This is a genomic window from Paenibacillus sp. VTT E-133280 (assembly GCF_002264385.1).
GTDB classification, from domain to species: Bacteria; Bacillota; Bacilli; order Paenibacillales; family Paenibacillaceae; genus Paenibacillus_AQ; species Paenibacillus_AQ nitricinens.
In genome coordinates this window covers 1-48,795 of record NZ_NFUX01000059.1, presented here as the reverse complement: position 1 = coordinate 48,795, position 48,795 = coordinate 1, and the positions used below count along the sequence as shown (strand labels likewise).

Annotated in this window: 42 protein-coding genes and 1 other annotated feature; of the genes, 41 read left to right on the top strand and 1 reads right to left on the bottom strand. The window is 45.9% G+C overall.

Features of this window, described 5'->3' with window-relative positions; genetic code table 11:
• Positions 1-62: 62 nt before the first annotated feature.
• From CA600_RS22600 to CA600_RS22465, 29 genes are all read left to right on the top strand, one after another.
• Positions 63-1,334: an adenosylhomocysteinase gene (locus CA600_RS22600; RefSeq protein ID WP_179281706.1), complete on the top strand. Its 1,272-nt coding sequence runs from the start codon at positions 63-65 to the stop codon at positions 1,332-1,334.
• A 365-nt stretch (positions 1,335-1,699) separates the two neighbouring features.
• Positions 1,700-2,137 carry a division/cell wall cluster transcriptional repressor MraZ gene (mraZ, locus tag CA600_RS22595; RefSeq protein WP_036683674.1) on the top strand — a complete coding sequence of 146 codons (438 nt, stop codon included), beginning with the start codon at positions 1,700-1,702 and terminating at the stop codon, positions 2,135-2,137.
• 37 nt (positions 2,138-2,174) lie between these two features.
• Complete coding sequence (rsmH, locus tag CA600_RS22590) at positions 2,175-3,128, top strand: 16S rRNA (cytosine(1402)-N(4))-methyltransferase RsmH (protein ID WP_042190866.1); 954 nt, start codon at positions 2,175-2,177, stop codon at positions 3,126-3,128.
• Between the two features lie 23 nt (positions 3,129-3,151).
• Positions 3,152-3,544: a septum formation initiator family protein gene (locus tag CA600_RS22585; protein ID WP_094873081.1), complete on the top strand. Its 393-nt coding sequence runs from the start codon at positions 3,152-3,154 to the stop codon at positions 3,542-3,544.
• A gap of 45 nt (positions 3,545-3,589) precedes the next feature.
• Positions 3,590-5,821 carry a penicillin-binding transpeptidase domain-containing protein gene (locus CA600_RS22580; protein ID WP_094873080.1) on the top strand — a complete coding sequence of 744 codons (2,232 nt, stop codon included), beginning with the start codon at positions 3,590-3,592 and terminating at the stop codon, positions 5,819-5,821.
• A gap of 80 nt (positions 5,822-5,901) precedes the next feature.
• Entirely contained in the window at positions 5,902-7,827 is a 1,926-nt protein-coding gene (locus CA600_RS22575) for a stage V sporulation protein D (RefSeq protein ID WP_076284763.1), read from the top strand.
• A gap of 55 nt (positions 7,828-7,882) precedes the next feature.
• Positions 7,883-9,370 carry a UDP-N-acetylmuramoyl-L-alanyl-D-glutamate--2,6-diaminopimelate ligase gene (locus tag CA600_RS22570; protein ID WP_094873078.1) on the top strand — a complete coding sequence of 496 codons (1,488 nt, stop codon included), beginning with the start codon at positions 7,883-7,885 and terminating at the stop codon, positions 9,368-9,370.
• The gene (locus CA600_RS22565) at positions 9,367-10,773 is read left to right on the top strand and encodes a UDP-N-acetylmuramoyl-tripeptide--D-alanyl-D-alanine ligase (protein WP_094873076.1); all 1,407 of its coding nucleotides are present in this window, start codon (positions 9,367-9,369) and stop codon (positions 10,771-10,773) included. Before CA600_RS22570 ends, CA600_RS22565 begins: the two co-directional genes overlap by 4 nt.
• Before the next feature lie 21 nt (positions 10,774-10,794).
• Complete coding sequence (mraY, locus tag CA600_RS22560; protein ID WP_042190854.1) at positions 10,795-11,760, top strand: phospho-N-acetylmuramoyl-pentapeptide-transferase; 966 nt, start codon at positions 10,795-10,797, stop codon at positions 11,758-11,760.
• A 3-nt stretch (positions 11,761-11,763) separates the two neighbouring features.
• Complete coding sequence (murD, locus tag CA600_RS22555; protein ID WP_094873075.1) at positions 11,764-13,185, top strand: UDP-N-acetylmuramoyl-L-alanine--D-glutamate ligase; 1,422 nt, start codon at positions 11,764-11,766, stop codon at positions 13,183-13,185.
• A gap of 54 nt (positions 13,186-13,239) precedes the next feature.
• Positions 13,240-14,337: a stage V sporulation protein E gene (gene spoVE, locus CA600_RS22550; RefSeq protein ID WP_042130238.1), complete on the top strand. Its 1,098-nt coding sequence runs from the start codon at positions 13,240-13,242 to the stop codon at positions 14,335-14,337.
• A 5-nt stretch (positions 14,338-14,342) separates the two neighbouring features.
• A complete protein-coding gene (gene murG, locus CA600_RS22545) occupies positions 14,343-15,455 on the top strand; it encodes an undecaprenyldiphospho-muramoylpentapeptide beta-N-acetylglucosaminyltransferase (protein WP_094873073.1) in 1,113 nt (370 codons plus the stop codon).
• 308 nt (positions 15,456-15,763) lie between these two features.
• Entirely contained in the window at positions 15,764-17,047 is a 1,284-nt protein-coding gene (murA, locus tag CA600_RS22540; RefSeq protein WP_094873072.1) for a UDP-N-acetylglucosamine 1-carboxyvinyltransferase, read from the top strand.
• A gap of 63 nt (positions 17,048-17,110) precedes the next feature.
• Positions 17,111-17,881, top strand: coding sequence for a cell division protein FtsQ/DivIB (locus tag CA600_RS22535; RefSeq protein ID WP_094873070.1), 771 nt, complete (start codon positions 17,111-17,113; stop codon positions 17,879-17,881).
• Between the two features lie 344 nt (positions 17,882-18,225).
• Positions 18,226-19,488, top strand: coding sequence for a cell division protein FtsA (gene ftsA, locus CA600_RS22530; RefSeq protein WP_094873069.1), 1,263 nt, complete (start codon positions 18,226-18,228; stop codon positions 19,486-19,488).
• Between the two features lie 61 nt (positions 19,489-19,549).
• Positions 19,550-20,671, top strand: coding sequence for a cell division protein FtsZ (gene ftsZ / locus CA600_RS22525; protein ID WP_094873067.1), 1,122 nt, complete (start codon positions 19,550-19,552; stop codon positions 20,669-20,671).
• Positions 20,672-20,946: 275 nt separating this feature from the next.
• Positions 20,947-21,894: a sigma-E processing peptidase SpoIIGA gene (gene spoIIGA / locus CA600_RS22520; protein WP_094873089.1), complete on the top strand. Its 948-nt coding sequence runs from the start codon at positions 20,947-20,949 to the stop codon at positions 21,892-21,894.
• A 91-nt stretch (positions 21,895-21,985) separates the two neighbouring features.
• Positions 21,986-22,708 carry an RNA polymerase sporulation sigma factor SigE gene (sigE, locus tag CA600_RS22515; RefSeq protein WP_028530613.1) on the top strand — a complete coding sequence of 241 codons (723 nt, stop codon included), beginning with the start codon at positions 21,986-21,988 and terminating at the stop codon, positions 22,706-22,708.
• Positions 22,709-22,786: 78 nt separating this feature from the next.
• The gene (sigG, locus tag CA600_RS22510; protein ID WP_036683631.1) at positions 22,787-23,569 is read left to right on the top strand and encodes an RNA polymerase sporulation sigma factor SigG; all 783 of its coding nucleotides are present in this window, start codon (positions 22,787-22,789) and stop codon (positions 23,567-23,569) included.
• A 164-nt stretch (positions 23,570-23,733) separates the two neighbouring features.
• Positions 23,734-24,078 (top strand): YlmC/YmxH family sporulation protein, encoded by a 345-nt coding sequence (locus tag CA600_RS22505; protein ID WP_076284758.1) that lies wholly within the window; start codon positions 23,734-23,736, stop codon positions 24,076-24,078.
• A gap of 132 nt (positions 24,079-24,210) precedes the next feature.
• Entirely contained in the window at positions 24,211-25,068 is an 858-nt protein-coding gene (pgeF, locus tag CA600_RS22500) for a peptidoglycan editing factor PgeF (RefSeq protein ID WP_094873066.1), read from the top strand.
• A gap of 3 nt (positions 25,069-25,071) precedes the next feature.
• Positions 25,072-25,758 carry a YggS family pyridoxal phosphate-dependent enzyme gene (locus CA600_RS22495; protein ID WP_042190837.1) on the top strand — a complete coding sequence of 229 codons (687 nt, stop codon included), beginning with the start codon at positions 25,072-25,074 and terminating at the stop codon, positions 25,756-25,758.
• An 11-nt stretch (positions 25,759-25,769) separates the two neighbouring features.
• Positions 25,770-26,213: a cell division protein SepF gene (locus CA600_RS22490; RefSeq protein WP_094873064.1), complete on the top strand. Its 444-nt coding sequence runs from the start codon at positions 25,770-25,772 to the stop codon at positions 26,211-26,213.
• 34 nt (positions 26,214-26,247) lie between these two features.
• The gene (locus CA600_RS22485) at positions 26,248-26,487 is read left to right on the top strand and encodes a YggT family protein (RefSeq protein WP_060622150.1); all 240 of its coding nucleotides are present in this window, start codon (positions 26,248-26,250) and stop codon (positions 26,485-26,487) included.
• A 9-nt stretch (positions 26,488-26,496) separates the two neighbouring features.
• Complete coding sequence (locus CA600_RS22480; RefSeq protein WP_094873063.1) at positions 26,497-27,279, top strand: YlmH family RNA-binding protein; 783 nt, start codon at positions 26,497-26,499, stop codon at positions 27,277-27,279.
• 228 nt (positions 27,280-27,507) lie between these two features.
• On the top strand, positions 27,508-28,020 hold the full coding sequence (locus CA600_RS22475; RefSeq protein ID WP_076299650.1) for a DivIVA domain-containing protein: 513 nt from the start codon (positions 27,508-27,510) through the stop codon (positions 28,018-28,020).
• 280 nt (positions 28,021-28,300) lie between these two features.
• Positions 28,301-28,575, top strand: a binding site (T-box leader).
• 113 nt (positions 28,576-28,688) lie between these two features.
• Entirely contained in the window at positions 28,689-28,907 is a 219-nt protein-coding gene (locus tag CA600_RS30985) for a hypothetical protein (protein ID WP_143812184.1), read from the top strand.
• A gap of 23 nt (positions 28,908-28,930) precedes the next feature.
• Positions 28,931-32,023, top strand: a complete 3,093-nt coding sequence (ileS, locus tag CA600_RS22470) for an isoleucine--tRNA ligase (RefSeq protein WP_094873061.1) — start codon at positions 28,931-28,933, stop codon at positions 32,021-32,023.
• Between the two features lie 335 nt (positions 32,024-32,358).
• On the top strand, positions 32,359-32,649 hold the full coding sequence (locus tag CA600_RS22465; RefSeq protein WP_373455841.1) for a DUF5665 domain-containing protein: 291 nt from the start codon (positions 32,359-32,361) through the stop codon (positions 32,647-32,649).
• Between the two features lie 418 nt (positions 32,650-33,067).
• On the opposite strand, the gene CA600_RS22455 is transcribed toward CA600_RS22465, so the two are convergent.
• A complete protein-coding gene (locus CA600_RS22455; RefSeq protein WP_094873058.1) occupies positions 33,068-33,793 on the bottom strand; it encodes a molecular chaperone DnaK in 726 nt (241 codons plus the stop codon).
• Positions 33,794-34,040: 247 nt separating this feature from the next.
• On the opposite strand from CA600_RS22455, the gene lspA reads away from it, so the two are divergent.
• The 12 genes from lspA to CA600_RS31350 all read left to right on the top strand — a co-directional run bounded on the left by lspA (position 34,041) and on the right by CA600_RS31350 (position 48,686).
• Positions 34,041-34,553, top strand: a complete 513-nt coding sequence (gene lspA, locus CA600_RS22450; protein WP_094873056.1) for a signal peptidase II — start codon at positions 34,041-34,043, stop codon at positions 34,551-34,553.
• Positions 34,546-35,517 (top strand): RluA family pseudouridine synthase, encoded by a 972-nt coding sequence (locus CA600_RS22445; protein WP_094873055.1) that lies wholly within the window; start codon positions 34,546-34,548, stop codon positions 35,515-35,517. The genes lspA and CA600_RS22445 overlap by 8 nt, the downstream gene beginning before the upstream one ends.
• 206 nt (positions 35,518-35,723) lie before the next feature.
• The gene (locus CA600_RS22440; RefSeq protein ID WP_094873053.1) at positions 35,724-36,977 is read left to right on the top strand and encodes an LL-diaminopimelate aminotransferase; all 1,254 of its coding nucleotides are present in this window, start codon (positions 35,724-35,726) and stop codon (positions 36,975-36,977) included.
• 618 nt (positions 36,978-37,595) lie between these two features.
• Positions 37,596-38,159, top strand: a complete 564-nt coding sequence (gene pyrR / locus CA600_RS22435; RefSeq protein ID WP_094873086.1) for a bifunctional pyr operon transcriptional regulator/uracil phosphoribosyltransferase PyrR — start codon at positions 37,596-37,598, stop codon at positions 38,157-38,159.
• 4 nt (positions 38,160-38,163) lie between these two features.
• Positions 38,164-39,069: an aspartate carbamoyltransferase catalytic subunit gene (locus tag CA600_RS22430; RefSeq protein WP_094873052.1), complete on the top strand. Its 906-nt coding sequence runs from the start codon at positions 38,164-38,166 to the stop codon at positions 39,067-39,069.
• A 110-nt stretch (positions 39,070-39,179) separates the two neighbouring features.
• Positions 39,180-40,463, top strand: a complete 1,284-nt coding sequence (locus CA600_RS22425) for a dihydroorotase (protein ID WP_179281705.1) — start codon at positions 39,180-39,182, stop codon at positions 40,461-40,463.
• A gap of 117 nt (positions 40,464-40,580) precedes the next feature.
• Positions 40,581-41,759 (top strand): glutamine-hydrolyzing carbamoyl-phosphate synthase small subunit, encoded by a 1,179-nt coding sequence (gene carA, locus CA600_RS22420; protein ID WP_094873050.1) that lies wholly within the window; start codon positions 40,581-40,583, stop codon positions 41,757-41,759.
• A 1-nt stretch (position 41,760) separates the two neighbouring features.
• A complete protein-coding gene (gene carB, locus CA600_RS22415) occupies positions 41,761-44,988 on the top strand; it encodes a carbamoyl-phosphate synthase large subunit (RefSeq protein ID WP_094873049.1) in 3,228 nt (1,075 codons plus the stop codon).
• A 110-nt stretch (positions 44,989-45,098) separates the two neighbouring features.
• Entirely contained in the window at positions 45,099-45,845 is a 747-nt protein-coding gene (pyrF, locus tag CA600_RS22410) for an orotidine-5'-phosphate decarboxylase (protein ID WP_094873047.1), read from the top strand.
• Positions 45,842-46,480 (top strand): orotate phosphoribosyltransferase, encoded by a 639-nt coding sequence (pyrE, locus tag CA600_RS22405; RefSeq protein WP_094873046.1) that lies wholly within the window; start codon positions 45,842-45,844, stop codon positions 46,478-46,480. Before pyrF ends, pyrE begins: the two co-directional genes overlap by 4 nt.
• 442 nt (positions 46,481-46,922) lie before the next feature.
• On the top strand, positions 46,923-48,410 hold the full coding sequence (locus tag CA600_RS22400; RefSeq protein ID WP_094873045.1) for an ABC transporter substrate-binding protein: 1,488 nt from the start codon (positions 46,923-46,925) through the stop codon (positions 48,408-48,410).
• 111 nt (positions 48,411-48,521) lie between these two features.
• Positions 48,522-48,686 carry a hypothetical protein gene (locus CA600_RS31350; RefSeq protein WP_019909365.1) on the top strand — a complete coding sequence of 55 codons (165 nt, stop codon included), beginning with the start codon at positions 48,522-48,524 and terminating at the stop codon, positions 48,684-48,686.
• The last annotated feature ends 109 nt before the right edge of the window (positions 48,687-48,795 follow it).

Genomic DNA, 48,795 nt, shown 5'->3' with positions numbered 1-48,795 from the left:
GAAGTAAGTTTTGTACGAAGTAGATTCAAGTAGTAATGCTCACAAAACTTTTAGGAGGTTTCATTATGAGTTCATCAAATCAAAATAGTATCGTGGCGGATATGTCACTCGCATCCGAAGGTCATTTGAAAATCGACTGGGTTCGTCAACATATGCCGGTATTGAACCGTATCCGTGAGCAGTTCGAAGCTGAACAGCCGTTCAAAGGACTGAAAGTCTCCATTACGCTTCATTTGGAAGCTAAAACCGCTTATCTGGCGAAGGTAGTCAAAGCAGGCGGTGCAGAAGTAACCATTACTGGATCCAATCCACTTTCTACACAGGATGATGTATGTGCGGCGCTTGTAGAGGACGGAATTACCGTATTTGCTAAATACAACCCTTCTCCTGAAGAGTTCAAAGCCCTTAATATCAAGGCGCTGGAAAGCAAACCGGATTTGATTATTGATGATGGTGGGGATTTTGCTACCTTGCTACATTCGGAGCGTCCTGATCTAATGGAGAATATTCGTGGGGGTGCTGAAGAAACAACAACCGGCATCATTCGTCTAAAAGCTCTTCAAAAGCAAGGTGTGTTGAAGTTCCCAATGGTCGCAGTAAATGATGCTTATTGCAAATATTTGTTTGATAACCGCTATGGCACAGGCCAATCCGCATGGGATGGAATTATTCGGACGACCAACCTGATCGTTGCTGGCAAAACTGTAGTTGTTGTCGGATACGGCTGGTGCGGTAAAGGTGTTGCTATGCGTGCCAAAGGGTTGGGCGCAAAAGTGGTTGTGACAGAAGTGGATGCTATTAAAGCCGTTGAAGCACATATGGATGGTTTCGAAGTTATGCCTATGCTGGAAGCTGCTAAGGTTGGTGATTTCTTCGTTACAGTAACGGGTAACCGTTATGTCATTCGCGGTGAACATTATGATGTGATGAAGGATGGCGCAATCATGTGCAATGCAGGCCATTTCGACGTTGAAGTGAATAAGCCTGAATTGTCTGAAAGATCCATATCTCAGCGTACTGTTCGGAAAAATATCGAAGAGTACCAGCTTCGCGACGGACGTAAACTATATCTGCTTGCAGAAGGCAGACTTGTAAATCTGGGTGCTGCGGATGGACACCCTGCCGAAATTATGGATACGACTTTTGCGTTACAAGCACTGTCGTTGAAATATGTTAATGATAATTATAAGAGCATAGGCGTAAAAGTTGAGAATGTTCCTTATGAGCTCGATGAGCAGGTAGCACGCTACAAGCTGCAAAGTCTGGGCATTAACATTGATAGCCTGACTTCAGCACAAGTGGATTATTTGGACAGCTGGAATCTGAACGATTAATTACGGAATGCACAACAATAAAGTATATTAACCAAGAGTACCTTGAACTGAAGCAACTTTTGTAAAATATAAGAGAGTATAAGTTTTACGCTATACATTATCCTTATATTTCTCGCATAGACGCTTCGTTGTCCTTATAAGGAAGACGAAGGCGTTAATGCTTGAAAAGCCATGCAGCGGACAGGATTCCGATTGCATGGCTTTTTTTATGTGGCGAATTGTGAATTGGGTAATGATCTATTTGATTTAGCAAAAAATTCCTTTCGCCAGAAAAAGGTTTTTGATTTTTAATGGCGAATCTATTATGCTTAAGTGGTGAAAAGTGGGGTAAAGTGGGGATTCGGGGATTAGGGGTGGGAAAAAGGATGTTCATGGGAGAGTATCAACACAGCATTGACGACAAAGGCCGAATTATTATTCCGGCTAAACTCCGTGAATTGCTTGGAACCTCCTTTGTGACGACCCGTGGTCTAGACTCCTGTCTATTTGTTTATCCCATGGAAGAATGGGCAATCATGGAACAAAAGCTAAAAAGCCTTTCACTGATGAAATCAGATGCCCGTGCATTCAGTCGCTTTTTTTTCTCAGGCGCAACAGAATGTGTATGGGATAAGCAGGGAAGGGTAAATCTGCCGGCCAATTTAAGGCAGTATGCCAAACTGGACAAAGACTGTGTTATTCTGGGCGTTTCGAACCGGGTGGAAATCTGGAACAAAGAGCTATGGGAGCAGTACTTCGAACAGTCCGAGGAATCGTTCAACGAAATTGCCGAAAAATTGGTGGATTTCAATTTTGATCTATAAAAACACAATATCGAATACTGTCCTGGAGGGATGCAGCTTGTTTCACCACATCACGGTGCTTAAAGAAGAAGCGACAGAAGGGCTGCACATCAAAAAAGACGGAATCTATGTAGATTGCACTCTCGGTGGAGCAGGCCACAGCGCACTAATCGCTTCCAAACTTAGCGGCGAAGGCCGATTAATCTGTTTGGATCAAGATGATTGGGCTCTGGAGAACGCAAAAGAAAGACTAGCTGAATACGGAGATAAGGTTGTACTCATTAAGACCAATTTCCGTGATCTGGAGAGTGTACTTAAGGATGTGCCCTTTGTACCACAAAAAGATGGCATTCCCCAAGTGGATGGAGTCCTCTTTGATCTTGGCGTATCCTCTCCCCAGTTTGATGAGGGAGAACGCGGATTTAGTTACAATCATGATGCTCCGCTGGACATGCGGATGGATCAGACAGCGCTATTAACGGCTGCTGATATTGTGAATACGTGGTCTGAGCAGGAGATTGCCCGTGTGCTTTTCCAATATGGAGAAGAGAAGTTCTCGCGGAGAATCGCTAAGAAAATTGTAGACAGAAGAGAAGAAAGTCCTGTGGAGACCACAGGAGAATTAGCTGAGCTTATCAAGGAAGGTATTCCGGCGGCTGCACGAAGAACGGGAGGACATCCCGCTAAACGCAGCTTTCAAGGTTTACGGATTGCTGTAAACGACGAGTTGGGTGCTTTTGAAGAAGGATTACATAGCGCAGTACGTTGCCTTGCACCAGAAGGTAGAGTATCCGTTATCACTTTTCATTCGCTCGAGGACCGAATTTGCAAGCAAATACTAAGCAGCTATTTAAGCAGATGTACATGCCCGCCTGACTTTCCGTTTTGTGTATGCGGCGCGAAAGGCACGCTTAAGTTAATCAACCGCAAACCGCTTGTGCCTTCTGAGGAAGAGCTTGAGCTTAATACTCGAGCCCGCTCAGCTAAGCTGCGCATTGCAGAAAAATTGTAATTGACGATAAAGGAGAGTCAGAGATGGCCTATACCCGCGGCAATTTAGCAGTTCAGCCCAAAAGAAAAGAAGAAGTAAACCCCCTTTACCGCGAGAAGACAAAAGTAGTTACCAAACGAAGAGTACTTCCGCTGCAAGAGAAACTTTTGTATATGCTGACGCTAGGAGTATGCGTTTTAGTGGCTATCACCCTGATTTCACGTTACGTTCACATTTATGATTTGAACTTGCAGGCTCAGAAATTAGATAAGGATATAGCGACCGCTAAGAAGCAAATTTCCACGTATGAGATGGAGAAGCAGAATTTGGAGCAGAAGGTTGCCCAAAAGGCAAAGGATCTTGGATATGTAGCACCGGATGAAAATGCTACCATCTTTATTCCGGCGAATCCGATATCGACAGAAGGCGATAATTAGTGAGCGATTGGCAAGATCGCAATAAAAAAATTGTGAGGTTCGCTTATGGTAAAGAGAATAAAACTTCGCACGCTGTTTATAGGAGGGTGTATTACCCTCTTTTTTCTTGTTTTGATAGCTAGAGTCTTCTGGATTCAAGTTATGGAGGGTTCAGAATGGCAAGAAAAGGCTGCTACACTTTGGGCGCACACTTCGACTATCAAAGCCGAGCGAGGAACGATTTCTGACCGTAATGGGAGTGTGCTCGCAAGTGATGTCCCTGCTTATACTGTAGTTGTAAACCCGGCAGTCATTGCTGAAAAGGGAATTGGTGATGAGGTCGTCAAGGGATTGCATGAGCTACTCGGCAAGCCAGAAGATGAGCTGCGGAAGCTGATTGAGGCTAAAGGCGAGGATGGCAAATACCTCAAGAATCGTGAAATTCGTAATGAAGGCTGGAAGATTGATCAGGAACTTGCTGATAAGGTGAAAGAGTTTTATGTAGCCCTGGGTAAAGAGCATAAAATTCAAGAGACCGGGATTGGTCTGGTTAGAGAGCAGAAACGATATTACCCTAAGGGTTCGCTTGCTGCACATATATTAGGCTACACAGATCGGGATGGCAAGGCGATTATGGGTCTGGAAAAGTCCCTGGATGCACAGCTTAAGGGTGCTGATGGCAAGCTGCTTTATCAAAGTGACGGTCAAGGGGTTAAGCTGCCGGATTCAAAAGATACCTATAAACCTGTAGTAAATGGCAGTAATTTCAAGCTTACCATCGACAGTACGATCCAGCAATATATACAAGCGGCCATGGAAAAGGCATATGCGCAATATAAGCCGAAAAGTATGAGTGTCATTGCCGCTGATCCGAATACGATGGAGATTTTGGGGATGGCGAATATGCCCACCTTTGATCCTAATAAGTATATGGATACGGGTGCTGATACAGCGGGTTTCTACAACCATGCTATCAAATCAACTTATGAACCTGGTTCCACCTTCAAGATTGTTACACTTGCAGCAGCTGTAGAAGAGAAGCTTTTTGATCCCGTAGCAACATTTCTGTCCGGATCTATCAGAATTAAGGGCTACAGTAAGGCATTACATGATATTAATCGTTCCGGTTGGGGGCAAATCAGCTTCCTGGAAGGTGTGAAGCGGTCTAGTAACGTTCTTTTTGTAAAACTTTATGAAATGCTCGGACAAGATAGACTTTTACAGTATATTGATGATTTTGGCTTTAATGGGAAGACGGGAATCGATTTGCCAGGGGAAGCCAGTGGGGTCGTTAACCCTAACCTTGGACGTCCTATCGAAATTGCTACACTCGCATATGGGCATGGTAAAGTGCTAGTTACCCCACTTCAACAATTGGTTGCTGTATCTGCGATCGCCAATGGCGGGAAACTAATGACTCCATATGTGGTAAAAGAGGTTACGGACCCAAACACCGGAAATACTAAGGTTACTCAGCCTAGTGTAGTGCGTCAGGTGATTGATGAGGCAAGTGCCAAGCAAACAGGTGAATACTTGGAGCAGGTAGTTGCCGACCAAGTCAAAGGGACAGGACGGAACGCTCACATTGAAGGTTACCGTGTGGCGGGGAAGACAGGAACGGCTATTAAGGTTGAAGGTAAGGACTACGTGAAGTCCAAAGTATTGGTCTCCTTTATTGGTTATGCGCCTGTGAATGATCCGAAAATCGCTGTTATTGTTATTATTGATGAACCGAACGTTGAGGTTGGCGGCGGTAAAGCTGCAGCTCCTGTATTTAAAGAAATCGTATCGCAGTCACTGCAATACATGGGAGTTCCTAAATTAGCAACTGAAACTAGTGATAAGGACAGTAAAAAAACAGTTAAATCGGATGCACCTGTGCTCCGAACTACACCTGATCTGAAGGGGAAAACGATGAAGGAAGCAAGAGAGACGCTTCTGGATCAAGGCTTTGATTTTGCTGTTGTCGGTGAAGAAGCTTCTGTGGAAACCCAATATCCAGAGGCTGGAACGAAGCTTTCTCCTGGCCAGCGTATATACCTGTTAAGCAAGCAAGGGGACAAGCCTACTATTCCCAATTTGCAAGGAGAGTCGCTGCGCGATGCTCTTGAGGTTCTAACCCTTCTAAAAGTGGAGATAGCGGTAGAAGGCGAAGGATATGTGTCCGAGCAGATTGAAGGAATAAAAAATGGAAAACCACTACTTACATTAAAGCTGAAACCATTCAATGATAATAGTGAAGATGTTCCGGCAACTTCGTCTGCTGATGAGGGTACGGAATCGCAGAGTGGGCCATAGGCTTGTTCTAACCCCAGTTTGTCCCGAATAGTCATGAAGATAAGAGCTCATGTCTATAGGTGAAAGCGGGGGAGAACGGAATGAAGGTTTCGAAGGTCGTAACACGGCGGAGAATGCTATGGACGCTGCTGGGACTGGCAGTGTTATTCGGTTCGCTGGTCGTACGTCTTGCTTACGTGCAATTATCCCAAGGCGAGAAATTAAGTGACAAGGTAGAAGATTCCTTGCGCCGGAATATTCCTTTTACAGCCAAGCGTGGTGAAATTTTGGATCGTGAAGGTATACCGCTGGCCTATAATATCAGTACGCCTACGGTTTATGCGGTGCCTGTGCAGGTGAAGGAGAAGCAAAAGACAGCGCAGCAATTGGCGCCTCTGCTTGGGATGACCGAGGAGAAGCTGATGAGCTTGCTGACTAAAAAATCAATGTCGGTGAAACTACAGCCCGGCGGCCGCAAAATTACGATGGAACTTGCCGCGAGCATCCGTGATTTGCAGTTGCCGGGCATCGTTGTCGCTGAGGATAGCAAAAGATATTATCCTTACGGCGATCTTGCCGCGCATATACTAGGCTTTACAGGTATTGATAACCAAGGGATTACCGGCGTCGAGAACATTTACGATAATTTACTTAAAGGAATAGCAGGCAATATTTCGTATTTGTCTGACGCAGGTGGAAGACTCATGCCTGGATCATCGGAGAAGTATTCTGCCCCTCAGGATGGGCTTAATCTGCAATTGACGATTGATAAACAGATTCAATCCATTATGGAACGTGAGCTGGATCAAGCTATGGTGAAATATCAGGCGCAGGGCGCTTGGGCTATAGCGATGAATCCGAAGAATGGTGAAATTCTGGCCATGGCTAGTAGACCGGGTTATGAACCGGGTCTATATAAGGAATATGATCCGCAGATCTATAATCGGAATTTGCCCATTTGGATGACCTACGAGCCTGGTTCGACGTTCAAAATCATCACACTTGCTGCAGCATTGCAAGAAGGTAAGGTAGACCTGCAAAACGATCATTTCTATGATCCTGGGTTTATCGAAGTGGCGGGTGCGAAGCTGCGCTGTTGGAAAAAAGGCGGCCATGGCAGCCAGACCTTCCTTCAGGTGGTTGAGAACTCCTGTAACCCTGGTTTTGTTGCTCTTGGGCAACGGCTGGGCAAAGAAACACTCTTCAAATATATTCGTGATTTTGGTTTCGGCAGCAAAACGGGAATTGATCTAAACGGAGAATCTAATGGGATTCTGTTTAAGCTTAGTCAAGTAGGTCCGGTAGAGCTTTCAACTACGGCCTTTGGCCAAGGGGTCTCGGTTACACCTATTCAGCAGATTGCTGCGGTGTCCGCGGCTATCAATGGTGGTAATCTCTATAAACCACATGTAACAAAGTCATGGGTTAATCCGGAAACGGGAGAGACGGTATCAGAGGTGAAGCCTGAGCTTGTGCGGCAGGTGATTTCGGAGGAGACATCCAAGAAGGTGCGGGCAGCACTTGAGAGCGTGGTTGCCAAAGGCACGGGACGGCCGGCTTTTATCGACGGCTATCGTGTAGGTGGCAAGACGGGTACTGCACAGAAGGTTGTAAATGGACGTTATTCTCCGACAGAGCATATTGTTTCTTTTATTGGCTTTGCGCCGGCGGATGATCCACAGATCGTTGTCTACACTGCAGTGGATAACCCGAAAGGGATTCAATTTGGGGGTGTAGTTGCAGCTCCAATCGTGCAAAATATTTTGGAAGACTCGCTGCACTATATGAAGGTTCCTGAGCGCAGTGATCAGCTTCCAAAAACCTATAAATACGGTGAAACTCCGATTGTGACCGTGCCTGACCTTACAGGTGCAACCGTACAAGATATCTATGAGGATTTAAATATGAATTTTAATCTGGCGCGTTCAGGCTCTGGCAATACGGTCATCAATCAGGCTCCGAAAGCTGGGGCAAGAGTAGAACAGGGCTCAACCATCAGGATTTATATGGGAGCTTCTAGTGAATAATGATAAAGATATAAGGGTTCAGTTTGTATCCGAAAATGTAGAGTGAGGGATTACTATGAAAGTTAATGAATTATCTGCTTGTCTTGCTACTTCGCGTCTATACGGGGACGGGGAGGTGGAGATTACTGATCTTCAGATTGATTCCCGCCGTGTAAGTCCGGGTGATCTGTTTATCTGTTTACCGGGTCACACCGTAGACGGACATAAATTTGCGCCGCAAGCCGTAGCCTCTGGAGCATCTGCTATCGTATGTGAGCATAAGCTAGAGCTTGATATTCCACAGATCGTTGTGGATGACTGCCGTTTTGCGATGTCTGTCATGTCGAATGCCTTCTTTGGCTCACCTAGCAGCCGAATGAGAATGATCGGGGTTACGGGTACAAATGGGAAGACAACTACGACTTATCTTATTGAGCGAATTATGCAAGACCAGAATATGAAGACGGGTCTGATTGGGACCATTCAAATGCGCTATGACGGCAAAAGCTACCCTATGTCAGGGACCACTCCAGAATCACTAGATCTGCAGCGCTCGCTTCATGATATGGCCTCCAAAGGTGTGGAATGTTGCGTAATGGAAGTCTCCTCCCATGCGCTTCAGCAAGGACGTGTGAAGGGTGCAGACTTCCGTACAGCAATATTTACGAACTTAACCCAGGATCATCTGGATTATCATCATACAATGGAGGAGTATCGGGCGGTTAAAGGTCTATTCTTCTCTAGACTAGGAAATGTGATCTCTCCTTGGAAAGAAGAACGCAAATATGCGGTGCTTAATGCTGATGATGAGGCGAGCCACTATTTTGCAACCCAAACTGCAGCGGAAGTGATTACATATGGCATTGATAACAACGCTAATGTCCGAGCTTCGCAAATCTCGATCACTGCAAAAGGAACTTTTTTTCATGTAGATACGTTTAAGGGTGAGACGGACATTTCACTTCGTATGGTTGGTAAATTCAATGTCTATAATGCACTTGCGGCGATTACGGCAGCGTTGTTGGAAGATGTGTCACTGTCAGATATCAAGACTAGTCTTGAAGCGATTGATGGTGTAGCTGGACGGGTGGAGTCAGTAGATGAGGGGCAAGACTATGCCGTTATCGTTGACTATGCACATACACCAGACGGGCTGGAAAATGTATTAAAAACAGTCTGCGAATTTGCTACAGGTAAAGTGCTTACTGTGTTTGGCTGTGGAGGAGATAGAGACCGCACGAAACGACCTTTGATGGGTAAGATTGCCGCAAAATATAGCGACATGGTATTCATAACCTCTGACAACCCTCGGACGGAGGACCCTGAGCTCATTCTGAAGGATATAGAAGCAGGGCTAGTAGAGGATGGAGTCACCTCTGGCCAGTATCATATGATTGTTGATCGCCGAGAAGCCATTGGGAAGGCTATTGAAATGGCAAGCTCTGGCGATGTAGTATTGATTGCGGGGAAAGGTCATGAGACCTACCAACTGATTGGCGGAGTGGTTCACGATTTCGATGACCGCATCGTCGCTAAAGAAGTTATAAGGGGTCGAATCTATTGATTACAAGAACACTAGGACAAATTGCTGTGATGTGCGCAGGTGAAGTTCCTGCTGCTGAAACTGTGAATATAACTGTTACGGGCGTCGTTACTGACTCCCGTAAGATAACTACAGGTTGCCTGTTTGTTCCTCTAACAGGAGACAAATTTGACGGTCATCATTATGCAGCTACAGCGATTGCTGCCGGTGCTGCTGGGACCTTATGGCAGCGTGATAAAGGTCCTGCACCTGAGGGTGGCGGAGTCATTATTGTTGAAGATACGCTACAGGCGCTTCAGAAGCTGTCCGCTGCGTATTTAAATGAGGTCGCTCCGAAGGTTGTCGCTGTTACGGGGAGTAATGGCAAAACTACGACAAAAGATATCATTATGGCCATGCTCGAAATGCAGTACAAGGTGCACAAGACAGAGGGAAACTTCAATAATCATATTGGTCTTCCGCTCACGATTCTATCCATGGCTGAGGATACAGAGATTGCAGTGCTTGAAATGGGTATGAGCTCGCGGGGAGAAATTGCTCTGCTGGCTTCTTTGGCTGCACCAGATGTTGCAGTCATTACTAATATAGGTGAGTCACATCTGCTGCAACTGGGATCCCGCAAAGAAATCGCCCGTGCCAAGCTGGAAATCGTCGAAGGGCTAAAGCCAGGTGGATTGCTAATTTATAACGGTGATGAACCGCTGCTGACTGAGGTAATGCAAGAGTCCGCTTTTGAGGCTCCGGAGGGGATGGTGTCCTTTCGTTTCGGCCTGAACGGAGATAATGATGATTATCCGACAGGGATGATGTCCCATAATGGTGGTATGACGTTTACGTCAAGCCTTCATAAGGAACATGCTTTTACATTACCGCTGCCAGGCCAGCATAACGTTGTCAACGCGTTGGCTGCACTAGCGGTTGCTCGCCATTTTGGAGTTACAGAACAAAATGTAGAGAATGGGTTAAGTAAGCTTAAGTTGACAGGTATGCGGATTGAAGTGATTCAAACTTCTTCCGGGCTTACCCTTTTGAATGATGCTTATAATGCCAGTCCGACTTCTATGAAGGCGGCCATTGATGTGCTTCAAACTATGAAATGCAGTGGCAAAAAAATCGCAGTACTGGGGGACATGCTGGAACTTGGGCCGGATGAAATAGAGTTTCATAAAGAAATTGGCTACTACCTAGACCCCGCAGTGACTGATTTTGTATATACCTATGGCCCATTGTCAGTCCATATTGCAGAAGCTGCAAAGGAAAGATTCGGAAACGAGCGTGTGCTGGCTTTTACGGATAAGTCAGAATTAACAGCCGTCCTTATCGGGAAAAGCAGCTCCAAGGATATTGTACTATTCAAAGGATCCAGAGGGATGAGGCTTGAGGAAGTTCTTCAGAGCCTGAGTAAAGAGATTAAAGAGACCTAAATAAATGGAGGGGGTGTACCCATGGATTATCAACTATTGTTATTGACTATTGCTGTTTCCTTTATCCTTGCGGTCATTGCCGCTCCGCTCTTCATTCCGCTACTGCGCAGGATGAAATTCGGACAGCAGGTGCGAGATGACGGACCGCAATCCCATTTAAAGAAAGCGGGAACGCCGACGATGGGCGGTATCGTAATCATCGTGGCTTTTACATTGGCTTATCTGAAATTTTCTGTGGTGAATAACGATTTCTACGTACTACTAGTGGCTACGCTTGGTTTTGGACTGATCGGATTTTTGGATGATTATATCAAAATCGTATTCAAGCGTTCTTTGGGCCTTACGGCGCGTCAAAAATTGTTCGGGCAGCTGTTGGTAGGTGCTGTGATGTGCGGTCTGCTGATTTCTGCAGGACATAGCACAAGCATCAGCGTTCCGGGTACTGATTTCAGCTTTGATTGGGGCGGCTTTTTCTACTATCCATTCATTATTATTATGATGATGGCCGTAACGAATGCTGTTAACTTTACCGATGGAGTAGATGGTTTGCTGTCTGGTGTAAGTGCTATTGCTTTGGCAGCTTATGCTGTTGTAGCGATGCAGGCTACGTCAATTGCAGCAGGAGTGTGTGCAGCGGCTATGATCGGGGCCGTTCTTGGATTTCTGGTCTTTAATGCCCATCCTGCTAAGGTATTCATGGGAGATACCGGTTCATTTGGTATTGGCGGTGCGATAGGTGCGATTGCTATTGTCACCAAGAGCGAACTGCTGTTTTTAATTATTGGCGGTGTGTTTGTGGTGGAAATGTTATCAGTCGTGATACAGGTGGTTTCTTTCAAAACCCGTGGCAAACGTGTATTTAGAATGAGCCCGATTCACCATCATTTTGAACTTGGTGGCTGGTCGGAATGGCGTGTGGTAATTTCGTTCTGGGCGGTAAGCTTGATATTAGCTGCTGTTGGACTATTTATTAGCAAGGGGTTGTAGCAAATGAAACATCCAGATATGTACCGTGGTGAAGAAGTTGTTGTGCTTGGACTCGCAAAAAGCGGTGTCCAGGTTGCTAAAGTGCTGCATGATCGAGGCGCTGTAGTTACGGTGAACGATAAAAAGGAAAGAGATCAAAGTCCCGAAGCTTCCGAATTGGAATCTTTGGGAATTTGTGTTATAAGCGGTGGGCATCCGGATGGACTGATTCATGAAGGCGTAAGTCTGGTCATTAAGAATCCAGGCATTCCTTATTCTGCGCCTCCTGTACAAAAGGCTCTTGAGCTTGGCATTGAAGTAGTTACAGAGGTAGAGGTTGCATACCGTCTTTGTGCAGCGCCGATAATTGGCATCACGGGATCCAATGGCAAGACGACAACGACGACCTGGGTAGGTCAAATGCTGGAAGCTGCAGGTATGAATCCGATTGTTGCAGGTAACATTGGCACGCCTCTCTGTGAGGCGGCGCAAGAAGCTACAGAGGATAACTGGATGGTGGTCGAACTCAGCAGCTTCCAGCTCAAAGGTACGGAGACTTTCCGCCCCAAAATAGGTTGTTTGTTGAATATTGCGGAGACCCACCTGGATTATCATGGCAGCATGAAGGATTATGTCGATTCCAAATCAAAGCTGTTCGCCAATCAAGTAGCTACGGATACGGCTGTGCTGAACTGGGACGATCCTTTTTGCCGGGAACTGGTACCATATGTGAAGGCTTCGATTCTCCCATTCTCTAGGTCTGAGGAGCTGACCTACGGCGTATTTGTTAGCCCGTCCTATATTACAGGTCAAGATGACGATCTGATGCGTCGCATTATCTATCGGAATTCTGCAGGCCAAGAAACAATCATTGCTGATGTAGATTCCATTAGCCTTCCGGGGCGTTTCAATGTGGAGAATGCACTTGCTGCATGTGGAATTGCCATTGCTGCTGGAGCAGACCCCTCTTTATTGGGTGATGTGCTTGCTTCATTTCGCGGTGTGGAGCACCGGCTGGAGTATGTAGCTGATAAGGCTGGAGTCACTTATTATAATAACTCCAAAGCAACTAACTCCAAAGCGACGATTATGGCACTAACATCCTTCCAGCGTCCCGTAGTGCTGATCGCTGGTGGATTAGATCGTGGCTCCGATTATATGGAGCTGCTGCCAGTCCTGAGCGGCCGAGTCAAAGCGATAGTGGCGTTAGGGGAGACTAGGGACAAGCTAACAAATGTAGCACAGTTGGCAGGATTAAAGCAGATTATCTCCGTCGATAATGGGGAGAGTGCCGCTGCCGTGCTTGAGCAAGCTGTGCAGGAAGCTTCCGCTCTGGCGGAAGAAGGAGATGTTGTTCTTTTGTCTCCTGCCTGTGCAAGCTGGGATATGTTTACATCCTATGAAGAGCGCGGGTGTATTTTTAAAGAGGCGGTGCATAACCTTTAAGTAGGGGGGTGGATAAGCCCCATCCCTACTACGGATGCAAGAGGTGTGCTCCTGATGAACAAAACTCGTCATGCTCCCGATATTTGGTTGCTGATTCCTATTCTATCTTTGCTGGTGATCGGCATGGTGATGGTATACAGCGCCGGGTCCGTTCTGGGCTTCCGCAATTATGGAGATTCGTTTTACTTTGTAAAAAGACAGCTTTTGTTTGCAGGACTAGGCCTAGTCGCAATGTTCGTTACGGCGAATACCGATTACAGGGTGCTGAAAAAGCTGGCTAAGCCGGCACTTCTAATCTGCTTTTTCTTACTTGTTATTGTGCTTATCCCGGGTATTGGTGTAGTACGCGGGGGAGCGCGCAGCTGGCTAGGAATTAGCTCCTTCGGGATCCAGCCTTCTGAATTCATGAAGATGGGGATGATTCTATTCTTAGCCAATTGGCTAGGAAAAGAGGAATACGACATCACTTCCTTCACACGCGGCCTGCTCCCACCGCTTGCGCTCATTGGGTCAGCCTTCGCGTTGATCATGCTCCAGCCGGATTTGGGTACAGGTACTGTCATGTTTGGTGCAGCCTTGATGATGGTTTTTACAGCAGGGGCTAGAATGAAGCATTTACTTTCGCTTGGAGTAGCTGGTGCGGCAGGGTTTGTTGCTTTGATTGCAGCAGCGCCTTACCGGTTGCAGCGGATTACCGCTTTTCTTGATCCATGGTCCGACCCCCTTGGTGCAGGTTACCAGATCATTCAGTCGCTATATGCGATCGGTCCTGGGGGGCTCGGTGGCCTTGGATTAGGAATGAGTCGGCAGAAGTACAGTTATGTGCCTGAGCCACAAACAGATTTTATTTTTTCTATATTGGCCGAGGAGCTGGGGTTTATCGGTGGTTTGGCTGTGTTGATCCTATTTCTTATTCTAATCTGGCGCGGGATGAAGGTGGCGATGAGTCTGCCTGACCGTTTTGGAAGCTATCTGGCCGTTGGCATCGTCTGTATGGTGGCTGTGCAAGTCATTATTAATATTGGTGTTGTTATTGGTCTAATGCCTGTAACGGGCATCACGCTTCCTCTGATTAGCTATGGCGGATCTTCACTTACATTAATGCTAACATCCCTTGGCATTCTATTGAACTTATCCCGTTTTGCGAGGTGAAAGAGATGCGTATCGTATTAAGCGGCGGAGGCACGGGTGGACATATCTATCCTGCGGTCGCTGTTGCTAGGCAAATGGAGTTGGAAGATAGCAAATCTACCTTCCTGTATATTGGTGGAACGCGCGGCTTAGAGAGCAAGCTTGTTCCTCAAGAGAATATCCCTTTCAAATCTATTGACATCACTGGTTTTCGGCGCAAGCTATCCATAGACAATGTCAAGACCGTGATGCGTTTCTTGAAGGGTGTTAAGGCATCCAAAGAAATGCTAAGAGAATTCAAACCAGATGTTGTGATTGGAACAGGCGGTTATGTGTGTGGTCCAGTCGTTTATGCTGCATCCCGGTTGGGCATCCCTACTTTGATCCATGAACAAAATGCCATACCAGGTCTGACCAATCGCTTTCTGAGTCGGTATGCGAGTACAGTTGCCGTAAGCTTTGAAGGAACAGAGTCCTCTTTTCCGGGCAGCAAAAATGTGATCTATACTGGTAATCCACGTGCTACAACAGTTACTACAGCAAGCCCACAACGTGGATTCGCATCGCTGGGGATTTCGGATGGCAGTACAGTGGTTTTGGTGGTTGGTGGCAGTCAGGGGGCTAAGGCTATTAATAGAGCCATGATTGAAATGGCCCCTAAAGTGGGTAAGGGTAATGGTGTTCATTATGTGTATGTTACAGGTGAACCCTATTTCGAAGAGACACGGGCGGAATTACGTCAAAAGCTGGGTAGCTTACCAAACTGGTTGCATGTCCTTCCTTATGTTCATAATATGCCAGAGGTGTTGGCTTGTACCTCCTTGATCGTTAATCGGGCGGGAGCATCTTTTCTCGCTGAGATTACAGCGCTGGGTATTCCCTCTGTACTTATTCCATCTCCTAATGTGACGAATAACCATCAGGAGGCGAATGCAAGACAGTTGGAACGTGAAGGTGCTGCTGTGGTACTGCTTGAGAAAGATTTAAACGGCACGGCTCTATTTGAGGCGGTTCAAAAAATCATCGGAACTGAAGCCGTGCGTGAGGAGATGTCAGCGGCCTCCAAACGACTTGGTAAAAGAGATTCTGCGGCAGTAATCACAAGCGAGCTCCGAAGACTTGCAGGTAAGAAGTCTTAAGATATCATCGTTTTGCATACGGGTTTTCCTTATTGGCAGCTCTCTGTCACACACTTGGAGGAACGAACATAGGATAATCCTATAATCGTGACAATCACCCAGGACACTTCCAAACCTGAGATGTAGTGCAGGATATTCTTGAAATATAAGAAAGTATAAGTTTCACGTTATACATCATCCTTATATTTCTCGCTTAAACGCCTATCGTCCTTATAAAGGACGCCGAAGACGTTTATACTTGTACATTTCATATGAGCTTGTAACGGAAGTGTTTGTGGTGGGTGAGCGGTAATCTCGGAGGTGATACATTGGACAAATTGGTGATTGAGGGTGGAAGTCCCCTGTCAGGCACCATTCGTATCCATGGAGCAAAAAATGCGGCGCTGCCGATTCTAGCGGCAAGCCTGCTGGCCGAAGGAGTTCACTCACTGCATAATGTGCCGAAGCTGCTGGACATCGAGACTATGCTAGACATCCTAGATCGGCTGGGCTGCAGGTGCGTGCATCAAGAGGATACGGTGACGATAGATACGTCTGCCGTCGGGACATCTCATATCCCTGAGGATTTAATGCGGCAGATGAGATCTTCTATTTTTCTAATGGGACCGTTGTTATCCAGATTTGGAGAGGTAACGATCTATCAGCCCGGGGGCTGTGCGATCGGAGAGCGTAAAATAGATCTTCATCTACAAGGACTTAAGGCGTTAGGGGCGGAGATCGAGGAGAGCAACGGAAGAATATTCTGTCGGGGTTCTAAGCTTATAGGGAGTGATATTCATCTCGACTATCCAAGTGTAGGAGCAACGGAGAATATTATGATGGCTGCCGCAAAGGCAGAGGGAACAACAACGATATCGGGGGCCGCGAGAGAGCCGGAGATACAGGACCTACAGCAATTTCTAAATAGTATGGGTGCTCAGATTATCGGTGCAGGTACGGACACCATCACAATTCAAGGGGTGAAAAACCTATATCCCTGTACGTATGAGGTGATACCTGACCGGATTGTGGCTGGAACCGTAATGATTGCTGCGGCAGCTACACGAGGAAATGTGACTTTGACACATGCCAACGCGGGGCATCTGACTTCGCTTATTCATGTGCTCAAGCGGGCTGGTGTTCAAATCACAGTGTGCAATGATATAATTAATATCAGTTGTATGGGGCGTCCACGTGCTGTTGAGAGAATTGTGACTTCTCCTTATCCTTCTTTTCCAACCGATCTGCAATCTCAGGTCATGGTGCTGTTGTCTCTCGCTGATGGCTTCAGTGTAATCAAGGAGACGGTGTTTGAGGGACGATTCAAGCATGTTGAAGAAATGGCGCGGATGGGCGCTGATATTTCTATTGATATGAATCGTGCGTTTATTCGCGGCGTTCAGAGATTGTATGGTGCTACTGTGGAAGCTACTGATTTGCGTGCAGGTGCGGCTCTGGTCATTGCTGGGCTCGCTGCACAAGGGACTACAGTCGTTGAGCAAGCACACCATATTGACCGCGGGTATGACGGAATAGAGAAGCTGTTTCAGAAGCTTGGCGCGCGTATAAGCCGCAAGGTACCCGTACCGGATCCACTTGATTTGGCCAATTAAAGCTCCCTGTCTCCTTCAGTTCTACCAAGGAAGGAGACAGGGCCTTATTACGGAGATATGAGAATGACAACAACCCGATTACCTCTTCTTAAAGAGGACAAGCCTAAGAAAAAAATGAGCCGTAAGATTACGGCGATCCTTCTGCTACTGTTCACTGCACTTCTTGCTGTGATTTTTTTTAGATCGTCTATTAGTCACATTACAGTGATAGATTTTCAGGGAAGCAAGTATTCTACTAGTGAAGAATTACTCTCCCAAAGTGGAATTCATATAGGTGGACAATTCTTTGCCGTTTCTACGAAGTCTGTGGAACAATCTCTGCTGGAGCTTAAGACGGTTAAGGCCGTGGCCGTAAAGAAGGATTTTCCCGGGGTAATCACAGTGAAGATTGAAGAATTCCCTGCGGTGGCCTATGAACTGGAACAGGGTGGCATCTTGAAGGCGATTCTGTCGAGTGGAGCTGCAGTGCCAGTAAATGATACGGGGATAGCCGTTGAGAAGCCCATATTAACTAACTGGGATCCGGACGATCCGAATAAGGCTAAGCTATGTCAAGCGTTAGCAAGCATTACTAATGAATTGACAAGTGATATCTCTGAGATTGTTCCGTCGCCAACTTTGTCATTTCCGGATCGTATCAAGCTCTATACTAGATCCCGTTTCGAAGTGATCACATCCATCTCTTTATTGAAGAGCAAAGTGTCATACTTGAATCAGGTAATAGAGACAAAGGAGCCTGGACTTATCACGATGCTTGAAGCCGACTCGTATGTTCCTTTTCAGGTCGAAAGTGAGGAGCAAAAGGGCGATGAGCAAAAAGATGTGCAAGAGTAGAGTAGAGGTCAATAGTCCCTACTAATAGAGTTCAAAAAATGCTACAATCGGATTTACGGGCAAGAAGCTATATCCCTCTTTTTTCTTCGATTTTTTTGAAATATAATCCTATATATGGTTAGTAATAACCAAAAAGGCTTATATTTCTTGTGATAATTATCATTCTTATAAAAAATTATGAGTAACTAATCACATTTAGGGATGTTGGAATATTATTCCGTTCAAAAAATTTGTAGAAAAAAGAGGGAAAGGGTTAGGTATGTTGAATATGTACAGAGAAGTTTCCCGGGACCGGGATAAGGTTATGCAAATTATTTCGATTATAACAGGAGGTGCCATAGGACTTGAGCAACAATGACATCATTGTTAGTTTGGACATCGGTACATCCAAAGTTCGGGCAATAATTGGGGAAGTTACCAATGGAACCTTTAATATTATTGGCGTTGGATCTGCTGATTCGGAAGGAATACGTAAAGGCGCGATTGTAGATATCGACCAAACTGTGCAATCGATCAAAAGTGCTATAGATCATGCAGAGCAAATGGTGGGTATTCAAATATCAGAGGTTTATGTAGGCATTTCCGGTAATCATATTGGCCTGCAATCCAGCCACGGTGTCGTGGCCGTTCAGAATGAGGATCGTGAAATCGGTGAGGATGATATCGATCGCGTTATTAAAGCTGCGGAAGTCATCGCTATGCCTCCGGAGCGAGAAGTGATTGATGTTGTTCCTAAACAATTTATCGTCGATGGTCTCGAAGGTATTCAGGACCCGCGCGGAATGATTGGTGTTCGTTTAGAAGTGGACGCAACCATCGTTACGGGTGCTAAGACGCCAATACATAATCTACTGCGCTGTGTTGAGAAATCAGGGCTGAAAGTGAAGGATCTTGTGCTGATGTCTCTTGGTGCTGGTGGATTGGCGCTTTCCAAGGACGAGAAATCGATGGGATCTGTTCTGGTTGATATCGGTGCCGGGTCGACAACGATAGCCATATACGAAGAAAGTTCCCTTTGTGCAACCTCTACGATTCCGATCGGCGGAGAATTTGTAACAAATGACATTGCATACGGACTACGTACACTTACTGATCAAGCGGAGAAAGTAAAGCTAAAGTATGGTTGCGCATGGATTGACGATGCAGCCTCTGACGTTGTCTTCAAGGTGCTGCGCATTGGCAGTAATGTAGAGAAGGAATTTAACCAAGAGGATTTAGCGGCAATTATCGAACCACGGGTGCAAGAAATCTTCCATCTGATTAAACAGGAAGTGAAACGGCTTGGTTACAGTGAACTACCTGGAGGTTATATACTAACGGGTGGAACTGTTTCGATGCCTGGCGTATTAAAGGCGGCCCAGACTGAATTGGCCGCATCTGTACGCATCGCTGTACCGGATTATATCGGTGTACGGGACCCTGGGTTTACCGGAGGTGTTGGTATCCTGCATAATGTTGTCCGTAGCTTCCGTGGAAGAAGCAGTGGTGGAAGCAGCAACAAAAAGACGGTCAACCGGAGTAAGCAGAACGCCACTCCAAATCAGGAAACGGCTCAGAAGACCGGGTTTGTCGAGCGTCTAAAGAACATGTTCAGCGAGTTTATATAAGTGTAAGTCCAGATATACTTGGACCGGCCATCCAAGCACATTGAGGGGGAGATGGAACTATATGTTAGAATTTGATTTTGAAATGGAGAGCTTGGCGCAAATAAAAGTCATCGGCGTAGGCGGCGGAGGTAGTAATGCTGTCAACCGGATGATTGAAAACGGCGTTCAGGGTGTAGAGTTTATTACGGTTAATACAGACGCCCAAGCGTTGCATATGGCCAAATCGGAGCACAAGCTGCAGATTGGGGACAAGCTAACCCGCGGTTTGGGTGCAGGCGCCAACCCTGAAGTCGGTAAGAAAGCAGCGGAGGAATCCCGTGATCTGATTTCGAATACCCTTAAAGGTGCAGACATGGTGTTTGTTACTGCAGGAATGGGTGGCGGTACCGGTACAGGTGCTGCGCCAGTTATAGCTGAAATTGCTAGAGAGTGCGGAGCCTTGACTGTGGGTGTAGTTACTCGTCCGTTCACCTTTGAAGGAAGAAAACGTTATAACCAGGCAATGCTTGGTATCGAAGCTTTGAAAGAAAAAGTCGACACGCTAATCGTCATTCCAAATGACCGTTTGCTTGAGATCGTTGATAAGAAAACACCGATGTTAGAAGCTTTCCGTGAAGCAGATAATGTTCTCCGGCAGGCTGTTCAAGGTATCTCTGATCTAATTAAGGTTCCTGGTCTAATTAACCTTGACTTTGCGGATGTGAAGACCATCATGACCGAGCGCGGTTCAGCGCTCATGGGTATTGGTATCGCAAATGGTGAGAACCGTGCGTCAGAAGCCGCACGCAAAGCCATCATGAGCCCACTCTTAGAAACGTCTATTGAAGGTGCTCGTGGCGTAATTATGAACATTACGGGAGGATCCAACCTCTCTCTATACGAAGTGAATGAAGCGGCTGAGATCGTTACATCCGCCTCTGACCCTGAAGTGAATATGATCTTTGGTGCGATTATAGATGAGGATCTGAAGGATGATATCAAAGTAACAGTAATTGCTACTGGCTTTGAACATAAACCTTCGCCTGAAACTCCAGGACGTCGTCCGGTCTCGACGAATAACGAGCCTGCGGCAGCACCGGATAAGAGCGCAGCAAATTTACGTCCTTTCGGCAATCAGAGTTCTTCTGACCAGCTCGATATTCCGACGTTCCTGCGTAATCGTACTCGGGGCAACAACGATTAATTAAAGAGAATCAAGTTAATACGAGAACACCGTATCGCTTAGCTAATTAGCTATGGCGGTACGGTGTTTTTTTTTGAAATAAAAGATCTAAAAAATTCCATGAAGAAGGAATAAATCCTCACGCGCTATAACTCGACAAAAAAACCGCAAGAATGCCCCCCAAGTTTAGACAGACTTTGAAAGCGAGACTTTCTATACTAATCATATCGTCCAAAAAACAGAGCCTGATCCAATTTGGCTAGAGGATAGATTCCGCCATTAAGCAGGTGAATGCACTGGTTGTTTATATTGACTTGATATTCGCCGCCAATCTAGTGATCGACGGAATTCTTTTGTGGCTGACAGGCTGGATGGTTAAGCTGAGAATCTCATGGTGGCGTTTAATCGTCTCAGCTCTCGTTGGCGCACTGTATGTAGTGATGATGTTTGTACCGGAGCTGTCTTTCATGTATACCTTCCTTATCAAGTTTGGATTGTCGGTAGTTATGTTATGGATTGCCTTTGGTTTTGGGAGTCTGCAAAGCTATCTTCGCACTATGGGAGCTTTCTATATTATCAATTTTGCAGCCGCAGGTGGAATTGTTGGTATTCACTATTTGCTGCAGAGCTCCAGCGACATTTGGAATGGTATTATGTTCACTGCTTCAGGAGGGCATGCCTACGGCCTAAAGATCGGCTTTTGGTTTGTCATTGCAGTATTCCCCCTGGTGTTAATCTGCTTCAAGGCAGTGCATTCTTCACGAATCAGAAGGGAGCAGCTTGAAACCTATATCGGTGAGGTGGTTGTTGAAATTGATGGTGTAAGTGTTTCCTGTCCTGGCCTGTTAGACACAGGTAATCGTCTCTGTGATCCTTTGACCCGCATACCGGTGATGGTGATGGAATCGACGCTCTGGGAGGGGCATCTGCCTGCTGCATGGAAAGGGAGACTCACTCAGGATGGTGCGGACAAACTTTTGCTAGAAACGGACGGGCAGTCGTTTGCTTGGCAGGATAGGATGCGACTAGTACCTTACAGGGGGATTAACCGAGGGGCATCATTTATGCTCGCACTGAAGCCAGACCTTGTGACGATAAAGCTCGGTGAAGATATCTTTTATAGTAAAAGAGTCTTAATTGGGCTGGATGGCGGGACACTCTCAGGAGATGGAGCCTATCGGGCGGTCATACATCCAGATTTAACTCAAAAAGAGAGCGCCACTGATGCAGCACTACCTTCCTAATCTTTAAAGCTAGCTGAACCAAACTTCTGATGGCTGAAAGCGGGAATTAAAAGCTTTATACGCTAACCGTGTACTTCTTGGAGGAGGAACAATAATGGTCAAATGGAAAATTGCTCTGCAGCTGCAATATTACCGCATGCTGTTTCTACTGGGGTTGAAGAGTCAGGAAATCTATTATATCGGCGGGAGCGAGGCTCTACCTCCACCGCTGACACGGGAAGAAGAAGAGTATCTGCTTCAGCGGCTATCCAGCGGCGATGCAGCTGTTCGTGCGATGCTGATTGAGCGTAACCTGCGCCTCGTAGTGTATATCGCTCGTAAATTTGAGAATACCGGAATCAATATTGAAGACCTGGTTTCGATAGGGGCTATCGGATTAATTAAGGCGGTTAACACTTTTGATCCCGAGAAAAAAATAAAACTAGCAACTTATGCATCACGTTGCATAGAGAATGAAATTTTGATGTATCTGCGGCGTAATAGCAAGACACGGAGTGAGGTTTCTTTTGATGAGCCTCTTAATATCGATTGGGATGGTAATGAATTGCTGCTCTCAGACGTATTAGGAACGGAAAATGATACCATTTATCGGAACATTGAAGAACAGGTCGATCGCAAGCTGCTGCAAAAGGCGCTGGAAAAGCTGAGTGAACGGGAAAGACTCATTATGGAGCTGCGTTTCGGACTGCGTGGGGGCGAAGAAAAGACGCAAAAAGATGTGGCGGATCTGCTCGGAATTTCCCAATCTTACATTTCTCGTCTGGAGAAACGAATTATTAAGCGGCTGCGTAAGGAGTTTAACAAGATGGTATAAGGTGAAATTAGCAAGGAATAAAATGGCCAACCCGGGAGATAATGTACAGTAATGTTTCTCCTTGGGAGGTAAATCATCATGACCCGTAATAAAGTCGAGATTTGCGGTGTGGATACTGCTAAGCTGCCTGTTCTAACGAATGTGGAAATGCGGCAACTGTTCACTTCGCTGCAGCAGCAGGGCGAGCGATCCGCCAGAGAGAAATTGGTAAATGGTAATCTTAGGCTTGTTCTAAGTGTTATCCAGAGGTTCAATAATAGGGGGGAATTTGTTGACGATTTGTTCCAGGTAGGCTGCATCGGTCTGATGAAAGCCATCGATAATTTCGATTTATCACAAAACGTTAAGTTCTCCACATATGCGGTTCCGATGATTATTGGTGAGATCCGCCGTTACTTGCGTGATAACAACCCGATTCGAGTATCGCGTTCACTCCGAGACATTGCTTACAAGGCGCTTCAGGTACGCGATAGTCTGACTAATCAGAATTCGCGGGAACCGACGATATTCGAAATCTCTGAAGCACTTGGTGTACCGAAGGAAGATGTAGTGTTTGCCCTTGATGCTATACAGGATCCAGTGTCCTTATTCGAACCGATCTATCATGACGGTGGCGATCCTATTTATGTAATGGACCAGATTAGCGATGATAAGAATAAGGATGTGTCGTGGATCGAAGAAATCGCCTTACGTGAAGCGATGCGTAAGTTAGGTCAAAGGGAGAAACGAATTTTATCCATGCGGTTTTTCGAAGGGAAAACACAGATGGAGGTCGCAGATGAGATTGGTATCTCACAGGCACAGGTCTCACGTCTAGAGAAATCTGCGATTCAGCAAATGCAAAAACATGTGAAGTCTTAAATTGTCTGAATGAGGAGATATCCAGAATCCGTGATAAGGATTTTGGATGATCTCCTCTTTTTATTGTTTAAGCTTAGCCTCACTTTGCAGGGATATTTCAGGCATGTGGCCAAGCTTTCATAACATATATTGGACTATAGGTCTGATTGTACAGGGGTGGTGAAATGAACGAGGATTATTTAGGATCAGCTAAAAAGATGAAAATCTCTGATTTTCAGACTAAGGACGTTATTAATATTGTGGATGGCAAACGACTAGGCCAAATCAGTGACTTAGAGCTTGATTTACGCCGAGGTGTCATCGATGCCATTGTAATTCCCGGCTACACACGGTTTATGGGTTTGTTCGGAGGAGGAACGGATCTGATTATTCCATGGCGAAATATTGTCAAAATCGGGTCTGATGTAGTGCTTGTGAAGATTGAGGAATCAAGAATGCCTCAAGGGCAGGATGAACGAGAAACGATGTATCTGGAACGAGGGGACCGAGGCGAACGGCGCACTTATTAATTAGGTGCGTTTTTTGTTTTTTATAAAAGAATTGGAGTGCATCGCATAAAAAGCTGTTAATTTGAGGTTTTAAGCTTAAGCGGCATTTTGTGGGGGTATTTACATGTGGTACACTTAGGCGGAGGTGAGGATATGGAACCGTTTGTGCAGGGGAAGGAAACACTTATGCTGCTCCATCTGGAGCCTTGGTGTGTGGAGCATAAAGAAATTACAGCAGGGTTTACAGGTAGACAGGGAGGGGCTAGCAAAAAGCCTTATGACAGCCTGAATTGTGCATTTCATGTTGGGGATGCTCCGGAAGATGTCTTAACGAATCGTAGGACGCTTGCGGAAGCTCTTGATTTCAAGCCGGAAGCTTGGACTTGTGGGGAACAAACCCATGGAGCAGAAATAGCAGTGGTAAGGGAAGCCGATCGTGGTCGGGGCCAAAAGGATAGAGCCTCGGCATTTCAGACAACCGATGGCTTGCTTACAGATGTGCCGGGTGTATTGCTTACTTCTTTTTATGCGGATTGCGTGCCTCTTTACTTTTATGATCCAGTGCACCGAGTCGTCGGTCTTGCGCATGCTGGCTGGAAGGGAACTGTGGCCCAGATTGCAGCCGCGATGGTGAGTAAAATGGAGACCGTTTACGGCAGCCATCCGCAGGATATCATTGCAGCGATCGGACCCTCCATTGGGGACTGTTGTTATGAGGTGGACGATTATGTGATGAAGCATGTCCGTCAATTGGAGGGTGATTTGAGCAAGCCGACAGAAACAGCCGATTCTGTAGGGCTATACAGAACATCTGACACAGATGAGAACAAATACATGCTAAACTTGAAAGAAATGAATCGACGCATTATGATTAAAGCAGGAATATTGCCGACTCATATCGAATGTACTTCTTGGTGTACAAGCTGTAATCAAGATTTGTTCTTTTCTTATCGTAAAGAAAATGGGGTTACAGGCAGGATGACGAGCTGGATCGGAATAAAGGAGAGTTGAAAGTTGGCTTTAACACTGCAGGAGAGAATTGCTGAAGTAGAGGAACGTGTAGCACGTGCCTGCGCGGCAAGCGGCCGGGATCGAAATGACGTCAAGGTAATTGCAGTGACGAAATATGTTTCTCTGGAAATGGTGTCCTCCGTATTGGAGGCAGGCCTAGAGCATATTGCCGAGAGTCGCTGGCAGGATGCTGAGCACAAATGGAAGGTTTTAGGGGACCAAGGGACATGGCATTTTATCGGGCATTTGCAGACCAATAAGGTTAAAGACGTTATTGGCAAGTTTCAATATATACACTCTTTAGACCGGATATCCCTGGCGCAAGAATTACACAAAAAGGCGATTGCCGCAGATCAAGAAGTGAATGTCTTTCTTCAAGTAAACATCTCTGGAGAAGATACGAAATTTGGTCTGTCGCCTGAGGCGGTACCTGGATTTTTGCGTGAAATTGCTAGTCTCGACCGTGTAAAAGTAATTGGACTAATGACGATGGCACCTTTAGAAGGTGATCCGGAGCTTACCCGCCCTGTATTTCGCGGACTTCGTGAGCTGCGCGATGAGCTCAATCAACTTGCTTTGACACCTGAGCCGATTACGGAGTTATCCATGGGAATGTCGAATGATTTTGAAGTGGCGATACAGGAAGGAGCCACCTGGGTACGCCTAGGTACGGTGTTAGTAGGCCATTAGGAGGGATCGTGATGAGCGTTATGAACCGATTTATGAGTTTTTTGGGCTTGCAGGAGGAAGAGGAAATTGTGGAGCGGGAGCGTATTTCCCAAGATGAGGATGAATATGAGCCAGCCCCTGTCGAAACCCGCAAAAATCAAAGGGGCAACGTTGTCAGTATCCATTCGCAGAAGAATGTAAAAGTTGTACTTTATGAGCCGCGTTCGTACGATGAGGCACAGGAAATTGCGGACCATCTCCGTTCTCACCGGACGGTAGTGATTAATCTTCAGCGTGTCCGTAATGATCAGGCGATGAGAATTATTGATTTTCTTAGCGGAACCGTTTATGCCCTTGGGGGAGGAATCTCTAAAATTGGGGGCAATATATTTATGTGCACGCCAGATACCGTTGAAATTCAAGGTGCCATTACAGAAATCCTAGGTGACGATCCAGACTATAACAGAATGAGGTGAATGAGCTTTGCTCCAAATTGATTACATTATTGATATGCTGTTTAATATTTATTTTTACATGATTATTTTCTACGTACTGATGTCGTGGTTACCAAATGTTCGTGAGAACTTTATCGGAGAACTGCTGAGCAAGCTTGTTGAGCCGTATTTGACACCATTTCGTCGGTTTATTCCGCCACTCTTTGGTACGCTTGATATTTCCCCGATCATAGCACTGCTTGTCTTGGAATTTGCGGCAGGTGGACTCAAATCCATTTTGCACTTAATTTTTTAGGCAGAAGTGATGAAGACAGAAGTTTACGGGCATTTTCATCCCGATGAAAGACAATTTGTGGACAAGGCTTGGGAATGGGTTACCCATGCTGGAGAATATCATGAGACGAAACTGACCGAATTTCTAGATCCGCGCCAAGGATTTATTCTGCAAAGTCTCGTCAATCGGCATCCAGATGTTATCGTCAGATGGGAAGGCGGCCACCCTGAGGCAGAGCGGAAGCGAGCACTCATTGCGCCTGATTATCGTGATCTGGAACATGAGGACATGGAGCTGAAGGTTCTTGCGATAACCTCTGGGGAGCAAAAGTTTCTGGCGCTAGAGCATGGGGACTACATGGGCTCTATTCTGGGTGTTGGAGTAAAACGTGGCAAAATCGGTGATATTCATGTTCTGGACGATGGCTGTCATGTGGTAGTAGCTGCTGATATTGCAGATTATTTAGCCATGAATTTAACTGGAGTTCATCGAATACAGGTGAGCACGGAGGTATTGCCACTTTCTGCCTTGCGTAATAGTGAGGTGAAGCTGGAAATGATGGATTTGACTGTAGCGTCCCTACGATTGGATGGCATTGCCGCAGATGTAACACGGCTTAGCCGAAGCAAAATTCTTGCTCCCATCAAGGCTGGACGCGTTCGGGTAAATTGGAAAGTGGAAGAAGACCCTTCCTGCGGACTTAAAGATGGTGACATGGTATCTATTCAAGGATTTGGTCGATTCAAGGTTCTAGAGGTCGGTAGTTTGACGAAAAAGGGCCGATACCGTGTTCAGGTTGGTAAATTTGTGTGAATCCCTTGCAGGAATCCGTCTTTACTTGTCGAAATTGATTATTTCGAGGGAATCAAACATTTTTAAAGCAGGACGCCGATATTTTATAGAAGAGGCGAACCATGAATGGCAGTTGGAGCGTTGATATAATCCTCTGCCTTTACTTGAAGTACAGTCTTGCTTCTTTGTCTGCTGCGCAGGGTTGGTTCAGAGACTTAGAAGGTCCGAAATTTCTAGGAGGTGCACAGCATGCCATTAACACCGCTCGATATACATAACAAGGAGTTCTCTCGGAGACTTCGCGGTTATGATGAGGACGAGGTCAACGAATTTCTGGATCAAGTCATTAAGGATTACGAAAGTGTCATCCGTGAGAACAAAGAGCTGCAGAATCAGCTTTTGTCCATTCAAGAGCGTTTAGATCATTTTGTGAATATTGAAGAGAGTTTATCGAAAACGATCTTAGTCGCTCAGGAAGCGGCGGATGATGTGAAGAACAACTCCAAGAAGGAATCGCAGCTCATTATCAAGGAAGCGGAAAAGAACGCGGATCGGATTATTAACGAAGCGTTATCCAAATCCCGTAAGGTTGCTATTGAGACTGAAGAATTGCGCAAGCAAGCTTCGATCTATCGCACTCGTTTTCGCACATTGGTGGAAGCACAGCTTGAGCTGTTGTCTCAGGATGACTGGAATGCCTTGGAGAGTCGTGAGGCAAGCGAGAGCGTAACTTTTAAGGATGATGTTCTACATCGTATCTGATGCATTATGACGATTGAATGCTGATTTGGTGTGTGATTAGGCCAGATCTGGGGCTTAATGGTCTTCGATCAGATTAGAGGGAATTCCCTCTAATTTATAATTTCATGCTAAATCGGCTAAATAGAGGGAGTTATTCCCTCTATTTTTATTTTCCGCTAAAATCGATCATAATAAAGTATTCAGCCTACACTGGTATACTCCTAATTGCGGATTTCGCTAGCGGTTGTTGACATTTAGACTTAAAAAGTCTATAAATAGAACATATCTGTATAATGTTTATATGTATTCGATGACGGGACAAGTACGACAAGGTAACGTTCTCCAGAGAGTCGGCGATTGCTGAGAGCCGATTGTTCGAACCCTGCCGGAAGATCTTCCCCTAGAAGTTAAGCTGAAGCGTTGATCGTGCGTAAGCTTAGCCGTCTGCCGGACGTTACACCGGACCTGTGCATGAGATTTACGCACAGGACTGAGATTGTGCTGAATACATTCCCCTTAAGGATGTGCTCATGCGCAGAATTAGGGTGGTATCGCGAGCGTTGTCTCGCCCCTTTGGGGGTGGGATGACGCTTATTTTGTTGTTCCGGGGTGGCCATCCCCCTAAATCCCCCTTTCTAAGGGGGATTTAGGGGGATGCCGCCCTCTGGACACCGGCAATGTAAAGCCTCGTGCATATAGGTACGGTGGTGGAAGCGAACGGACTCATGTGGCTGAAGGAGCGGCCCTTCTTAGGCTCCCCTGGCGGGTTAGCCTGCGGGGCCTTCACTGCTAGAGCAGACCGGCGTTTCACTCGCCGCTCCATGTGGCACCCCGAGCCAGTGCTGCCCTACGGGATCGCGGCTCGGATGCCTGAGATAAAGCGTGCCGCTTACGGCTTTACAGACTAAACCATGAAAGGATTGACCATCACATGCAAAAAGTAGATGTCAAAGAAAAAGCGCGGGCAAGAGATGTCCGCATACTGAAGAAATGGAGCGACGAAAATACGTTCCGTAAATCCATGGAGAATCGTGAAGGACGTCCGAACTATGTATTTTACGAAGGTCCTCCTACAGCCAATGGTGCTCCGCATATCGGGCACGTGCTGGGCCGTGTAATCAAGGATTTCATCGGTCGTTACCAAACGATGAAAGGCTACCGCGTGGTTCGTAAAGCCGGCTGGGATACACATGGTCTGCCAGTAGAACTAGGTGTACAAAAGAAGCTTGGTATCTCCGGCAAACAAGAGATCGAGGAATATGGCGTAGAAAAATTCATTCAGGAATGTAAAGACAGCGTCTTTGGTTATGAGAAGCAATGGCGCGAGTTTACTGAGGGTATCGGATACTGGACGGATCTGGATAATCCTTACGTAACTTTGGATAACACGTATATCGAGAGCGTGTGGAACATCTTGGCTACTGTGCATGACAAAGGATTGCTCTACCGCGGACACCGCGTTAGTCCTTACTGCCCTAGCTGCCAGACTACCCTAAGCTCCCATGAAGTAGCCCAAGGCTACAAGACCGTCAAGGATCTCAGTGCGACTGCAAAGTTCAAACTGGATGACAGTGGAGACTACGTACTAGCTTGGACGACTACACCTTGGACGCTGCCAGCGCATATGGCATTAGCCATGAACCCTGACATGGACTATGTACGTGTACAACAAGAAGATGGTATCTACATTGTTGCCAAAAATTTGGTGGAGGAAGTAATGAAAGGCGAGCACACAGTCCTTTCTACACATAAAGGTTCCGAGTTTATCGGCAAAACTTACGCTCCTCCATTCGGATACATCAAGGCAGAGAAAAGCAATGTCATCGTAGGTGCTTCCTTCGTTACAGATTCCAGTGGTACAGGGATTGTTCACATGGCACCAGCGCATGGCGAAGATGACTACAAGACTTGCCGCGAGAACGGCATCAGCTTCGTGAACGTGGTTGATAACTCCGGTAAGTATACGGATGTAGTGTCTGATTTTGCTGGACGCTTCGTGAAGGATTGCGATTTGGATATCGTTAAAGCTTTGTCTGAAAAAGGACTGCTTTACGGCAAAGAAAAATACGAGCACAGCTATCCGTTCTGCTGGCGTTGTGATACACCACTCTTGTACTACGCAACAGACAGCTGGTTCATCAACACTACAGCGATCAAAGATCAGCTGATTGCTAATAACAACAGCGTAGATTGGTATCCTGAGCATGTACGTGAAGGCCGTTTCGGGAAGTTCCTGGATGAACTGGTGGACTGGAATATCAGCCGTAATCGTTACTGGGGGACACCGCTTAATGTTTGGGTATGTCAAGAAACGGGCAAAGAGTTCGCTCCACACAGCATTGAAGAACTGAGAGCGATGGCGATTGGCGATGTACCTGAGGATATCGAGCTGCATAAGCCTTTTGTAGATAAGATCAAGCTGCGCAGTCCTTTCAGCGAAGGTGCAGAGATGGTTCGCACACCGGAGGTTATCGATGTTTGGTTCGATAGTGGTTCGATGCCATTTGCGCAAAGTCATTATCCATTTGAGAACGAGGATAAGCTGAATGATCAATATCCAGCAGATATGATCTGTGAAGGGATCGACCAGACACGTGGATGGTTCTATAGCTTACTAGCTGTATCTACCTTGTTTAAAGGTAAAGCTCCATATAAAGCTGTTATTGCTCACGGTCATATCCTTGATGAGAATGGTCAAAAAATGTCCAAATCAAAAGGCAATGTTATTGATCCTTGGGATATCATGAACGATTACGGCACGGATGCTTTCCGTTGGGCAATTCTGTCCGATAGTGCACCGTGGAATAACAAACGTTTCTCTCGTGGTCTTGTAGGGGAAACCAAATCCAAAGTTGTAGATACACTGGTGAATACGCATGCGTTCTTGACGCTTTATGCAGGCATCGATGGTTATGATCCTGCCGATCATCCTTTTAAAGTATCGGAACATAAGCTGGACCGCTGGATTTTGTCCCGTCTGAACAGCTTGATTCTTTTGGTAGACAAAGGACTTGCGGTAAATGATTTCGTGAACACATCCAAAGGTATTGAGAACTTTATAGATGAGCTGAGCAACTGGTATATCCGTCGTTCCCGTGACCGTTTCTGGGGTAGTGGTCTAGGTGAAGATAAGCTGGATGCTTACCGTACACTGACTCATGTGCTTTTAAAGACAGCGTCTTTGATGGCTCCATTTACACCGATGTTGTCTGAAGATATCTTTACGAACCTTGGCGGCGGAGAAAGTGTGCATTTAGCAGATTATCCGGTTGCTGATGAGAGCTTGATCGATAAAGAGCTGGAAGAGGATATGGAAAGTGCGAGACAAATCGTTGAGCTGGCGCGTAATGTGCGTAACGAAACAGGCATTAAGAATCGTCAACCGCTGTCTGAGCTGATCGTTTCGATGAACCGCGACTTTTATTTGGCTGAGTATGAAGAGATCATTAAAGACGAGATCAACATCAAGAACATCGTGCTAGAGACTAGCGACAGTGGATTTGTTGACTTCACACTCAAGCTGAATCTTAAAGTTGCGGGTAAAAAATACGGTAAAAACGTCGGCTTCCTGCAAGGCTTCCTGAAAGCTTTGGATAGTGACTCCACCCGCAAAGCGGTGCAAGACGGCTCAATCGCGATTGCGACACCAGAGGGAGAAGAGCTGGTGATCACTTCTGATGAGCTACTCGTTGAAAAAGAAGCTAAAGCAGGTTTCGCCGCAGCTTCCGGATATGGAATTACGGTTGCGCTCAATACTGAAATCACACCTGAGCTTGAACAAGAAGGCTGGGTTCGTGAGATCATTCGTGCGGTTCAAGATTACCGTAAACGTTTGGATCTGCCGATCGAGAAACGGATCGCACTCACGCTGAATGTAGACGATGAGCTTAAAGCAGCAGTTACAGCCTTTGAGAATGTATTGCGAGACAATGTACTTGTAACTACGGTTGATTTTGGCGGAGAACATGCTTTTGAATCGGTAGATGTCGGTGGTAAATCCATCGGTATCCATATTGGAGCGTAAATCTGCATTACCTGTCCCAAAACAGCATATACTAGCGGCACAAGTGTAAACAGAGAACTTCTGTTTATGCGGGAAATATAGTCTTTATATTTCGCCCGCAAAAATAACGAGCCCCGTGCTCAAGGAGATTCATTCTCTTTGACCGGGCTCGTTTACTTTGTGGCGAATATAGACGTATGAGAGGAGCTGTGGCTGTGGAGGATCAGAAGAACAGAATCTCCGTCAAGACATCCGACAACAAGAACAGCCCAGATAAGGGAGCGGAGAAAAAGGTTATTCCTGAGGAAAACCCTGAGCGTTTAACAGCAGATCATCGTAATCCAGAAGATATTCCACTGGAAGAAAAAATGAATACGATGTATCGATTAACCTTTGAATGGGCTAATATATTGGAGAAATCACGAATTTATCAATATACAGAGCTGTTACATTCACCTTGGACTTTAATTTGGAAAAATATCTTATATGGAACGGCTCGTGGCGTTGGGATCGCGCTAGGCTTTACTTTTTTTGCAGCAACGATCATTTATGTCCTTCAGGGGCTTGGAGCCTTGAATCTGCCGATCATCGGAGATTATATTGCGGATATTGTACGAATTGTACAGCGTCAGCTGGAATTCAAATAGCTTTTAAAGTGGTCTTTACTCCGTTGTAGGGTGATTAGGGTTCGGTCTATTTTCTTAGGTGGATTTACCCAGCCTTGGGCTTCTACGTTTCTCCTCAGTCCGTATCTTTCGTTCTTTAATCTTTGGAGAGGGCTGCACTGCTTTTTTTTCTTGTGTATGATACGCAAACCTCTCATTAATAATAAATATCGTCTATCATCTTCATGACTGAGTTTCTGTACATTTTTAAAATACTCCTGATTCACTTACGTTACACTCCTTGTATGTCGATTTCAGCATCCGTTAGATCAGTTTACCAGCTGAATCTGAACATTTTCTTAACAAAATGACATAGAGCAGAAAAAATAAAAAAACAGCGGGCCATTCCATCATGATACTGGAACCGCGCGCTGTTCATTTTCTTGTAGCGACAATGCTTTTACTCCTCGCCTTCGAGTGGATCAAGCATGAAACTTCCCTCGTCGCTATCCTTATAACGCTCGTAGCTACGTCCCGGCACTACCATTAAATGATTACCTGTAATATCGGTAGCGATAAAGTTCTCCCAAGGCTCCACACAGCCTTCCAGCTCATCCGCTTCAATTTCCATATCATTATAGGAGTCAATGTTATTGCCCTCCGCCATAGCGGGGGAATTGGAGCTGCCATAGCTTTCTACAATCTGCCAGGCATCCTCACCATCAAAGCCATTTTGATCCTCTCGTTCATCGAGACTAGTCCGCCCAAATGGAGGAGATAAAAATTCTTCTTCAATGGGCCGAGTAAAGGGTGCATTTTGACGTGGGGCGTGCTCTTTAGAATAAAGTGTGGAGGGAATGGCGGATAGACGCTCAAAAGGGATCGGTTGACCGCTAGCCTTACATATCCCATAGGTGCCTTCATCCATAGCGTTGAGAGCAGCTTCAATATCATCCAGCTCATGCTCGTCCCGCTCTAGCAGTGAAATATCCATGGAGCGGTTATACAAATCGGTGGCTGCATCTCCTGGATGGTTGTCATTCTCGGAAAGTTCTCCGGTGCCATCCCGCATGGATTCCTGTAAGCCGTAATTTTCATTATTCTGAAGCCTGTGCTGAATAGTATCACGGTCTTTTTCTAATCGGGCGCGCAGCTCTGAGAGCTGCTGTACTGTCAGGTGCGTCATGATGAGTAAGCTCCTTTCTGTACTTTTTCTAAGAATCCTTCCGACTAACCGATTTGCACCGGATGGTTCTTTGTTAGGTTGACCTGAGAGGCGTTATTTTAGCGATGGAAAATAGTCCCCAAGATTAAGCGCCCGAGAGGTGTCACGCAATAGACGATCTTCTAAGGGCTGTGCTACAATATACAAGTCTTATAACAGTATTCGTACCGCATTTGGCGGGAAAAATAAGAACGGAGTGACAACTTCTGTGGTGTACTATTTGATTGCTCTTATTGTATTTTTGGTGGATCAGGGAACGAAGTATCTCATTGCCACACGTCTGGAGCTCGGGGAACAGATTCCGGTCATCGGGAATTTTTTCCTAATTACCTCACATCGTAATCGCGGAGCTGCTTTTGGGATCCTACAAGGTCAGCAATGGTTCTTCTTTTTAGTTACGGTTGTAGTGGTTGCAGGTATCGTTTGGTACTTGAACAAAACTAGACATTCGCGGAAGATGCTGTCGGTTGCCCTTGGACTTGTTCTGGGTGGAGCGATAGGTAACTTCCTCGACCGGATGATTAGTGGTGAGGTTGTTGATTTCCTTCTGTTTAATTTTGGAAGCTATAGCTTCCCGATTTTTAACGTTGCAGATTCGTGTATCGTCATTGGGGTTGGTTTAATTCTTTTGGACTCCTTCCGCGATCTTAAGAACGGTGAAGAAATTACGGAAATTAAAGAAGTAAAAGAAGCAAAGGAAGTAAGGGAAGGGAATGAATGATTTGAATAAAGACGTCAATCACCAAGCGGCAACTACGAGCGAAGAAGAGAGGGACGTCACGGAGTGGACTGTTTCGGCGGAGAACGCGAAGGAGCGTATCGATAAATATATTACGGAATCTTGGGAAGAGGATGTTTCACGTTCTCAGGTGCAGCTGTGGATCAGTGGTGGCCATGTTACGGTTAATGGAGCACCCGTGAAAGCTAATTATAAGCTCTCAGAAGGCGATGTAGTTTCCATCATCGTTCCTGAAGCAGAAGTGACCGATTTGATTCCGGAGAATATCCCCCTTGATGTTGTCTACGAGGACAGCGATGTCATTGTGATTAATAAACCGCGTGGTATGGTTGTGCATCCGGCTGCCGGGCATCCGTCTGGCACCTTGGTAAATGCACTGATGTATCATTGTAAGGATCTATCCGGTATTAATGGTGAGATTCGTCCAGGTATTGTACATCGTATTGATAAGGATACCTCTGGTCTTATTATGGTGGCTAAAAATGATGCCAGTCACGCGTCGCTCGCAGCACAGCTTAAAGAGCACAGTGTAACACGCCGCTATATAGCTGTTGTACACGGCAACTTGTCGCATGACAAAGGTACGGTTGATGCACCGATCGGTAGAGATCCACATGATCGCAAGCTATACACTGTCACGGAAAAGAACAGTAAGAAATCTGTGACCCATTTTACGGTGATGGAGCGCTTTGGTGAATGTACTCTACTGGAGCTGCAACTGGAGACTGGCCGCACGCATCAGATCAGGGTGCATATGAAATTCATTGGTCATCCGCTTGTAGGTGATCCGGTTTATGGACGCAGCAAAGGAACAGCTATGAATGGACAGGCGTTACATGCAGCGGTGCTTGGATTTATTCATCCTACATCAGGTGAATATAAAGAATTCAGCAGACCTATTCCGGAAGACATGGAAGAAGTTCTGTTCACATTGCGCAGCAGATAAGTACAAATGAAGTGATAATTAGTCTATGGAATTGAACTCTGCTTTCCATCATATTTAATAACATAAGGATAAAGAGAAGGTTATGCCTTATTCTTTATCCTTATTTTTATAACTGAAACGGATCTCTAGAAACATAAGCCATCCAAGGGACGGCGAAGCCGTTTCTTCTAAAATGAGAATAGATAGCCAGGAGATGAGATGAAAGTATGAGTATTGAACAATACCAAGACAGCTTCATTCAGACTAATTTTGCAGACCGCATCGGCGGTGCGAACTACGGCAAGGACACTTCGATTTATAAATTTGAGAAGATCAAACGTGCGAAAGCATCCGCAAAACGGGATTTTCCTGATATTGAATTGATCGATATGGGCGTAGGAGAGCCAGACGAGATGGCTGATGCAGGTATCGTGGCTAAGCTGGCGGAAGAAGCAGCTAAGGAAGAAAATCGTGGTTATGCGGACAATGGAATTGCTGAGTTTAAGACAGCTGCAGCTGATTATTTGCGGGAAGTATTCCGTGTTGAAGGCATTGATCCCGTTACGGAGGTAGTTCATTCTATCGGATCTAAGCCTGCGCTGGCGATGTTGCCTTCTTGCTTCATCAATCCTGGGGATATTACGATCATGACGGTGCCGGGTTATCCAGTGCTGGGTACACATACTAAATACTTGGGTGGACAAGTGTTTACGGTAGAGCTGAAGAAGGAGAATAAATTCCTTCCAGATTTGAACGAAATTCCGGAAGAGGTTGCTCATAAAGCTAAGCTTCTTTACTTGAACTATCCAAACAATCCGACGGGCGCTAGTGCGACGCCTGAGTTTTTTGCTGAGGTCGTTGCATGGGCTAAAAAATATGATGTAGTCGTAATTCATGACGCACCATATGCTGCTTTGACCTATGACGGTTTGAAGCCACTTAGCTTCCTCTCTGTGCCAGGTGCCAAGGACGTAGGGGTGGAACTGCATTCCTTGTCCAAGTCCTACAATATGACGGGCTGGAGAATCGGCTTTGTTGCCGGAAATCCATTAGTGGTAAAAGCCTTCAGTGATGTGAAGGACAATAACGATTCTGGTCAATTTATCGCGATTCAAAAAGCTGCTGCTTACGGTCTTGCGCATCCAGAGATTACAGAAGCAATTGCTGCCAAGTATTCTCGTCGTCACAACCTGTTGGTGGATGCACTGAACAGCCTCGGCTTCCAAGCTGAGAAACCAAAGGGTTCCTTCTTCCTTTATGTGGCTGCACCGAAGGGTGTCAAGGGTGGCCGCCGTTTCGAATCCGGTGAGGATTTCTCGCAATTCCTGATCCGTGAGAAGCTAATCTCTACCGTGCCTTGGGATGATGCAGGTCCATTTGTACGTTTCTCTGTTACCTTCATTGCTAAAGGGGAAGAGGAAGAAAGACGTGTCATCTCTGAGATCCAAAGACGCTTAAGCGATGTGGAGTTTGAATTTTAATCATTAGTTAGACATTGAAGCTGCCTAGGGGAAACCTTGGGTGGCTTTTCTTTATGTAGTGGCTAGTCTACTGTGGATTAGACTACTGTAGAATAGAGCTACTGTAAGATAGGGAATTCTTCCCTCTAATTTTGTGTTTTAGCTTCAATCCGCTAGATTATTGGGAATTTCCCCCTCTATTTCAGCATATTTGGTTGTATTCAAGGAAATCCTTCAATTTATAGGGAGGAATTCCGCATAACCTGATCATAATGACTATTGTTGCCTAATTATAGGGAGGTTTTCCCTATAATACCGCCTTCCTTTTGTTGTTAATAGAAGCAGGCTTGGAAAGTGTTGTAGTTTAGGCAGATAAAGTTGACATGCCGTGTTTGTTCTGTCATAATTCTCATTAAATGAATAGCGCCTTTAATTCAGTCCTGTGAGGCTGGCAAGGTAACGTGAATCGAGGTTCGCGACTCTTAGAAAGGTACCCGTGTGTATACACCGGACTGTCTTTTTATGCGCGCGGCCACCATCTTCTTCATCTGCGGATTTCACTCCTTGCCTGTTATAGGCAAGGAGTTTTTTGATTTCCAGGAACTTGAACAGGCGAAACAAGTGGAGGGTGACAAGATTATGGTTACTGAGAAAAATGTAATTATGGACGAAACGGCGATCCGCCGGGCATTATCGCGTATTGCTCATGAGATTTTGGAGAAGAACAAAGGGATTGAGAATTGTCTGCTGGTCGGTATCCGGACACGAGGCGTATACCTGGCAAAGCGCATCGCTGAGCGGATCAAGGAAATTGAGGGCGTTGAGATTCCTTACGGCGAGCTCGACATCACGCATTATCGGGATGACCGCGAAGTAGGAGGCAGTGAAGCGGTAGTGAAGAGTAACGTCATTATTACTTCCGGCAGTGATGGCATCCATGATAAGAAGGTCATTTTGTTCGACGATGTGCTTTACACCGGACGCACCATCCGCGCAGCGATGGACGCTTTGATGGATTGTGGACGCCCACGAATGATTCAACTGGCAGTACTTGCCGACCGTGGACACCGCGAGCTGCCGATCAGACCAGACTACATCGGTAAGAATGTACCTACCTCAAAGCATGAGCAGATTGAAGTGGCGCTGAAGGAATACGACGGCAAAGACGAGGTCTACATTATTTCAAACCGGGAGGAACGATAACATCATGACACTTACCAAGGTAAAGGAACGTAGTCTGCTGGGAATTAAAGAGCTTGACCGGTCGGAAATTACTGGGCTGCTGGACAGAACAGCTTATTGGGACAATCAAAGTGCAAAGCTAACCCCCATTTTGAACTCGCATTTTATTTCTAACATGTTCTTTGAGAACAGCACACGCACACGTTTCTCCTTTGAAATGGCAGAGAAACGACTGGGTGCACAAGTACTGAATTTTACGGCTGCAGCTTCTAGTGTAGAAAAAGGGGAGTCGATCTACGATACAGTACGCACACTGGAATCGATGGGGATCGATGCCGGAGTTGTGCGTTTGAAGCCTGCAGGTGTGCTGCAGCAGTTAGCTGAGAAGGTGTCCATACCGCTTATTAACGCGGGTGACGGCAACAATGAACATCCAACACAAGCGCTGCTTGATCTTTACACCATGACCAAAACGTTTGGAGATTTAAAGGGCCTCACGGTTTCAATTATCGGGGACATCATGCATAGCCGGGTAGCACGTTCCAATCTATGGGGACTTACAAAGCTAGGAGCTAAAGTGCAATTCTGCGCACCGGAGAATATGAAGGCTCCTGAGCTTATGGAATACGCACCTTATGTAACCATAGAGGAAGCTCTTAAAGCAGATGTGGTCATGATGCTTCGTGTGCAGCTGGAACGCCATTCTTCTGGCATCATACTTTCCGCGGAAGATTACCGCAGACAGTACGGTTTAACGGAAGAACGCGCAGCTAAGCTCGCAAAAGATACGATCATTATGCACCCAGCTCCGGTTAACCGGAATGTCGAGATTGATGATGCAGTTGTAGAGTGCAGTCAATCAAGGATTTTCCCGCAAATGTCTAATGGAGTTCCGGTTCGGATGGCGGTTCTCGAAAGAGCTTTACTATAAAGATCAAAGAATGATGATGAATAAGGACTAATAAATATACACAAACATGAATTTTTATTATATAATAATGAGAGGGCTCACAGCCGGGAACTGTGGGTAAAGGTAGAATCATGACAGTGATTATTAGAAACGCCAGCGTATTGAATAAGGAAGGCTTGTTAGAGCGGAAACATATTGTACTTGAAGAAGGTGTTATCTCGGCCTTCATCGATGGAAATGAAGCTGCTCCAGAAGCTGGAGAGATCATTGATGCTGAAGGCAAACTGCTCATTCCAGGACTCATTGATATGCATGTGCACTTACGCGAACCGGGATTTGAACACAAGGAAACCGTGGAAACCGGAAGTCGTTCGGCTGCCAAAGGCGGATTTACAACCATCGCTTGTATGCCTAATACCCGTCCAGTAACAGATACCCCGGAAATCGTACAATTTGTGAAAGACAAAGCGCGTGAAGCAGGACTCGTAAAAGTACTTCCTTATGCAGCCATTACGAAAAATGAGCTTGGACGTGAGCTGACTGATTTTGCAGCGCTTAAAGAAGCTGGAGCGATTGGTTATACCGACGACGGCGTGGGCGTGCAAAGTGCTCAAATGATGAAAGATGCTATGAACATCGCCGCAGCATTGGATATGCCAGTCATTGCTCACTGTGAGGATAATTCACTGGTTGAAGGCTGCTGTGTAGCCGAGGGTGAGTTCGCAAGAAAGCATGGCCTGAAAGGAATTCCAAATGAGTCGGAAGCGATCCATGTTGGACGCGATATTTTGCTGGCTGAAGCAACAGGCGTTCATTACCATGTATGCCATGTAAGTACTGAACAATCGGTACGCCTGATACGCCAAGCGAAAGAAATCGGCATTAAAGTGACTGCTGAGGTGTGTCCGCATCACTTGCTGCTGTCTGAAGAAGATATTCCAGGCCTTGATGCCAATTGGAAAATGAACCCGCCGCTTCGCTCCCGCCGCGATGTTGAGGCATGTATCGAAGGTTTGCTAGACGGCACACTAGATATGATTGTTACTGACCATGCGCCGCATAGTGAAGAAGAGAAGGCTAAAGGCATGCAGCTTGCACCTTTTGGTATCGTTGGATTCGAAACAGCCTTCCCACTACTATACACAGCGTTTGTAGCAACGGGGAAATGGGATTTATCCTTACTGGTACAAAGAATGACAGCTGATCCTGCACGGGTATTCAGACTGAACACCGGTGTGATGGATATCGGAGCTCCTGCAGATTTGACACTGATTGATTTGGAGCAGGAGAAAGAAGTAGACCCAGGATCTTTCGCAAGTAAAGGACGGAATACTCCTTTTGGTGGCTGGAAGCTTAAGGGCTGGCCAGTAATGACATGGGTAGACGGCAAAGCCGTATGGACTGAGAAAAACTAGCGGACTGGTGGGGCGGAGTTGCTGATCTTTACGGAGCAGTGATTGTGTACACGTTCACTCCGGAAGGCTTGTAAGGCATAAGCATTAGACTACAGAAACAAGAAGGAGTGGAATGGAATGCAGGCGAGATTGCTGCTGCAAGACGGAACTTTATTTACAGGTACCGCATTTGGCGCTGAGGGCGAAAAGACAGGCGAGGTTGTTTTTAATACAGGAATTACAGGATATCAAGAGGTGCTGTCTGACCCTTCATATTGCGGACAAATCGTTACAATGACTTACCCATTGATCGGGAACTACGGGATTACTCGGGATGATTTTGAATCTGTTCGACCTTTCGTACACGGCTTTGTAGTGCGTCGTCATGAAGAAGTACCTAGTAACTGGCGTGCTGAATATAGTGTGGACGATCTGCTAAAGGAATACGATATTCCAGGGATCAGCGAGATTGATACTCGGATGTTGACTCGGATTATTCGCCACTACGGAACAATGAAAGCCATCCTAACCACCTCTAACAAACGTGTAGAGGAACTGATGGAAATGATGGGAAATACTACGATTGAGGAATTGCGCAATCAGGTAGCTCGTACATCAACTGCAAGTTCGTACAGCAGCCCGGGCAACAAAGAAAGAATTGTACTTGTGGATTACGGTGCGAAGGCTGGTATCCTGCGTGAGCTTAACGAACGTGGTTGTGATGTTGTTGTAGTGCCACATGATGTAAAAGCGGAAGAAGTTCGCCGTCTGAACCCGGATGGTATCCTGCTGTCCAATGGCCCTGGGGACCCGAAAGATGTGCCTCACGCTGTTAAGACCATTTCTGAATTGCTTGGCGAATATCCGATCTTCGGCATCTGCTTAGGTCATCAGTTGTTTGCACTGGCTTGTGGAGCGGACACAGAGAAGCTGAAATTCGGTCACCGCGGTGGCAATCACCCTGTGAAGGAACTGGAAAGTGGACGCTGCTTCATCACTTCTCAGAACCATGGTTATACCGTAAATGAGGAATCTGTGAAGAACACTGAACTAGAAGTTACTCACATTAATAATAATGATAAGACGGTTGAAGGAATTAAACATACTCGTTACCCAGCATTTTCGGTGCAATATCATCCAGAAGCAGCGCCAGGACCACATGACAGCAGCTACTTATTCGATCGCTTCCTTCAATTGATTGCAGATCATAAAGCAAAGACACCTGTTATTTCACGTCAGGCACAACTTGCGGCAAACGCCAGAATCACGGCGCCAAAAACTAACTTACAGCTTGAAGCCGTGAAAGGAGCTCTATAACATGCCAAAGAACGATAAGCTTAAAAAAATACTAGTGATCGGTTCCGGACCGATCGTCATCGGTCAAGCAGCGGAGTTTGACTACGCAGGAACTCAGGCTTGCCAAGCCCTTAAAGAAGAAGGCGTGGAAGTCGTACTGATTAACAGCAATCCAGCAACAATTATGACTGATACAAATATTGCTGATAAAGTGTACATCGAGCCTATTACGCTTGAATTCGTAACTGCGATTATTCGCCAAGAGCGTCCCGATGGATTGCTTCCAACGCTAGGTGGTCAAACCGGCCTAAATATGGCTGTAGAATTGGCTCGTGCAGGTGTACTTGAGCAAGAGAATGTTAAGCTTCTCGGTACACAGCTTGATTCCATTGAGAAAGCAGAGGATCGCGATTTGTTCCGTGACCTAATGCGTGAATTGGAACAACCTGTACCGGATAGCACCATCATCACTACTGTAGATGAAGCAATGAATTTCGCTGAAGAGATTGGTTTCCCTCTGATTGTACGTCCAGCTTATACACTTGGCGGCACAGGCGGCGGGATCTGCGATAACGCAGAAGAACTGCGTGAAACCGTCAAAGCAGGTATTCGTTATAGCCCGATCGGACAATGTCTAGTGGAGAAAAGTATTGCCGGCATGAAGGAAGTTGAATACGAGGTTATGCGGGATGCTAATGACAACTGTATCGTTGTCTGCAACATGGAAAACTTTGATCCTGTAGGCGTACATACAGGTGACAGTATTGTTGTGGCACCTAGCCAAACGCTGTCAGATCGCGAATACCAAATGCTGCGTACAGCTTCGCTCAAAATCATTCGCGCCCTGAATATTGAGGGTGGATGTAACGTACAATTCGCACTTGATCCACAAAGTTATCAGTACTATGTAATCGAAGTAAACCCGCGTGTCAGCCGTTCCTCAGCTTTGGCTTCCAAAGCAACTGGATATCCAATTGCCAAAATGGCTGCTAAAATCGCAATGGGCTACACGCTGGATGAAATCGTCAATCCGGTTACCGGACAGACTTATGCATGCTTCGAACCTACACTTGACTATATCGTAAGTAAAATTCCACGTTGGCCTTTCGACAAGTTCATTCATGCGAACCGTAAGCTTGGTACGCAGATGAAGGCAACTGGTGAAGTAATGGCAATCGGCCGTACTTTTGAAGAGTCCATTCATAAAGCAATTCGTTCCTTGGAGATTGGTGTTCATCGTTTCCGTCTGCCAGGTGCAGAAGCATTGGAAGAGAATGTGCTGCGTGAACGTCTTGCGAAGCCTGATGACGAGCGTCTGTTCCTGGTTGCTGAAGCTTTCCGTCGTGGCTATGAGCTGCAAGAAATTCAGGATATTACGAACGTGGACTGGTGGTTCCTCTCCAAAATTGAAGGTTTGATTAACTTTGAAGATGTGATTCGCGGAGAAGAAACCTTGTCAGCGGAAACGCTATACCAAGCGAAACGCAAAGGCTTTACAGACCGTGCGATTGCTGAGATTCGTGCAGAAGGACAAGCGGACGGCAAGTATACTAAAGAAGCAGATGTGCGCGCGCTACGTTTGGAGCAAGGATTAACACCTGTGTTCAAGATGGTAGATACCTGTGCGGCTGAGTTTGAAGCTTCTACACCTTACTATTACTCGACTTATGAGACTGAGAATGAGGTCATTCATTCTGATAAGCAAAAAGTTATCGTGCTGGGATCTGGTCCAATTCGGATCGGTCAAGGGATTGAGTTCGATTATTCCACAGTGCATGCGGTATGGGCGATTCAAAAGGCTGGGTACGAAGCGGTTATCATCAATAATAACCCTGAGACTGTATCTACAGACTTCAATACTTCGGACCGGTTGTATTTTGAACCTCTATTCTTTGAAGATGTTATGAACGTAATCGCACAAGAGAATCCGATTGGGGTTATCGTTCAATTCGGTGGTCAGACCGCGATTAACCTTGCGGCACCCCTAAGTGCTGCTGGTGTGAAGATTCTCGGAACTAGCCTCGATAGCATTGATGAAGCTGAGAACCGTAAGAAATTCGAAGCTTTGCTGGGTCGTCTTGATATCGCTCAACCAAAAGGTAAGACAGTTACCGATGTGGATCAAGCCGTAGAAACCGCACAATCCCTTGGATATCCGGTACTGGTTCGTCCTTCCTATGTACTAGGCGGACGCGCAATGGAAATTGTATATAACGATACTGAACTGCTTAGCTACATGGTAGAAGCGGTTAAAGTGAATCCAGAGCATCCGGTATTGATTGACCGTTACATGTTAGGTAAAGAGGTTGAGGTAGATGCGATTTGTGACGGTGAGACGGTAGTTATTCCGGGCATCATGGAGCATGTTGAGCGCGCAGGTGTTCACTCCGGTGACTCTATCGCTGTATATCCTCCGCAATATCTGGATGAAGGTCTAAAAGCAAAAATCGCTGAAATCACTATCAAGATCGCTAAGGAACTGAAGACGATTGGACTGGTCAACATCCAGTTTGTTATCTATCAGAACGAAGTATACGTAATCGAAGTAAATCCACGCTCCTCGCGTACAGTTCCTTTCCTGAGTAAAGTGACTGGAATTCCAATGGCGCATTTGGCAACCAAAATCATTCTCGGCAGCAAGCTGAAGGATGACGGTTATACAGAAGGTTTGTGGCCGGAAAGCGATTATGTATCGGTTAAAGTGCCAGTGTTCTCTTTTGCCAAACTGCGCAGAGTAGAACCTACGCTTGGACCTGAAATGAAATCAACCGGTGAAGTTATGGGCCGTGATAAATTGTACGCAAAAGCTTTATACAAAGGTCTGGTAGGAGCAGGAATGAAAATTCCAGCTACAGGCGCTATCATTGTTACGGTGGCAGATAAAGATAAAGCAGAAGCTGTAGAACTTATGAAGGGCTTCCATTCCATGGGTTACAAAATCATTGCTACTGGAGGCACGGCACAAGCGCTTGAAGATGCGGGCCTTAACGTAATGAACGTGAACAAGCTGGATGAAGGTGCGCCAAACATTCTCGACTTGATTCGTGGTGGGCAAGCTAACTTCGTCTTTAATACCCTGACTAAAGGTAAAACGCCAGAACGTGACGGATTCCGTATCCGCCGCGAAGCGGTTGAGAATGGCGTCGTATGTATGACTTCACTGGATACAGTGGCGGCACTTCTCAGAATGCTGCAGACGATTAACTTCTCGTCACAGTCCATGCCTGCTTTTGTAGGACAATTGAACTAATCTCATAAAGATGCATAGGGCGGTTTGCGTTTACGCAGACCGTTCCGCTATGCCTAGGGTCAAATAAATAAACAGTGTGGATGTAGTCTGCACTGGATAGGAGCATGGTTATGGGAGTTGAAGAAGTAGAGTGGAAAGCAATGGCGAATCGTCTGATGATCGCTTTGGATTATCCTGATGTGACTGGAGCAAGAGCCTTAATCGATAAGCTGGAAGGAATTCCTTGCTACATGAAGGTAGGTATGCAGCTGTTCTATGCGGCAGGACCAGACTTTATTCAAGAGCTGAAATCTCGTGGCTACTCTGTGTTCGTTGACGTGAAGATGCATGATATCCCTAACACGGTAAAAGGTGGCGCTCAAAGTCTTACGAATCTTGGCGCTGATATGTTTAACGTACATGCGGCAGGGGGAACAGCTATGATGGCGGCAGCGCGCGAAGGAGCGGCTTCAGCAGTTAGTACTAATGCAGCCCTGAAGATGCCTTTGATTATTGCAGTTACCCAGCTAACCAGTACGAGTCAAGAAGTGATGAATAACGAAATTGGGATCGCTGGAGAGGTAGCAGCTACTGTGGTAAGATACGCCAAGCTGGCTGCCGATGCGGGTCTAGATGGTGTAGTAGCATCGCCACAAGAGTCTGCAGCTATCGCAGAAGCTTGCGGCCCGGCATTTTGCACGGTTACACCGGGTATCCGGCCAGCAGGTGCTTCCTTGGACGATCAGTCCCGGGTTATGACACCTGGAAAAGCCATTCGTCAGGGTAGTCACTACCTTGTAGTAGGGCGGCCGATTACAGCTTCACCAGATCCACGTCAAGCAGCACTAAACATTATTGAGGAGATGACCCTAGCATGAGCTCATTAAATAGAAGTGAACAAGTAGCAAGTTATCTGCTGGAGATTGGAGCAGTAGCACTGCGTCCCCAGGAGCCTTTTACATGGACCTCTGGTATCAAATCGCCGATCTATTGCGACAACCGTCTGACTATGGCTTACCCGGAAGTTCGTAACTATATCGCAGATGCTTTCGCCCAGCTTATTAAGAGCGAGTATCCGGACGCTGAAGTGATTGCAGGTACAGCAACCGCGGGTATTCCACACGCGGCTTGGGTAGCAGATAAGCTCAATCTGCCTATGGCTTATATCCGTGATAAAGCTAAAGGCCACGGCAAGCAGAATCAGATCGAAGGTCTGATTAAGCCGGGACAAAAGGTTGTTGTTATTGAAGATTTGATCTCCACAGGTGGAAGCTCCATCAAAGCGGCTCAGGCCGTGCAAGAAGCTGGCGCAGAAGTGCTGGCTGTACTCGCAATCTTCAGCTATGAGCTGGACCGTGCAGTGGATGCTTTTGCTGCAGCTGAAATGCCATTACAAAGCTTGTCCAACTACAGCACATTGATTGATGTGGCTCTTGCACAAGGCAAAATTGAATTGACGGACGTAGAAGCACTGAAGTCTTGGAGAAAAGATCCGTCATCATTTGGTGTTTAAGCTTAAATAAATGAGCCTGGTTTGGGCGAGCCTCTCACTTTTCAGTGAGGGGCTTTTATTATTTAATTGCATAGAGTGGGATTAAAAAGAGAGAAACAACATACTCAACTGCCATCCAAGATACGAATAGTTGTATTTCGTACATTTAAACTAACTTTTCTTAGAGGAATTGGCACTATAGTTGCACTTTGTGCAATTATCCAGTCGTAAAGGGTAGGAATGTTCGCTCATAGGAAAGGTAGTAAGGAGTGGTAAAGTTGAGATAAGTATCTGCAAAAGCTCCTAGTAACATTTTTATGAGAATAATATGAAGAAATCGTAGTATAACTTTAAACGTCCTGTAACTTCCCTTCTTGATTAAAGCATTATACTGTTACTAGAATTATGGATTATTTATCCATTCGATGTAGAAGAATCAAGTATTTTATGGGAGGAAATAATAATGAATCATATAAACAACAATAAACGGCTGTGGCGCCGCTGGTTAAGCTTTGGGGTATGCGCTGCGCTGATACTACCACTAATCTCTGATGGGTGGAATACGGCTTGGGCTGAGCCTTCTAAGTCTTCAGTGGAGCAGCGTGTATTGCGTATTGGGAGTCTATGGTCTGGGGAGGACGATACGTTTTTTCGTCAGCAGTTTACGGATATGTATGAGTTGCAGCATCCAGAAATCAAATTGGAGATTATTCCGGCTATAGATACGAATGACCTTCGATACAATAACAGCTCCTCAGACGTAAGCTCTGACAATTTGGAAAATATCCGAGCGATTATGGGCGGGGATAAGCCTGTTGATGTGATCGTCGGTGATAGCGCATTAGTGAAGAGTTTGGTGGATCATAATCTTGTCCAATCGCTGGAGCCGCTTATAGCGCGTGATCAGTATGATTTAAGCAATATGGCGCCTACAATGCTGAATGGAGTTCGTGAGCTGGGTAGAGGAAGTCTTGTTGCGTTGGCGCCGATCTTCTCGTCTAGTGCACTTTTTTATAACAAGGGAATCTTTGATGCTGCTGGTGTGGGCTATCCAACGGACAAGATGACTTGGAATGAACTTTTTACGCTGGCAGATAAGGTTACGAAGAAGTCATCTAATAAAGAAACTCGGATATACGGGTTCTCAATGAACCGTTACTTAAGTGATCCATTTTGGGATATGCAGAGCTATGTCGCACCGTTGGAACTTACGATGTACGATAATAAGGGTCAGCACATGACTGTAAATACTACACAGTGGAATCAGGCTTGGACTACTTACAGCCAGTTGGTTAAGAAACAAATTGTACCTGAGTTCAATGGGTTGGATTTTGCAGGAACAGAAGGGAATGCCTACAGTCCAATCCAAGGCGATCTGTTCCTCACAGGAAAAGCAGCAATGGTCGTGGGAGAATATGGTTATCTCAATGAACTGGCGGGAGTGGCCCGTAATGCTGCTAAGATCAAAAATTATAGTCCCATCAATTGGGGCGTGGTTACTGTACCTACCTTTCAGGAAAAACCGGATGTTGCTATTGGAACATGGCTTGGCAATATGATGGCTATTAATTCTATGGCTACTAATAAGGAAGATGCTTGGGATTTGATTAAGTTCGTCAACAGTAATGAGGTTGCGAAAATTAAAGCCCATAACAAGAGTGAACTGACTTCCCGTAAGGATTATATTACCACTCAAACCCCTTCTGTAAATTTGGAAGCTTTTTATACGCTTAAGCCTTTACCTGCAACGGATCCTTTATTGATCAGTTTACAGATGCAGAAGCCTGGGATTAGCCGGATTAGCGATGTTGGACGTCAATTATTCATTGAAGTTTATCAGGGGAAGAAAACCGTCGAGAATGCACTCAAAGCTTGGGAGAAGCAGGGGAATACCATGCTGGATACACTTGGAAAAGATCCCACGGTCTATTTCGACTCAATCGGTGAATGACTCTGAATATGCCCTTAGCCACCAGTTTTCTGGTGGCTTATTTTGTGGAACTTGGGCATGATAAGTTCAGAGCGGTGTATCATAAATTTGCGAAAAGGAGAAGAGGGCATCATGAATTGGATATACTTCGCGAAACTGTTCAGGACCAGATTTCAAGCAGGTTGTTTGGCTAAAAGATTGGAACAAGATGGCTGGATTTACGGTTATCATGACCCACGTTTTGTAGAAATTTATCGTTCCCGTAAGGGAAGATACGGAGTTAGATTTCTGCCTTGAGAACTTTTATAAATTCTTCCTTGACGTAGACCCAATTTGTACTGTATATTATTTATTGTCGCTGTTTGAATATTTTTTCTGACGCGGGGTGGAGCAGCCCGGTAGCTCG

What these genes read in the sequence shown, in the direction of transcription:
- pyrF (WP_094873047.1), top strand. Translation starts at nt 45,099, where the DNA reads ATGGGAGTTGAAGAAGTAGAGTGGAAAGCAATGGCGAATCGTCTGATG.
- mraZ (WP_036683674.1), top strand. Translation starts at nt 1,700, where the DNA reads ATGTTCATGGGAGAGTATCAACACAGCATTGACGACAAAGGCCGAATT.
- ileS (WP_094873061.1), top strand. Translation starts at nt 28,931, where the DNA reads ATGCAAAAAGTAGATGTCAAAGAAAAAGCGCGGGCAAGAGATGTCCGC.
- CA600_RS22425 (WP_179281705.1), top strand. Translation starts at nt 39,180, where the DNA reads ATGACAGTGATTATTAGAAACGCCAGCGTATTGAATAAGGAAGGCTTG.
- CA600_RS22535 (WP_094873070.1), top strand. Translation starts at nt 17,111, where the DNA reads ATGACAACAACCCGATTACCTCTTCTTAAAGAGGACAAGCCTAAGAAA.
- CA600_RS22505 (WP_076284758.1), top strand. Translation starts at nt 23,734, where the DNA reads ATGAACGAGGATTATTTAGGATCAGCTAAAAAGATGAAAATCTCTGAT.
- pyrE (WP_094873046.1), top strand. Translation starts at nt 45,842, where the DNA reads ATGAGCTCATTAAATAGAAGTGAACAAGTAGCAAGTTATCTGCTGGAG.
- spoVE (WP_042130238.1), top strand. Translation starts at nt 13,240, where the DNA reads ATGAACAAAACTCGTCATGCTCCCGATATTTGGTTGCTGATTCCTATT.
- CA600_RS22570 (WP_094873078.1), top strand. Translation starts at nt 7,883, where the DNA reads ATGAAAGTTAATGAATTATCTGCTTGTCTTGCTACTTCGCGTCTATAC.
- CA600_RS22400 (WP_094873045.1), top strand. Translation starts at nt 46,923, where the DNA reads ATGAATCATATAAACAACAATAAACGGCTGTGGCGCCGCTGGTTAAGC.
- CA600_RS31350 (WP_019909365.1), top strand. Translation starts at nt 48,522, where the DNA reads ATGAATTGGATATACTTCGCGAAACTGTTCAGGACCAGATTTCAAGCA.
- murD (WP_094873075.1), top strand. Translation starts at nt 11,764, where the DNA reads ATGAAACATCCAGATATGTACCGTGGTGAAGAAGTTGTTGTGCTTGGA.
- mraY (WP_042190854.1), top strand. Translation starts at nt 10,795, where the DNA reads ATGGATTATCAACTATTGTTATTGACTATTGCTGTTTCCTTTATCCTT.
- carB (WP_094873049.1), top strand. Translation starts at nt 41,761, where the DNA reads ATGCCAAAGAACGATAAGCTTAAAAAAATACTAGTGATCGGTTCCGGA.
- CA600_RS22585 (WP_094873081.1), top strand. Translation starts at nt 3,152, where the DNA reads ATGGCCTATACCCGCGGCAATTTAGCAGTTCAGCCCAAAAGAAAAGAA.
- CA600_RS22440 (WP_094873053.1), top strand. Translation starts at nt 35,724, where the DNA reads ATGAGTATTGAACAATACCAAGACAGCTTCATTCAGACTAATTTTGCA.
- pyrR (WP_094873086.1), top strand. Translation starts at nt 37,596, where the DNA reads ATGGTTACTGAGAAAAATGTAATTATGGACGAAACGGCGATCCGCCGG.
- CA600_RS22430 (WP_094873052.1), top strand. Translation starts at nt 38,164, where the DNA reads ATGACACTTACCAAGGTAAAGGAACGTAGTCTGCTGGGAATTAAAGAG.
- CA600_RS22455 (WP_094873058.1), bottom strand. Translation starts at nt 33,793, where the DNA reads ATGACGCACCTGACAGTACAGCAGCTCTCAGAGCTGCGCGCCCGATTA.
- carA (WP_094873050.1), top strand. Translation starts at nt 40,581, where the DNA reads ATGCAGGCGAGATTGCTGCTGCAAGACGGAACTTTATTTACAGGTACC.
- pgeF (WP_094873066.1), top strand. Translation starts at nt 24,211, where the DNA reads ATGGAACCGTTTGTGCAGGGGAAGGAAACACTTATGCTGCTCCATCTG.
- CA600_RS22445 (WP_094873055.1), top strand. Translation starts at nt 34,546, where the DNA reads ATGAATGATTTGAATAAAGACGTCAATCACCAAGCGGCAACTACGAGC.
- CA600_RS22475 (WP_076299650.1), top strand. Translation starts at nt 27,508, where the DNA reads ATGCCATTAACACCGCTCGATATACATAACAAGGAGTTCTCTCGGAGA.
- CA600_RS22485 (WP_060622150.1), top strand. Translation starts at nt 26,248, where the DNA reads ATGCTGTTTAATATTTATTTTTACATGATTATTTTCTACGTACTGATG.
- ftsZ (WP_094873067.1), top strand. Translation starts at nt 19,550, where the DNA reads ATGTTAGAATTTGATTTTGAAATGGAGAGCTTGGCGCAAATAAAAGTC.
- sigG (WP_036683631.1), top strand. Translation starts at nt 22,787, where the DNA reads ATGACCCGTAATAAAGTCGAGATTTGCGGTGTGGATACTGCTAAGCTG.
- murG (WP_094873073.1), top strand. Translation starts at nt 14,343, where the DNA reads ATGCGTATCGTATTAAGCGGCGGAGGCACGGGTGGACATATCTATCCT.
- CA600_RS22490 (WP_094873064.1), top strand. Translation starts at nt 25,770, where the DNA reads ATGAGCGTTATGAACCGATTTATGAGTTTTTTGGGCTTGCAGGAGGAA.
- CA600_RS22580 (WP_094873080.1), top strand. Translation starts at nt 3,590, where the DNA reads ATGGTAAAGAGAATAAAACTTCGCACGCTGTTTATAGGAGGGTGTATT.
- CA600_RS22480 (WP_094873063.1), top strand. Translation starts at nt 26,497, where the DNA reads ATGAAGACAGAAGTTTACGGGCATTTTCATCCCGATGAAAGACAATTT.
- CA600_RS22575 (WP_076284763.1), top strand. Translation starts at nt 5,902, where the DNA reads ATGAAGGTTTCGAAGGTCGTAACACGGCGGAGAATGCTATGGACGCTG.